The 43,538-nt window shown below is 41.9% G+C and carries 42 protein-coding genes, 2 pseudogenes and 1 riboswitch; of the genes and pseudogenes, 23 read left to right on the top strand and 21 right to left on the bottom strand.

The window, feature by feature from the left end:
• Nucleotides 1-182 precede the first annotated feature (182 nt).
• From AC1DVK_RS19860 to AC1DVK_RS19850, 3 genes are all read right to left on the bottom strand, one after another.
• Nucleotides 183-2,174 carry a methyl-accepting chemotaxis protein gene (locus AC1DVK_RS19860; protein ID WP_477627211.1) on the bottom strand — a complete coding sequence of 664 codons (1,992 nt, stop codon included), beginning with the start codon at nt 2,172-2,174 and terminating at the stop codon, nt 183-185.
• Nucleotides 2,175-2,386: 212 nt separating this feature from the next.
• Nucleotides 2,387-3,853: a PH domain-containing protein gene (locus AC1DVK_RS19855; RefSeq protein WP_477627210.1), complete on the bottom strand. Its 1,467-nt coding sequence runs from the start codon at nt 3,851-3,853 to the stop codon at nt 2,387-2,389.
• A gap of 2 nt (nt 3,854-3,855) precedes the next feature.
• Nucleotides 3,856-4,350 carry a PH domain-containing protein gene (locus AC1DVK_RS19850; protein ID WP_477627209.1) on the bottom strand — a complete coding sequence of 165 codons (495 nt, stop codon included), beginning with the start codon at nt 4,348-4,350 and terminating at the stop codon, nt 3,856-3,858.
• 316 nt (nt 4,351-4,666) lie between these two features.
• On the opposite strand from AC1DVK_RS19850, the gene dacB reads away from it, so the two are divergent.
• Complete coding sequence (gene dacB, locus AC1DVK_RS19845; protein WP_477627208.1) at nt 4,667-6,088, top strand: D-alanyl-D-alanine carboxypeptidase/D-alanyl-D-alanine endopeptidase; 1,422 nt, start codon at nt 4,667-4,669, stop codon at nt 6,086-6,088.
• On the opposite strand, the gene AC1DVK_RS19840 is transcribed toward dacB, so the two are convergent.
• Nucleotides 6,068-6,751, bottom strand: a complete 684-nt coding sequence (locus tag AC1DVK_RS19840; RefSeq protein ID WP_375166261.1) for an HAD hydrolase-like protein — start codon at nt 6,749-6,751, stop codon at nt 6,068-6,070. The two genes, dacB and AC1DVK_RS19840, sit on opposite strands and share 21 nt — an antisense overlap.
• A gap of 96 nt (nt 6,752-6,847) precedes the next feature.
• Between AC1DVK_RS19840 and AC1DVK_RS19835 the strand changes: the two genes are divergently transcribed.
• The 3 genes from AC1DVK_RS19835 (at nt 6,848) to AC1DVK_RS19825 (ending at nt 8,479) form a co-directional block, all read left to right on the top strand.
• Complete coding sequence (locus AC1DVK_RS19835; protein WP_284471895.1) at nt 6,848-7,453, top strand: uridine kinase family protein; 606 nt, start codon at nt 6,848-6,850, stop codon at nt 7,451-7,453.
• Between the two features lie 107 nt (nt 7,454-7,560).
• The gene (bluB, locus tag AC1DVK_RS19830) at nt 7,561-8,202 is read left to right on the top strand and encodes a 5,6-dimethylbenzimidazole synthase (RefSeq protein WP_089362595.1); all 642 of its coding nucleotides are present in this window, start codon (nt 7,561-7,563) and stop codon (nt 8,200-8,202) included.
• Between the two features lie 139 nt (nt 8,203-8,341).
• Nucleotides 8,342-8,479: a hypothetical protein gene (locus AC1DVK_RS19825; RefSeq protein WP_410861484.1), complete on the top strand. Its 138-nt coding sequence runs from the start codon at nt 8,342-8,344 to the stop codon at nt 8,477-8,479.
• 283 nt (nt 8,480-8,762) lie between these two features.
• Here AC1DVK_RS19825 and AC1DVK_RS19820 read toward each other — a convergent pair whose 3' ends face one another.
• Nucleotides 8,763-8,876, bottom strand: a complete 114-nt coding sequence (locus tag AC1DVK_RS19820; protein WP_477627207.1) for an RNA polymerase factor sigma-54 — start codon at nt 8,874-8,876, stop codon at nt 8,763-8,765.
• Between the two features lie 443 nt (nt 8,877-9,319).
• Between AC1DVK_RS19820 and AC1DVK_RS19815 the strand changes: the two genes are divergently transcribed.
• The 3 genes from AC1DVK_RS19815 to AC1DVK_RS19805 all read left to right on the top strand — a co-directional run bounded on the left by AC1DVK_RS19815 (nt 9,320) and on the right by AC1DVK_RS19805 (nt 13,869).
• Nucleotides 9,320-10,645 (top strand): aminotransferase family protein, encoded by a 1,326-nt coding sequence (locus tag AC1DVK_RS19815; RefSeq protein WP_477627206.1) that lies wholly within the window; start codon nt 9,320-9,322, stop codon nt 10,643-10,645.
• Nucleotides 10,646-10,663: 18 nt separating this feature from the next.
• Nucleotides 10,664-12,097 (top strand): aldehyde dehydrogenase family protein, encoded by a 1,434-nt coding sequence (locus AC1DVK_RS19810; RefSeq protein ID WP_410861492.1) that lies wholly within the window; start codon nt 10,664-10,666, stop codon nt 12,095-12,097.
• A 251-nt stretch (nt 12,098-12,348) separates the two neighbouring features.
• Entirely contained in the window at nt 12,349-13,869 is a 1,521-nt protein-coding gene (locus tag AC1DVK_RS19805; protein WP_089362598.1) for an aldehyde dehydrogenase family protein, read from the top strand.
• Between the two features lie 345 nt (nt 13,870-14,214).
• Here the strand turns inward: AC1DVK_RS19805 and AC1DVK_RS19800 are convergent, their stop codons facing one another.
• Entirely contained in the window at nt 14,215-16,263 is a 2,049-nt protein-coding gene (locus AC1DVK_RS19800; RefSeq protein WP_089362599.1) for a molybdopterin oxidoreductase family protein, read from the bottom strand.
• Nucleotides 16,264-16,454: 191 nt separating this feature from the next.
• Here AC1DVK_RS19800 and putP point away from each other — a divergent pair, with 191 nt between their 5' ends.
• From putP to AC1DVK_RS19785, 3 genes are all read left to right on the top strand, one after another.
• Complete coding sequence (putP, locus tag AC1DVK_RS19795; protein WP_089362600.1) at nt 16,455-17,924, top strand: sodium/proline symporter PutP; 1,470 nt, start codon at nt 16,455-16,457, stop codon at nt 17,922-17,924.
• Nucleotides 17,925-18,180: 256 nt separating this feature from the next.
• A complete protein-coding gene (locus AC1DVK_RS19790) occupies nt 18,181-19,368 on the top strand; it encodes an ATP-binding protein (protein WP_477627205.1) in 1,188 nt (395 codons plus the stop codon).
• Nucleotides 19,369-19,415: 47 nt separating this feature from the next.
• Nucleotides 19,416-20,552 carry a DEAD/DEAH box helicase gene (locus AC1DVK_RS19785; protein WP_089362602.1) on the top strand — a complete coding sequence of 379 codons (1,137 nt, stop codon included), beginning with the start codon at nt 19,416-19,418 and terminating at the stop codon, nt 20,550-20,552.
• A gap of 109 nt (nt 20,553-20,661) precedes the next feature.
• On the opposite strand, the gene AC1DVK_RS19780 is transcribed toward AC1DVK_RS19785, so the two are convergent.
• Nucleotides 20,662-21,555: a DMT family transporter gene (locus AC1DVK_RS19780; protein ID WP_477627204.1), complete on the bottom strand. Its 894-nt coding sequence runs from the start codon at nt 21,553-21,555 to the stop codon at nt 20,662-20,664.
• Between the two features lie 165 nt (nt 21,556-21,720).
• Here AC1DVK_RS19780 and megL point away from each other — a divergent pair, with 165 nt between their 5' ends.
• On the top strand, nt 21,721-22,896 hold the full coding sequence (gene megL, locus AC1DVK_RS19775) for a methionine gamma-lyase (protein WP_477627203.1): 1,176 nt from the start codon (nt 21,721-21,723) through the stop codon (nt 22,894-22,896).
• A gap of 4 nt (nt 22,897-22,900) precedes the next feature.
• Here the strand turns inward: megL and AC1DVK_RS19770 are convergent, their stop codons facing one another.
• Nucleotides 22,901-23,593: a tryptophan-rich sensory protein gene (locus AC1DVK_RS19770; protein WP_477627202.1), complete on the bottom strand. Its 693-nt coding sequence runs from the start codon at nt 23,591-23,593 to the stop codon at nt 22,901-22,903.
• A 255-nt stretch (nt 23,594-23,848) separates the two neighbouring features.
• Nucleotides 23,849-23,979: riboswitch (FMN riboswitch) on the top strand.
• A gap of 146 nt (nt 23,980-24,125) precedes the next feature.
• On the opposite strand from AC1DVK_RS19770, the gene ribE reads away from it, so the two are divergent.
• The 4 genes and pseudogenes from ribE to AC1DVK_RS19750 all read left to right on the top strand — a co-directional run bounded on the left by ribE (nt 24,126) and on the right by AC1DVK_RS19750 (nt 27,611).
• A complete protein-coding gene (gene ribE, locus AC1DVK_RS19765) occupies nt 24,126-24,764 on the top strand; it encodes a riboflavin synthase (RefSeq protein WP_061461474.1) in 639 nt (212 codons plus the stop codon).
• Between the two features lie 18 nt (nt 24,765-24,782).
• Nucleotides 24,783-25,421: pseudogene (gene ribB / locus AC1DVK_RS19760) on the top strand (3,4-dihydroxy-2-butanone-4-phosphate synthase); the annotation flags it as partial.
• Between the two features lie 77 nt (nt 25,422-25,498).
• On the top strand, nt 25,499-25,969 hold the full coding sequence (gene ribH / locus AC1DVK_RS19755; protein WP_061461475.1) for a 6,7-dimethyl-8-ribityllumazine synthase: 471 nt from the start codon (nt 25,499-25,501) through the stop codon (nt 25,967-25,969).
• A 475-nt stretch (nt 25,970-26,444) separates the two neighbouring features.
• Nucleotides 26,445-27,611, top strand: coding sequence for a DHH family phosphoesterase (locus AC1DVK_RS19750; RefSeq protein ID WP_477627201.1), 1,167 nt, complete (start codon nt 26,445-26,447; stop codon nt 27,609-27,611).
• A 51-nt stretch (nt 27,612-27,662) separates the two neighbouring features.
• On the opposite strand, the gene AC1DVK_RS19745 is transcribed toward AC1DVK_RS19750, so the two are convergent.
• The 7 genes from AC1DVK_RS19745 to AC1DVK_RS19715 all read right to left on the bottom strand — a co-directional run bounded on the left by AC1DVK_RS19745 (nt 27,663) and on the right by AC1DVK_RS19715 (nt 33,238).
• Nucleotides 27,663-28,529, bottom strand: a complete 867-nt coding sequence (locus AC1DVK_RS19745; protein ID WP_061461479.1) for a YihY/virulence factor BrkB family protein — start codon at nt 28,527-28,529, stop codon at nt 27,663-27,665.
• A 119-nt stretch (nt 28,530-28,648) separates the two neighbouring features.
• Nucleotides 28,649-29,092, bottom strand: coding sequence for a hypothetical protein (locus tag AC1DVK_RS19740; RefSeq protein WP_477627200.1), 444 nt, complete (start codon nt 29,090-29,092; stop codon nt 28,649-28,651).
• A 117-nt stretch (nt 29,093-29,209) separates the two neighbouring features.
• Nucleotides 29,210-30,436 (bottom strand): cation:proton antiporter, encoded by a 1,227-nt coding sequence (locus AC1DVK_RS19735; RefSeq protein WP_125162353.1) that lies wholly within the window; start codon nt 30,434-30,436, stop codon nt 29,210-29,212.
• A 6-nt stretch (nt 30,437-30,442) separates the two neighbouring features.
• Nucleotides 30,443-30,940: a cation:proton antiporter regulatory subunit gene (locus AC1DVK_RS19730; protein ID WP_061461485.1), complete on the bottom strand. Its 498-nt coding sequence runs from the start codon at nt 30,938-30,940 to the stop codon at nt 30,443-30,445.
• Nucleotides 30,941-30,994: 54 nt separating this feature from the next.
• A complete protein-coding gene (locus tag AC1DVK_RS19725) occupies nt 30,995-31,558 on the bottom strand; it encodes a tyrosine-type recombinase/integrase (RefSeq protein ID WP_477627199.1) in 564 nt (187 codons plus the stop codon).
• Between the two features lie 270 nt (nt 31,559-31,828).
• Entirely contained in the window at nt 31,829-32,836 is a 1,008-nt protein-coding gene (gene mreBH / locus AC1DVK_RS19720) for a rod-share determining protein MreBH (RefSeq protein WP_089362609.1), read from the bottom strand.
• 177 nt (nt 32,837-33,013) lie between these two features.
• Nucleotides 33,014-33,238 (bottom strand): hypothetical protein, encoded by a 225-nt coding sequence (locus AC1DVK_RS19715; protein ID WP_477627198.1) that lies wholly within the window; start codon nt 33,236-33,238, stop codon nt 33,014-33,016.
• A 101-nt stretch (nt 33,239-33,339) separates the two neighbouring features.
• On the opposite strand from AC1DVK_RS19715, the gene AC1DVK_RS19710 reads away from it, so the two are divergent.
• Nucleotides 33,340-34,470: an AbrB family transcriptional regulator gene (locus AC1DVK_RS19710; protein ID WP_477627197.1), complete on the top strand. Its 1,131-nt coding sequence runs from the start codon at nt 33,340-33,342 to the stop codon at nt 34,468-34,470.
• On the opposite strand, the gene AC1DVK_RS19705 is transcribed toward AC1DVK_RS19710, so the two are convergent.
• A complete protein-coding gene (locus AC1DVK_RS19705) occupies nt 34,418-34,945 on the bottom strand; it encodes a hypothetical protein (RefSeq protein ID WP_477627196.1) in 528 nt (175 codons plus the stop codon). The genes AC1DVK_RS19710 and AC1DVK_RS19705 overlap by 53 nt on opposite strands.
• 61 nt (nt 34,946-35,006) lie before the next feature.
• On the opposite strand from AC1DVK_RS19705, the gene motA reads away from it, so the two are divergent.
• The 5 genes from motA to map all read left to right on the top strand — a co-directional run bounded on the left by motA (nt 35,007) and on the right by map (nt 38,478).
• Nucleotides 35,007-35,798 carry a flagellar motor stator protein MotA gene (gene motA, locus AC1DVK_RS19700; RefSeq protein ID WP_477627195.1) on the top strand — a complete coding sequence of 264 codons (792 nt, stop codon included), beginning with the start codon at nt 35,007-35,009 and terminating at the stop codon, nt 35,796-35,798.
• The gene (gene motB, locus AC1DVK_RS19695) at nt 35,791-36,546 is read left to right on the top strand and encodes a flagellar motor protein MotB (RefSeq protein ID WP_477627194.1); all 756 of its coding nucleotides are present in this window, start codon (nt 35,791-35,793) and stop codon (nt 36,544-36,546) included. The genes motA and motB overlap by 8 nt, the downstream gene beginning before the upstream one ends.
• A 45-nt stretch (nt 36,547-36,591) precedes the next feature.
• Nucleotides 36,592-36,867, top strand: coding sequence for a late competence development ComFB family protein (locus AC1DVK_RS19690; RefSeq protein WP_477627193.1), 276 nt, complete (start codon nt 36,592-36,594; stop codon nt 36,865-36,867).
• 233 nt (nt 36,868-37,100) lie between these two features.
• The gene (locus AC1DVK_RS19685; protein ID WP_061461498.1) at nt 37,101-37,616 is read left to right on the top strand and encodes a type 1 glutamine amidotransferase domain-containing protein; all 516 of its coding nucleotides are present in this window, start codon (nt 37,101-37,103) and stop codon (nt 37,614-37,616) included.
• 115 nt (nt 37,617-37,731) lie between these two features.
• On the top strand, nt 37,732-38,478 hold the full coding sequence (gene map / locus AC1DVK_RS19680; RefSeq protein WP_061461499.1) for a type I methionyl aminopeptidase: 747 nt from the start codon (nt 37,732-37,734) through the stop codon (nt 38,476-38,478).
• Between the two features lie 41 nt (nt 38,479-38,519).
• On the opposite strand, the gene AC1DVK_RS19675 is transcribed toward map, so the two are convergent.
• The 4 genes from AC1DVK_RS19675 to AC1DVK_RS19660 all read right to left on the bottom strand — a co-directional run bounded on the left by AC1DVK_RS19675 (nt 38,520) and on the right by AC1DVK_RS19660 (nt 40,869).
• The gene (locus AC1DVK_RS19675) at nt 38,520-38,762 is read right to left on the bottom strand and encodes a DUF2164 domain-containing protein (RefSeq protein WP_061461502.1); all 243 of its coding nucleotides are present in this window, start codon (nt 38,760-38,762) and stop codon (nt 38,520-38,522) included.
• Nucleotides 38,763-38,773: 11 nt separating this feature from the next.
• Nucleotides 38,774-39,289, bottom strand: coding sequence for a molybdopterin-guanine dinucleotide biosynthesis protein B (gene mobB, locus AC1DVK_RS19670; RefSeq protein WP_061461503.1), 516 nt, complete (start codon nt 39,287-39,289; stop codon nt 38,774-38,776).
• A complete protein-coding gene (locus AC1DVK_RS19665; protein WP_061461505.1) occupies nt 39,277-40,542 on the bottom strand; it encodes a molybdopterin molybdotransferase MoeA in 1,266 nt (421 codons plus the stop codon). The genes mobB and AC1DVK_RS19665 overlap by 13 nt, the downstream gene beginning before the upstream one ends.
• A 102-nt stretch (nt 40,543-40,644) precedes the next feature.
• Complete coding sequence (locus AC1DVK_RS19660) at nt 40,645-40,869, bottom strand: DUF1128 domain-containing protein (protein WP_061461507.1); 225 nt, start codon at nt 40,867-40,869, stop codon at nt 40,645-40,647.
• 230 nt (nt 40,870-41,099) lie between these two features.
• Here AC1DVK_RS19660 and AC1DVK_RS19655 point away from each other — a divergent pair, with 230 nt between their 5' ends.
• Complete coding sequence (locus AC1DVK_RS19655) at nt 41,100-41,498, top strand: YtxH domain-containing protein (RefSeq protein WP_061461509.1); 399 nt, start codon at nt 41,100-41,102, stop codon at nt 41,496-41,498.
• 16 nt (nt 41,499-41,514) lie between these two features.
• On the top strand, nt 41,515-42,354 hold the full coding sequence (locus AC1DVK_RS19650) for a YihY/virulence factor BrkB family protein (RefSeq protein ID WP_061461511.1): 840 nt from the start codon (nt 41,515-41,517) through the stop codon (nt 42,352-42,354).
• Between the two features lie 334 nt (nt 42,355-42,688).
• On the opposite strand, the pseudogene AC1DVK_RS19645 reads toward AC1DVK_RS19650, so the two are convergent.
• Nucleotides 42,689-43,538, bottom strand: a pseudogene (locus AC1DVK_RS19645) (transposase); the annotation flags it as partial.

The raw sequence follows: 43,538 nt of genomic DNA, 5'->3' as shown, positions 1-43,538 counted from the left end.
GTCTAGGGGAGACCCCGCAGGCGAAAGCCGAGGAGGCTCCCCGACCGCCCGCGGAAAGCGAGTGCCTGGAGTGGAAAATCAACGGCCAAATTGTACAACTCATAAAAAATAGACAAACTCGATTTTCATCGAGTTTGTCTACAGTCTGGGACGGACCCCGTTAGGGCCCGTCCTTTTTTTGATTAGAATGTAAATTTCCGTATTTCCTTGTGCATATCCTGGGATAGGGCATCCAATTCACTAGCCAGGGCATTTAATTGTTCCATGGAAGCATTCGTTTGTTCTACGGAAGCAGATACTTCTTCAGTTCCTGCCGCAGTTTCCTGGCTGATCGAGTTTAATTGTTCTGCATTACTCGCCATCCGTGTGACCTCGGATACCATTTCGTTCATCATCTTTTTTATTTCGTCAAAATTGCTGAATGTATTCGCGATAATGGATGCAATGTGACTGAAGGCATTTTCCGTATCCGTTACAGAAGTATCCTGAAGATGGATTTTTTGATTGACTTGGTCAATCAAATCAACGGTATTGGTTGTATCGGTTTGCATGGCTTGAATGATTTCCGAGATTTCCTTTAGTGAGTTTTTCGTCTGTTCGGCCAGTTTTTTCACTTCATCGGCAACAACTGCAAACCCTTTTCCATGTTCACCTGCCCTGGCTGCTTCGATGGCAGCATTCAGAGCGAGTAAATTAGTTTGTCCGGCAATTCCGCTTATGGTCTTTACAATCGCATTGATATCATTTGACCGTGCATCCAAAGATTTGACTGCCGTACTCATCTTGTTGGATATCATGGAAGTTTCATTGAATTGCCGTTTTAGGCCTTGCACTTGAGTGATTCCGTTTTCGGAAGCCTTGAACATATTTTCGGATTCCGTGGCCATATTGCTCGCTTGCGCTTCAAGATCATTGATTTTGTCAGCCAAAAGCTTTACAGCCCTTTCGTTATTCTGCCCTACTTCAATTTGGTCGATGGCACCGGCCGCTATTTGTTCCATAGTCAGGGCCACCTCGTTAGCTGCCGCTGAATTCTCATCTGCACTAGCCACCAGTGTCATGGATGAATCGGATACTTTATCGGAAAGGTTGTTGACAACCCCTAACATATGGCTCATATTCCTGGTCATTATGTTGGTGTCTTCTGAAAGTTGCCCAATCTCATCCTTTCTGGGAATGGAAGTCCTGGGTGTGAAATCGCCGTCAGCCATTTTCCGAATGGATTCTTGCAGCTTTTTAATGGGAGTTGTTAAAGAACGGGTTATAAAGATGGCAGTTAGTGCAGTGACAGTAAAGACGATCAACATTGTGATGATATTACCGATTATCATCGGGCTTGCATGGGCTATCACTTCATTTTCTTCCATTACTCCAGCAATTCGCCATCCAGTGGTTGGATTGGTGGCGTATCCGATGATCCGGCTTTGCCCTTCATATTCCTCTATCATTGAACCGGATTCACTTTTCATTTTTCTGAAGATATTTTCCTTTGATATATCCTGTTGAATTTTTTTCTTGTCAGGATGTGTAACGAATATCCCTTTCTTATCAAGCAAAACGGTATAGCCAGTTTTTCCGAATTTCGTTTGATTAACCATCGTGATCAATGTATCGATCGAAATGTCGACGCCGATCACGCCTATTAATTCATCACCATCATATATGGCCTTTGCTGCCGTGATGACAAGTGTATTGGTCGCCCGATCTGTATAAGGTTCCGTCCAAATGGTCTTGTTTTTTTGTTTCAATGCGGATTGATACCAATCCCTTTGTCTTGGGTCGAAGTCAGCCGGCAATTCAGCTTTTGGGAATATTAATGTTTTTCCATCTTTCTCAGTGCCGAGGTATAAACCATTTATTTCAGAGTTGCTGGACTGTGTGTTGGAAAACTCATCCATTATGGATTCTGGGTACTTATCAGAATTACTCATGATAGGATACTTACCGATCCTATCCAATTGATTCTCCGTTTTTTGAAAGAAGATTTCGAAAGAATCGTTCATTGACTTTACTTGCTCTTCCGTCGTTACGGTAAGTACCTGGGTCGTCATATCGATACTATTTTTATAGCTCATGTAGGAGATGGCCATTCCGCTTATCATGATCAAAGCTAAAAAGGGAATCAATATTTGTTTTTTTAGCGAATTAAAATACCAGTCCTTCAGTCTTTTCATATGGACAATCCTCCTTATATACCTCTAATTAATTTTGGCTTCTATAGATATTTCGGTCTGTTTGCCCTTTTTTGAAGATTGAAGTTGGAAAATTGCCAATATTAATTTTGTCGGAATCTCCAACATAAATATAAGGTATTCTGCGGTTGGCATGGAGTGGAATATAGATGAAAAAAAAGACCGCTATAGTCAACTCTTCCAATCATTGAATCTTATTCGACTTGGATATTTTTTGTCCTGCCCGTATACCATGTGTAAAACTCGTCAGCATATTCAACGGATACATCTTGGAGCTTTGTATGGTGCACAGGCTTGGAGCGGTTGATCGTTTCGATTGAGGCAAGCCCGAAAAGCTTTTGCAACTTCGTACGTTCCACCTCAATTTGAATGACCTTGCTTCTTTTGGTAATGAATAGTGATGTTTCCAAACTTCCGGACTTAAACTGAATAAACTCATCATTTAATAAATAACGGCTATTTTTGTAATCTAGAATTCTCAATGTATAAATGATGGCGAGTAAAATCAGCGATATATACCATAGGGAGGGTTTGAAATAATAGATTGCCACTGTTGTGAGAATCCAGAAAAAGCTGGGCCGCAGCATTCGGATTTTGAAGGCCTGCTTTGATAGCGACTCCATTGACCGTTCCACTTTGTAAGCGGGTAAAACCTCTTCTACCATTCCATATGCCATTTCAATCGATAAAAAAGGATAGAGAGTATTTGTTTCTAGCTCTTCATCACCCGTACTTCCTGCGCTGATCAGTTTCACTTCTGCCAAGCCTAGCACCCTTTTAATGATTGATTGGGAGATTTCGACAGCTTGTACTTTTTCTTTCTGAATGGAAAAAGCAGATTCATCCAGTAGACCCTTCTTGATATATATACGATCGTGATCGGATGAAATTTCATATTTTCCATATTTAACGAATGTAGAAATGATTCCGAAGGCAACGGCTATACATATGAGGCCGACAAGAACGATGGTTATGATCCACCACGTATCCAATAACTTGGCAAAGAACCCTTCGGCATTCTCCAAATTGATAAAATCATCGAGTGTATTATATAACGTAGCCACAATTGGGATAAGAGCCAAAAAGCTGAGTGATGTAAAGGAAGCTTTCAGCACATCCTGTTTAGTTGGCGTAAAATGGATCGTTTTTTCAATTGGTTCCATATCCTTCGTTTTTCGTTCTTCGGGGCTATCCAATTCGATAACCTGAAGTTCCTGTTTTGAGGAATATTCCCCCTCAAGCCGTTCGGCCTCTTTTCGGGAAATAACCTCAAAAGGCAAGGTACCCTGATCACCAGTCATCCCTGTTTCGAATGTTAAGGAGGTTAAGCGGAAAATCTTATGGAATACCGTCGTACGTTGTTGAACATTCTGTACCTTATGAAGCGGGACCGTTCGATAAGATTTCGAAATGATCCCTGAGGTAATATAAATGGTTCCTTCTTTGATTTGATATTTATACGTATACCATTTAAGGATGATAGAAAGGACATTCCAAATCAGATAAACTAAAAAAACGATTTGGAGTACCTTCATATACATCTTTTCAGAACCGAAGTTCAGGACATAAAGCATGATTATGAAAAACACATTCCCTTTCAGCAATTTCCATAATTCGAAGGGGATTTTGAAAGGGTGTAATCGTTTTACATGTTCTTCCATCGTTAATCCACTTCCTTAATTTTAGCGAAATGGGCAATTTTATCTCGTAATTCATACGCCTCTTTCTCGGGGATGGCAGGTATGGCATGTGAGTCCCCCATTGTTCCGATACTTAGTGAATAAAGGTTATATTTTCGCAAAAACGGGCCTTGGTTCAATTTGACGGACTGAACCTTCGTCATCGGAATGAGTTCATGCGTTTCACTCCAAGCTCCGCGTTTTGTTTGAATGAATTCTTCGTTCACGTCGTAACGCCAATACTTTTGCAACAAGATTGGTTCAATGAAGATGGACCAGATTGCATGGAAAAAAGATAATGTGATAAGTCCGTATAAAATCCATCCAATCCATTCTTTCCAAGCGAAATAATCATCAACATATAATAGGATGCAAAAGACGGCGAGGGTAATGAAATTGGTAATGGCTTCGGTCATCCGCCATACCTTCACGGATTCTTTGGAAATTTTCTTCGTTGGTGGCGATATCTTTGAATACATATATTCACTCCTTACTATGTCTTTATACTTATACGGATTATCATTCAAAAAAGTTCCCTGTAATCGTACATGTAAATGAATCATGAAGTAAGGATCGCCAATTGGATTCCATTGGATGGCGGTCGAATAATCCTGCCTTTCTTGAGTATGTATAAATAGAGACCATCATGTGGAATTTTTTCTTTTTTAAATGACTTTAAAATGGACAAGATAGAGGTGGTGAGTTTTTAGAGTGGGAGTGATAGGTTTGACATATAAAAGGAAGTTGAGTTTTATATTCTTCCTGTTTTTGATTTGTTTTTTTAATGGAGAATCGATGCAGGCTGCGAATGATGATGGAAACCTAGGACAGGAAATTCAACAAATTTTGGATGATTCACCAGGGTTGGCAGGGGCGTTAACGGGAATTTCCATCCGATCAGCGGAATCGGGGGAACTGATTTATGAACGAGGGTCGCAAACGAGATTGCGGCCTGCTTCGAACCTTAAGCTTTTGACTGCAGCAGCTGCGCTGGAAACATTAGGGGAAGATCACGTTTTTCAAACGGAACTATACATAAAAGGGGTGCAGGTTGGCCATGTTCTGCAGGGGAATGTTTATCTGAAGGGAAAAGGAGATCCAACATTATTGGAAAAGGATTTTGATGAGCTGGCATCGTCACTGAAGCACAAGCAAGTTAAGCTCGTTCATGGAGATCTTATAGGGGATGATTCTTGGTATGATGATATCCGTTATTCCCGAGACTTGGTCTGGAGCGATGAACAGGAATATTACGGAGCAGCTGTTTCAGCGTTAACCGCTTCCCCGAATGATGACTACGATACCGGTACCATCATCGTGGAGATAACCCCCGGGGAAAAGGCTGGCAAAATGGCAAAGGTGATGCTGAAGCCTGAAACGGATTACGTGAAGATCATCAACAAAACGAAAACAGTAGCGGCAGACGGCAAACAGGAAATTGAAGTCGAACGGTCTCATGGCACAGATGTCATTACAATCACCGGGACCATTCCGGAGCATGCCGGGGTGACCGAAGAATGGATCTCAGTGAAAGATCCCACAGAATATGCCCTGAGCCTATTTGAAAAGTCAATGAAGAAACATGGAATTAAAGTGTTGGGAAAAAGGAAAAAAGGAAAAGCCCCTGTAGGAGCGGACTTGATCGCCACTCATCAGTCCATGCCACTTTCACAACTGCTTATTCCTTTCATGAAATTGAGCAATAACGGCCATGCTGAGGTTTTGGTGAAAGAAATGGGCAAAGAAGCAGCAGGGAAGGGAAGCTGGAAAGATGGTTTGAAGGTCGCTCGAAATCAAATGAAGGGTTTGGGTCTCAATATGCAAACAATCAAGATGCGTGATGGATCTGGCATATCCCAAGTCAATATGATTCCAGCGAATGAAATAACGAAACTGCTATATGCCGTACAGGAGAAAACGTGGTTTCCTGCTTACTTGAACGCTTTGCCGATTGCAGGAAATGAAAAGCGGATGGTAGGCGGTACGCTTAGAAAGAGAATGAAAGGGACAAATGCAGCTGGGAACGTTCGTGCGAAAACAGGGACCATTTCAGGAACGAGCTCTCTATCAGGTTATGTGACGACCAAAAGAGGGGAAAGAGTCATATTTTCGATCATCGTGAATAATTTCATGGAAGAAAAGGGCATTACGGCAATCCAGGATAAGATAGCCGTGATGCTTGCAGAACAGGAAAAGCTATTGGTGAGCGGACTTTAGTATCCATTTTGAAAGGTAAGCTTGAAGTTCAGAAAAATCTGCGATGAACAGATCAGCATCAGCCAATTCATTTTCTTCGGCAAATCCAAATTGGCAGCCTACAGCCGATAAGCCATTTTTCTTTGCTGCCTCGATGTCGGATTTTCGATCCCCAATCACAATGGCGCTATCAATTCGATAGTCTTTCAACAACATTTGCACTAATTCGGTCTTCGAGCCTTTCGAGGACCTTTCCACGCTATATATGTCCGTAACGAATTCATGCAGCCCAAAATAAGAACAGATTTCTTCCAGGTACTTTACTAGACCGTTGCTAGCAATGAAAATGGAAATTCCAAGCTGTTTGATCGTTGACAAGGTCTCCATGACGAGGGGGAAAAGCTGACCATTCCCTTGTTTGATTTCTTGAATCAAGCAATCTAAAAAAAGTTGGTCAGCCTGTCGGCGAATATGATCGGGATGCTTAGGTAATAGAGTTTCCCATACGACTGTCAGCGGGACGCCCATAATCTCTTGATACTTGGCAAGCGGGGTATTCCCTGTCCAGCTCCCTTCTGATCGAAGTATCTCAAATGTTCTTTCAAGTGAAGAACCTAATATCTTGTTTGTTTGAAACAAGGTGCCGTCCATATCGAAAATGGCGGCAAATTGGATTCTGTTCATTACTAGCACCTTCTTCTTAGTTTTTTTCATTTTATCCCCACAAGGAAGGAATATAAGGGAGGACGAATAGAAATAAGTAGTATAGGAGGAATGCTTATGAACTTTCCAACACTTAATGGACAGTATACGATTAAAAATCTTATTGCTGAAATTCACGAAATTTCCCAAAAAAGATCTCCATATATTATGGCCATCGATGGTCGGGGCGGGTCTGGAAAAAGTACACTCGCTTCCCTTATCCATGCAAAGTGTCCAGGTAGCGCAGTCGTTCATATGGACGATTTTTATTTGCCATCATCGAAAAGGATCCAGTTGCCCCCAGCCCAAAAACAGATTGGAGCGGATTGTGATTGGGAACGGGTTTTTAACCAAATCCTAAAACCGCTTACTGTAGGGAATGATGCAAGGTATCAAAGGTATGATTGGGAAACGGACACTATGGCCGAATGGCATATCGTTCCTGCTGGAGGCCTTGTCATTATTGAAGGGACGTATTCTATCCGTAAAGAATTGGCAGGGTCCCATGATTTCACGATATGGGTGGAATGTCCCCGCGATCAGCGCTTGAAACGTGGCCTCGAGCGGGATGGTGAAGATGCGCGTCAAATGTGGGAGGATAATTGGATGGTTCATGAAGATCTATATGTTGACGCGCAAAGGCCGCAAGAAAGAGCGAATCTTGTTGTGGACGGAACGAGCTGAATCCTGGGATATCTGGAAAGTCACTTTTAATTGTAAGGGTTTACCTGTAAAATTCATATTGAATTTTTAGATAAATTTCTGGGGAGCCAGAAGCATGGGGGGAAATTATGTTTAATAATGAAGAACAAGCAGCCGTATATAAAGCCATTTATAACCGAAGGGATATCAGGAGTTTTTTGCCCAAGCCCATTTCAAAGGATATACTCCGCAGAATCTTGGAGGCTGCACATCATGCGCCGTCTGTAGGATTCATGCAGCCTTGGAGTTTCATTGTAATTTCATCTCAGGAAACCAAGAACAGTTTGGCATGGGCAGCGGATAAAGAAAGAAGGGCACTAGCTATTCATTATGAAGGGGGTAAAGAAAATAAGTTTCTTAGTTTGAAAGTGGAAGGGTTAAAAGAAGCACCTTACACCATTTGTGTAACATGTGACCCGACACGTGGCGGCTCCCATGTTTTGGGGAGGAACTCTATTCCGGAAACGGATATCCTATCAACGGCCTGTGCAATTCAAAATATGTGGCTGGCTGCCTGTGCGGAAGGATTGGCAATGGGATGGGTAAGTTTTTATAAGAAGAATGATATTCGTGACATTTTGGAGATTCCGCCGCATGTAGAACCCATTGCACTCATGTCAATTGGCTATACGGATCAATATCCGGATAAACCCATTCTTGAACTTGCCAATTGGGAAAAAAGAAGGCCGATGGATGAACTTATTTTCGAGGATAAATGGGGTAAAAGATGAAACTTTTATAATAAATGAAGGACATGGATTTTGAACCCTCTTCGAGTGAACTGGGGAGGGTTTGGGAAAATCAGTTACACAGGTATTGGAAAGTTAATCTTTACAAAGTTATGAAGCCCCTGGTTTAGGGGTTTTTGTTGTGAGGAAATGGTTTTCTGAGAAAAAACCAGAAGGCACTCATTCAGTATGGGCGATTAAAAAGATTAATCCTGTTTACACATTTACGTTGGAGGGGAAGGCAACGGACCTGCAGCCATCACGAAGTGGTTGTAAATGAAAGAAGCAGTGAAAATATAGAAGGCTCTTTCGGAAGATACATATTCTGGAAGAGTCCTATTGAATGTACGTATTCAATAATTTCCGTGGATCCTGGTAAGTGCCTTTGTGAACACCGAAAAACTAAAAATAAAAACTGGCTGCACTTTTAACGTTGTCAGTTTTTTGATTTTAAAGGCTGCGCCTTTTAGAGGATTCAGGTATACCGAGGTCTTCATGGTTTTCCTGTAGGTTTTTCTGCTGAATCCGGTTAGTGCTTTTTATCGATCGTATATGCCAATTCATTAATCCTCAAGCTCCCACAGCTGAATGAGTAAACAATCAGTCAGATCTTTAGCCCCAACTCCAATGGGGTCAAGGGATTGCAATACTTGAATCATATCTTCTATTTCTACCACGGACACGGAAAATGCGAGGCAGCCCAATTTGCATCCAATTCAAGAAGTCCATATTCATTTAAGCCCCCCATTGGGGAATCTCCCTTTCGATAGCTTTCAAGGATCTTAGCATGCTCGTTTCTTCTAGTTTTTCCAGTGTTTCTGCTTTGCTGGAATAATTATCGTTCGGGTTGTAAACATCGTCGCCGTTGAAACTCGACAATATGCCTGTCATTTAGCACTTAATGTAATGGATGGGGTGATTAATGATTTGAATACGAATCGAATGATTTATATATGAATCAATACATGCTCGTGATGATTTGATTATGAATCGTTGTTCCTTGAATACCTTTAATATAAGACTCATATAATTTGGCATGCATCTTGCTATATCTATATATATAAATATAAAAATAAATTAGCTTGAAAAAAATCCATAACATGAGAAGGGTGTTTTTTACATGATTAAAGAGAAGACGGGTATTCAGGAATTAATCGATTTGGATAAAAAGCATTTTATTCATCCGACTACGGCAATCGAGCAACAGCAGGCAGATGGTCCAAGTTTCATCTTTAAGGAAGGGAAGGGAATATATCTTACGGATGTCACGGGCAGGACAGTCATTGATGGCATGGCTTCACTTTGGAATGTGAATATTGGACATGGACAAGAAGAGATGGCTGAAGTCGCGAAGGAACAAATGGCGAAGCTAGCTTTCACCTCAAGTTTCGCCACTTTCAGCAACGAGCCGGCAATCCGGTTGGCGTCCAAAATCGCTTCCATCGCTCCTGGGGATTTGAATGCAGTTTTCTTCACTTCAGGTGGATCAGAGTCGAATGATACGGCCATCAAACTTGCTCGTCATTACTGGCTTTTGAAAGGGCAGCCTAATCGTCAAAAAATCATTTCCCGCTCGAAATCCTATCATGGAGTGGCAATGGGAGCTACAAGTGCGACTGGCCTGAAGCCGTTCCGGGACTTCACGAATTCAATCGCACCGGATTTTTACCATGTGGACGGTTCTTCCATTGAAGAGTTGCGTAAGGTCATAGAACAGGAAGGACCAGAAACGATTGCGGCATTTATCGCTGAACCGATTCAAGGGGCCGGTGGCGTGAACCTTCCTCCTGAAGGCTATTTTAAGGAAGTGAGGGAGATTTGTAATGAATACGGCATTTTAATGGTGACGGATGAAGTCATTACAGGTTTCGGAAGAACAGGGACTTATTTTGGGATTGAACATTTTGGTGTTGTACCTGATATGATGTGCTTCGCAAAAGGTGTGACGAGCGGATATGCACAGTTAGGCGGTGTCGTCCTGAATGATAAGATGCATCAGGATTTCATTGCCCTTTCAAAAGGTACGCTTTTACACGGCTACACATACAGCGGCCATCCTATGGCTTGTGCGGTTGCATTGAAAAATATTGAAATAATTGAACGTGAAAACCTGATAGAAAACTCGAAACAGCGTGGTGAAGAGTTGCTTGCAGGCTTCAAGAAGCTTCAAAGCAAACACCCGATTGTTGGTGATGTCAGGGCACTTGGATTAATTGGCGGCATCTCCATCGTAAAGGACAAACAAACAGGTGAAGGCTTTGAGACACAGCTTGCTCCAAGACTGGTTGCTGAAGCGGCGAAGAATGGTTTGATTTGCCGGTCTGTTACGTTTGATCAAGATACACTCGTATTCGCCCCACCTTTAATTATTACTAAATCGGAAGTCGAAAGAATAATTGAAATCCTTGATGAGACATTTACTGCTGTCGAAAAAGAAATTTTATAAGAGGTGAAAGTGATGGTAATGACGGAAACGCTGAAAAAGAAATTATTCATTAATGGTAAATGGCAAGAAGCTGAAAAGTTCACGACACTAAAGTCTCCCTATAGCGGGGAAGTTCTGGCGGAGATTCCTTCTGCAAGCCTTGAGGATGTCGAGTTGGCAATAGAATCAGCCTATCAAGCTAGAAAAACAATGGCAGCTTTGCCTAGTCATAAACGCGCTGCCATACTTGAAAAGCTCGCGAGTCTTTTGGAAAGCCGCAAAGATGAGGCAGCTGAAATTATTGCTAAAGAGGCAGCGAAACCGATTAAAACGGCAATGGTTGAAGTATCCCGGACAATTGCCACATATAAATTTGCAGCAGAGGAAGCCAAAAGGATTCATGGAGAAACATTGACGATGGATGCTACAGCTGACGGAGAGGGAAGAATAGGATACACCGTCCGTGAGCCTCTTGGCGTTGTGGGTGCGATTACTCCATTTAATTTTCCGATGAACCTTGTAGCCCATAAAGTAGGCCCAGCCATTGCTGCCGGAAATACACTTGTCCTGAAACCTGCGAGCCAAACACCGCTATCTTCGCTATTTCTTGCTGAACTATTAGCCGAAACTGATTTGCCGGCAGGTGCGTTTAATTTAGTTACCGGAAGCGGTTCGGTTATTGGTGATAAATTAGTCACCGATTCACGGGTGAAGAGCATTTCATTTACTGGAAGTCCGGCTGTCGGAATCGGGATTCGTAATAAGGCAGGAATAAAGAAAGTGAGCCTTGAACTAGGTTCGAATGCGGCTGTCATCGTTGATAAAGGGATCAATATCGACAAAATCATCCAACGCTGTGTATCGGCAGCATTCGCTTTTCAAGGGCAGGTCTGTATTTCCTTACAGCGTGCATATGTTCATGAAGAGGTATATGATGAGTTCGTCAAAAAATTCATAGAAGCAACAAATGGCTTGAAACTTGGAGATTCTTTGGACCCGTCGGTGGATATTTCGGCATTGATCAGCGCTGGTGATGTACAGCGAAGCCTGGATTGGATCGGTGAGGCTAGACAACACGGTGCGATTGTTGCAGCAGGAGGCAAATCTGAAGGGAATATCCTGCATCCGACTGTGTTGCTGGAAGTGGATGCAGTGCTTAAGGTATCATGTCAGGAAGTCTTCGCTCCCATTGTTTTGATCAATAAGGTTTCGTCCGTTGAGGAAGCGATTGATTTGGTCAATGATTCCGAATTTGGATTGCAGGCCGGGATTTACACAGAAAATATCAATCTGGCTCTTTCTGCCGCAGAAAAATTGGAAGTCGGCGGTGTTATCATTAATGATATCCCAACTTACCGTGTCGACAACATGCCATATGGCGGAGTCAAAAAAAGCGGAACGGGCCGCGAAGGGCTGAAATATGCCATTGAAGAGATGACGGAAATGAAACTGGTCATTATTAACCGAAATTAATCAAAAAAAGAGATGAGCAGCTGCTCATCTCTTTTTTTGAGCTGCGGGTTTCATTTTTCTAGGAATATTGAAAAAGTCTGAGATGAAGGATTGCCCATATGTTATGCGAAAATGAATAGGTAATTCACGGTTGAATTTAAATGGTTGACGGGAAAGGGGAAGAAAACGTGATTTCCCTATTATTTCAAACTGGCATGAATCTTGCTCATATTATATATAGGTAGAAAACTTAAAACCGAGGAGGAATTTAGATGCAGGAAACTTTACAAAATAACACGAAAAAGGAAGGAACGGGAGCACTGGACTTAAAGATGTTCATCAATGGAAAATGGGTGAATTCGACTTCAGGTGAAAAGAGGGATGTATTGAATCCGGCCACGGGAGAAGTCATTGCTACAGCTGCGGAAGGCACACAGGAAGATGTGGATGCAGCGGTCGAAGCAGCGAAATATGCATTCTATGAAGGTGGATGGTGGGGTACTCCGGCAGTGGAGCGAGCTCGCATTTTATTCAAAATTGCCGATAAAATAGAAGAAAAGGCTGAAGAACTTGCTGCGTTGGAAACATTGGATAATGGGAAACCGTTGCGTGAGGCTCGTTATGACATAGATGATTCAGCAGCCTGTTTTAGATATTATGCAGGGTTGGCTACAAAACCGACTGGTCAGACTTACGAAGTTCCTGATGGTCAGCAAGCGATGGTCGTAAGGGAACCGATCGGTGTATGCGGGCAGATCGTTCCTTGGAATTTCCCTCTAATGATGTCAGCCTGGAAACTGGCCCCGGCACTTGCTGCAGGAAATTCAGTTGTGTTCAAACCATCGGAGGTTACACCAGTGACAGCGGTCAAACTATTTGAAATCATGGATGAGGTCGGATTGCCAAAAGGTGTCGCAAACCTTGTGTTAGGAGCGGGACCAGTTGTCGGACAGGCCATTGCCGAACATGAGGAAATCGATAAAGTAGCCTTTACGGGTGGAACGGAAACAGGACGTAAGATCATGGAGGCTTCACTGGGTAACCTGAAGAAGGTGACATTGGAGCTCGGCGGGAAATCACCTAATATCGTATTTGCGGACTCTGACTTTGAGACTGCAGTGGATTACGCTCTATACGGGATTTTCTGTAATCAAGGGCAAGTGTGTTCAGCAGGATCCCGTTTATTGTTGGAAGAGTCCATTTACGATCAGTTCATTGCAAGTCTTACTGCGAAGGCAAAAAAGATCAAAGTAGGTTCAGGTTCTGATGAAAAGAGCCAGATGGGACCTATCGTTTCAGAGGCACATATGAACAAAATATTATCGTACATCCAAATCGGAAAGGAAGAAGGAGCCAAGTTAATCGTCGGTGGAAATAGAATTAAAGGAAACGGTTTGGAAAAGGGATATTTTGTCGAACCTACCATTTTTGTTGATACGACACCGGATATGCGTATTGTACAGGAAGAAATTTTTGGCCCAGTGCTTGTCGTTCAAAAGTTCAAGGATGAAGCTGAAGCTCTTCGACTTGCCAATGATACGAAATATGGTTTAGCGGGAGCGGTGTTCACGAATGATATCGCAAAAGCATACCGTGTCATAAAAAAAGTGCGTGCCGGCATCACGTGGATAAACTCATATCATCCGACCTATAATGAAGCTCCTTGGGGAGGATTCAAGCAAAGTGGAAATGGACGTGAACTCGGCACTTTTGGTTACGAGGCTTATACGGAAGTGAAGCAAATCAATAACAACTTGGATATTCAACCAACAGGTTGGTTTGATGAAGAGTAAATAGCTTGACGAAAAGGCTGTTCCTTGGGGAACAGCCTTTTTTGTGGAATCGCAGTTATAATGCCAGAATCATGAATATATTTCTAGAATCGCAGATAAAATCCCGGAAATAGCAGATATATTTCTAGAATCGCAGATATAATCCGGAAATCGTAGATATATTTCTGGAATCGCAGATAAAATCCGGAAATCGTAGATATATTTCTAGAATCGCAGATAAAATCCCGGAAATAGCAGATATATTTCTGGAACCGCAGATAAAATCCGGAAATCGTAGATATATTTCTAGAACCGCAGATAAAATCCGAAAATCGGAGATATATTCAAAGGTTGCTGGACATTGATTTACTTTTGTTGGACTTTTTCAAGATCCACCCGTCCTGAAAAGAAAACGGCGCCATTACCCATATCTGAAAGGCGATCTGGGGTTAGGGAATTGATGTGTTGTTTGGTCTCAGGTGTATTCTGCCATAAGCCTTGGCTGACTAGTACGCCGGGTAACACATTTTCACCGGGAGCAGCGGTGAGCAAACATTCACCGCGTCCGTTCCAGATTTTAACCATATCTCCGGAAGCTATTCCTAATGTTTTGGCATCAGCGGCATTCATGTGCAGCTTCGGTTCCTTTTCCAAGGAGATATGTTTGGCATTATTTGAAAAGGTTGAATTCAAGAAGTTGTGATTAGGTGCCGGTATGAATAAAAATGGCAGGTCACTGTCTTTTATGATTGGTGTATATGTTGGCAGAGGCTGGTATCCATCCAGTTTCATCCGATCTGAGTAAAGTTCGATTTTTCCGCTTGGTGTCGGTAGTTTACCTGGGAATATCCGGCGCATCTTTGCTTTGACAAATTGATTCCTTGATAGGGAGTCATAGGTGATGCCATCTAAGTGCGGGTTATCGGGAAAATCCAGCGCCTGCCGTATCATTTCTTCCTCTGAATCTCTAAAAGCTTGTTCCTCAAAGCCCATTCCAATAGCCAAAAGTTTGAACAATTCAACATTCGATTTCGACTCGCCATATTTATTGACTACAGGTTTTTGTATTTGGACGTAATTATGCCAGTATGAATTATAAAAATCCTCCGTTTCATAAGATGATGTGGCAGGGAGGACAAGGTCAGCATACATGGCCGTTTCGGTTAAGAATAGGTCATGTACCACTGTGAATAGATTTTCCCGCATTAAACCTTGCTTCACTTTATTTGCATTCGGAGCGACAAGTGCTGGGTTGGAGCCGTATACAAACATGGATCTAATCGGGTTATCCTTTTCCAAAAGAGCTTGACCGATTTGGTTCATATTAATGGTCCGGGTAGCTTTATTATTCAATAAATCAGGACGTCTTAAGGCATTTGTATTAAAAGCAAGATAGCCTGAATTCCCTTTGATGGCTCCGCCGCCTTCCACCATCCATTGTCCGGTAAGTGCAGGCAGGCAGGCAATGGTACGTACTGCCATGCCGCCATTGTCATGGTGCTGCAGGCCATTGCCTATGCGAACGAATGATGGAGTGGTGGTGCCATACATCCTGGCTAATTCATATAAGTCATCAATTGGAACGCCAGTGATCGCGGAGACGGTCGCAGGCTCATATTGGCGGACGTGTTCGCGCAATTCAGCAGCACCCACTGTGTATTCATCGAGAAAAGGCTGATCGACTAGATTCTCGTCAAATAGTATATGCATTAAACCGAGGGCGAGGGCAGTGTCTGTACCAGGAAGAATCGGTATGAACCAATCTGCCCACTTACCGGTTTGGTTTTTATGTACGTCAATGACAACTACTTTGGCCCCATTTTTTCGGGCTTGCTGGGCAAGCGTAACTTGGTGCATATTTGTGCTTACGGCGTTGATGCCCCACAGGATGAAAAGCTTTGTATGAATCGTTTCTTCAGGGTCGATGCCGAATGAACCACCCATTGTATAGCTGTATCCGACTGAGCCGGCCGCATTACAGATGGAGCGCTCAAGCATGCTTGCACCGAGTTTGTGAAAAAAACGCCGATCCATCCCCTCTGCGCTGAGGTTGCCCATGTTTCCATAAAAGCTGTAGGGAAGTATGCTTTCAGGACCATGCATTTCGATCAGTTCTTTCCACTTTGAAGTGATTGTGTCAATGGCCTCTTCCCAGCTGATTGGAGTGAAATTCCCTTCTCCTTTCGGGCCGATGCGCTTTAATGGCTGCTTTAAGCGATTGGGGTCATATAGGCGGGCAGTCATGTTTCGGACTTTGTTGCAAATATTCCCTTTGGTGACTGGGTGATCAGGGTCCCCCAGGACTTTAATGATTTTCCCGTCTTTTTTGTGCAGCAGTAAACCGCATTGATCAGGACAGTCAAGCGAGCAAACAGAGGGAAAGACTCCATCTGGCTGATCGATATAGGATTGCATGGGCGTATTCCTCCTAATAATCTAATCTCATAAATGAATCCAAAATTCATTTATATCTTAATTATATTGAAAGTGAAATCATTGAAAGGTGCAAGAACTTCTTAACATATGTTTTTTTTTCTGATAAGCTTACAAGATGAAAATTAACCTATATTTATCACAAAACCAATAAGTAATAGGAGGATTCATTTTTGGATTATGGAATTATAATATCAATTGGGATATACATGGCAGGTATGCTGTTAATTGGTTATTTCGCCTATCGGAAAACGGCCAACTTAACAGATTATATGCTTGGCGGACGGAACCTGGGCCCAGCTGTAACTGCACTGAGTGCAGGCGCATCCGACATGAGCGGCTGGCTATTGATGGGTCTGCCGGGTGCAATGTACATAAGCGGTTTAAGTGCTGGCTGGATTGTCGTCGGCCTGTGTGCAGGATCTTATTTAAACTGGTTATTCGTGGCGCCTCGACTTCGGACATATACGGAAGTAGCGGACAATTCGATTACGATTCCCGACTTTCTGGGAAATCGCTTTAAAGATGAATCCCGGATTTTAAAAGTGGTATCAGCATCGGTCATTTTAATTTTCTTCACCTTTTACACATCTTCAGGTATGGTAGCAGGCGGTGAGCTTTTCCGCTCCACTTTCAATTTGGATTACCGGTGGGGCATCTGGCTGACGGCGAGCGTCGTTATTCTTTATACATTATTTGGCGGATTTCTGGCTGTTAGCTGGACGGACTTCGTACAAGGTACGATTATGTTCATTGCCTTAATTCTAGTACCAGTTGTCACGATTGTAAATATTGGTGGCTGGGATCCTACCTTCAATGAAATAAAATCGATTAACCCGAATTTATTACATGCTTTTGAAGGAACATCAACCATAGGCATCATATCACTTCTGGCTTGGGGACTTGGTTATTTCGGCCAGCCTCATATAATCGTTCGATTCATGGCGATTTCATCTGTTAAAGATTTGAAAAGTGCACGAAGAATCGGTATGGGCTGGATGATTTTTGCTATCGTAGGAGCCATGTTCACCGGATTGGTAGGGATTGCTTATTTTAACCTGACAGGCAGTCCTTTAGGGGAAAGAAATGCAGAGTCTGTCTTCATCCTTTTAGCTAAAGAACTGTTTCCTTCTTTAATTACAGGTTTCTTGTTGGCGGCAATTTTAGCAGCGGTCATGAGTACGATTGCGTCTCAGCTGTTAGTTTCGGCAAGTGCTCTGACGGATGATTTCTATAAGCAGTTCATTCGGCCAAATGCATCGGATAAGGAATTGGTGCTGGTGGGACGGTTCGGCGTTTTGGCAATTGCTGCCATAGCCCTCGTTTTAGCTTTTAATCCCAGTGGTACGATTCTTAAATTGGTGGGTTACGCATGGGCTGGTTTTGGAGCGGCTTTCGGTCCGGTCATTTTGTTAAGCCTGTACTGGAAGCGAATGACGAAATGGGGAGCACTGGCGGGAATGATTGTCGGTACCGCAACCGTGATCATCTGGGAAATGATCGATAAGTTCTCTGAAGTATACGAAATCATTCCCGGTTTCATTGCTGGTACAATAGCGGTGGTTGTCTTCAGCTTATTATCGGCCAAGCCTTCAAAAGATATAGAAGAGGAATTCAATCAGGCCATCAAAAACCTCTCTTGATCCTTTGAAACAGTCCAGTTAAATGGTGCTGGATTTTTTAGAGATATGAAACAATGAATGCAATATATATGATACAATATCCAAAGAGTCCTTATGTTGAAAACATGAGGGCTTTTTTTGAGTGATTTGGGAATAATAAACCAAAAAACAATACAAAGGATAAAACATGAACCAATCTCATAAAATTGCATGTAAAGTGGCTATTATATATATAATCATTGGGGTCTTATGGATTATCGTTACGGATTATATCTCTATGACACAGGCAAAGGAAGATGTTCAGATATATGCAATGTTTCAACATTCCAAAGGGTGGATTTTCATTTTCATAACCGGGCTTTTCTTATACTTCATAATTAGGTATTGGACAGGGAAAATGTTGAGGTCCCAACAGGAATTTAATCTGAAGGATGAACAGTATCAGTCGCTGTTCAACCATAACCCGGATTGTGTCCTTGAACTGAATCTTGAAGGTAATGTCGTTTCGATTAACCCGGAAGCTGAAAAGCTGTTAGGTAATAACAGTGACAATTTGAAAGGCAAGAATGCGAAGCATCTCATCAACTGGAATGAAAGGGAAAAGGTATCTGTTTTCTTTATACAGTCCCTTAAAGGCGAGGCGGTAAAATTCGAAACGACCATTCAGAATAAGAGTGGTGAAGAGCGGATAATCCGTGTAACCTTTTTACCGATCATCGTACAAGCGGAGTTGCTTGGAGTATATGCAATCGTTAGGGATATTACTGAATCACGGCGCGAAGAGGAATTGATGATCATGTCTGAAAAGCTATCCGTAATCGGGCATCTGGCCGCGGCCGTGGCACATGAGATAAGGAATCCGCTGACATCGTTAAAAGGATTCGTACAGTTAATGGATATGACGAAGGAAGTCAATCCGCTGCATTCTGATATCATGTTAAAGGAAATTGATCGAATTAATATAATCTCGAGTGAACTGTTGGTTCTCGGAAAAAAACAGGATGTCGCTTTCCAAAGGATTGATCTTGCCGACAGTTTACAACAGGTATTCACGTTAATGAAAGCAGAGACGAATTTGAATAATATCGAGATGGGGTTCAGGGTTAAAACCGCCGAACCGATTTATATTATGGCTGATACAATCGAACTTAAACAGTTGATAATCAATATTGTCAAGAACAGCATTGAAGCGATTGACGATAATGGGAAAATTGATCTGTCGCTGCAAATCATCGATGATCAAGCTGTAGTCAGCGTGAGTGATAATGGTATAGGAATGGTACCCGAGCGCCTTGAACGGATTGGTGAACCTTTCTATTCGACAAAGGAAAAGGGCACAGGGATCGGGCTTGCGATTTGCCGGAAGATCGTTCATCGCCTTGATGGGGAAATGCATTTTGAAAGTGAGATAAACAAAGGAACGACGGTTACAATTCGTATTCCGTTGGCTACTGGACAAGAATAAATGGTACTATGAAAGATAGGAAAAGTTTTATATTAAAGGAGAACGATATGAGCGAATTACCTGCATTAGTGAACGATAGAAAACCATATATACAAGAGGTCTGGAAAAAATCCGGGTTCGGACAACTTACCCCGATTCAAACGAAAGCGATTCCCGTGATTGTTGAGGGAAAAGACATCTTGGCTGAATCACCGACTGGAACCGGAAAAACTTTAGCTTATTTATTGCCATTGCTAGAAAAGATAGATCCTGAAAAAAAATCGCCCCAAGCTTTGATTTTAGCATCATCCCGTGAACTGGTCATGCAAATCAATGAAGAAATTCGTATTTGGTCAGAGGGAAGCGGTATAACTGGTGCAGCATTCATCGGCGGTGCTAATGTAAAAAGGCAGTTGGACAAACTGAAGAAGCATCCACAGGTCATTGCTGGAACACCAGGACGGATTTACGAATTGATTGCCCAAAAAAAATTGAAGATGCATGAAGTTAAGACGATTGTACTTGATGAAGGTGACCAATTGATCACTCCAGAACATATGGGAACGATCAATAATATTATCAAAACAACGCTAAAAGACCGGCAAATCATGGTATTTTCGGCAACCCTGCCAGAGGAAACGGAAAAAGCGGCCAGAGGATTCATGAATGAACCCGAAATGATCAAGGTCGATAAGCATGAAAAAATGGAATCGAAAGTGGACCATCTTTACTTTGTTGTAGAGAGACGGGAAAAATCCAAGATTCTTGAGAAAATCACAAGACTTAAAGATGTGAAGGCCCTTGCCTTCCTTAACGATATAGCAGAGTTGAGCGTCCTACATGAAAAGCTGAGTTATAAAGGTGTTGAAATGGGTGTGCTTCACGGGGAATCCAATAAAGTCGACCGGGAGAAGGCGCTGCGCAAGCTTCGTTCCGGAAAATCCCCGATGTTGATCGCAACGGATGTAGCGGCAAGAGGGCTAGATATAAAAGGCCTCACAGCAGTCGTTCATATTGATATGGCTGACAACATCGATCAATATATCCATAGATCAGGGAGAACAGGGCGTGCAGGTGCAGATGGCACTGTTATTTCAATCGTAACGGAAAGAGAAGAGCGAGAGTTGAAAAAAATGGCTCGTGAACTGGAGATTCCATTAACGAGAGTAACTTTCTATGGTGGAAACATCGTAGTCGATGAATGAGTTGGGGAAAAGGGATGGCCGTTGCGGCTGTCTCTTTTTTTTTGTAGGAGTCAGATACAATCCGCAAACATGCCTGAACTCCTTCTCGTCTTGAAATTAAAGTGGAGATTCATTTTGCAGAATCCACTCTACATGCCTTTTCCACTGTATGGTGGGATTCCCAGTTAACCAAAAATATGCCGATGAAAATGAGTGAACCTCCAACCGCAACGTACCAGTGAACAGGCTCATCCAGCAAGAGGTAGCCAGATAGGACACCAAAAAAGGGAGCTAGAAATAGGAAGGCGCTCGTTTTGGCTGAATCCCCCTTTTGTAATAGGAAAAACCAAACAGAAAATTGAACGATGGATGCCATGATGGCCAGCCATAACAAAATAAGGATGGATGCCTGGGAAATCTTGAAAAAGGGCTGTTCAAAAAGAAATGATCCAATGAGCAGGAGAAAACCTCCGCACAGCATTTGATAGGCTGACATGACCCAAGTGTCGAAGGTATGTCCCCAAACTCTCATCAATAGGGTCGCAATGGACCACGAAATGGCTGACATCAATCCAAGAAGAGTACCGGTCTTCAAATCAAGATGTGCCCCCATTGTGATAAAAACGCCAATAAAACCGAGCAAAACTCCCGACCATTGTTGCAAGGTGTAAATCGTTCTAAGAAATAGCGTTCCAAAAATGACCACTAGTAATGGGTTCATGAATGTCAAGATCGAAAGTTCCCCGGCTGAAATGGTCCTTAAACCTACAAAGATGCATCCCATTACACCAGCCGTCTGGAAAAAACCGATGATACTCAACTTTGACCAATCCTTGATCTTTTTTGGATGCGGCCGTTTGATGAGCTTGATGACAATGGCCATGATGAAACCTGCTAGGATGAACCGAATCGCTGCAAGTAACATTGGGGAAGTATACGCTAAGCCAATTTTTCCTATAGCGAATGAAGAACCCATTAACGCAGTCGTTAAAATGACCAGAAAACCAAAAATGAATTTGTTCATCTTGTGCCCTCCCGAAGTCTTCAACTATAAATACCAGATTGTGAAAGTATATCACACATACTAAATTATGGGTTTTTACAACGGGGATATCTATGTATGAAAACGCTTCCTTTATGTGGATTTTTGACATATGATATCAATAGACATAGGTTAGGAGGAGATGTTATGACAGGAAAGTATAAACAGTTTGAAACGGCAGTCATACATGAAGGATATGACTCGAAGAAGCATTTAGGAAGCTTGGCAACACCATTATTCCAAACCTCAACATTCACTTTTGAAACGGCCGAGCAAGGGGAACGGCGTTTTGCCGGTATAGAAGATGGATATATTTATTCACGCCTTGGAAATCCGACGGTACAAGTGCTGGAAGAAAAGATTGCAGCTTTGGAAGGCGGGGAAGCTGGCCTTGCTTTCGGATCAGGTATGGCTGCAGTTTCTGCGGTGCTTTTTGCCTTAACTAAAACGGATGACCACATCCTGTGTTCACAGGGTTTATATGGTTGTACTTTTGGCCTTCTGCAGTTAATGAAAAATAAATACCGCATCACTCATGATTTTTGTGAAATGGATACAGAAGAAAAGGTAAGGAAAATGATTCGGCCGGAAACGACCTGCATTTATGTAGAAACCCCGATCAATCCGACGATGAAAATGATTGACTTACAGATGGTAGTGAGAGTAGCGAAGGAATATAATGTGACGATTGTAGTCGATAATACGTTTTCGACACCCTACTTACAAAGACCCCTTGAATATGGGTGTGATATCGTCCTTCATAGTGCTACGAAATATCTTTGCGGACATGGGGATGTCGTTGYGGGCCTTGTCGTTGGTAAGAAGGACTTTATTAATCAGGTAGCTGGGACTACACAGAAGGATATCGGTGGAATCATTTCACCATTCGATGCCTGGTTATTATTGCGGGGGTTAAAGACCTTGCCTGTCAGGATGGACCGTCACTCAGCCAATGCAATGAACATCTTTCATGAACTTGAGAAACATCCAAAGGTGAAAAAGGTATATTATCCAGGTGATGAAGCTTCACCGGATCATTATATAATGCAAAAACAGATGAAACACGGAGGCGGCCTTATCTCTTTCGAATTGCATGGTACAAAACAGGAAGCACAGGAATTCCTCAATAAATTGAAACTTATCAAAATTGCCGTCAGTCTAGGGGATGCCGAGACATTGATCCAGCATCCCGCTACCATGACGCATTCTGCCGTTCCTGAAGAATCGCGGGAACAAATGGGCATCAGTGACCAACTGGTCCGTCTCTCAGTTGGCCTTGAAGCTTGGCAGGACATCTGGCACGATCTTCAGCAAGCCTTTTAGACCACTAGATTTCCCTATCAGTTCTTCCGATTTTTAATGAAGGTCGTGGCGACACGATAAAAATGAGAGCAGCCAGAATATAAGAAATGTCTGTGATTACCTGGTAGGGCGCACCATTTCGGATCCCGATGCTAATGAACGTCCAAACGAATACGAGAGGATAGCACCAATCCCGGTTTTTACCAGCAAAGACAAAGGCCAGGATTGTTGCTGCAATCAGCAAAACGATCGTCCAAGCTACACTGGAAATCCCAAAACCGTCCCATTCGATATAGGTAAGGTAATAAGAAATGTCGGCGATGGCTGCAACACTCACCCAGCCGGTATAAACGGAAAACGGAAATAGGTCGAAAGGATTATGCTCCACTTTTTTAATGCTTGTTGAACTGACCAATAATATAGCCAAAAGAGCAATGATAATGAATACGGATAACAAAAATCGTTCGTAATGCCAAGCCAAAAGCCAAGCGCCATTTAGGACACAGCTTAAAGCGAACCAAGGGAAGAATGCCTTATTGGCAGGGCTGTTTTGATGTTTACTTAAAAACTGCCTGAATACCCAGATGGCGAGCAGAAAATAGATTAAACCCCATATGGAAAATACATAACTGGCAGGAGTGAAGAGGACATCCAGTTTATCGGAAATCTCTCCAGATGTTCGGCCGTTCAAAGGCAGGAAATTGGCTAAAAAATTCATCGTGACGACGAATAGAAAGAAAAGCAAATTGTTGATGGCGATAATCTTGGGCTTCCTCCTTGTTTGAATTGTAATCCCTATAACCTATTCCACCAATTAGGCCCGGTTAACCTTTTGGAGCACATCGAAGTTACTTGGAGCGGAATTTCATTTTTCCATAAAGTGAGGGAGTTCCTGTAACAAATGAACCATTTAAGTTTAGAAATTTTACATCCTCACTTTAAGGTGATAAAATATTCAAAGATTCATATTATTTTAGTCCTTCGGGGTCGGGTGAAAATCCCAACCGGCGGTGATGAAGAAATTCTAAGCCCGCGAGCCTGATAAAGGCAGGATTTGGTGAGATTCCAAAGCCGACAGTAAAGTCTGGATGGGAGAAGGACGTGTGGAACCCAAGTGTATACGTACGCCTAATTTTTCAAAAAAGAAAATATTGGGCTTTTTAGGTATACAGTTTTTTTCACTCATTTCTCCTGTTAACTCCTTAGGTCATCCTAAGGGGTTTTTTATATTTTATAAAAGGGGGAAAAACATGTTTACGGGAATCATCGAGGATATCGGTACCGTCCATTCCTTGAAAAAAGGGAAAAGCAGTATGGAGTTGTCGATCCGTTCTGAAAAAATCCTTGAAGATGTTCATCTGGGGGATAGTATTTCAGTCAACGGGGTCTGCTTAACGGTAACGTCCTTCACGAAAAGTTTGTTTACGGTCGACGTAATGCCGGAAACGGTCAAAGCTTCCTCGATCCGGACGTTAAAATTGGGATCACCTGTGAATCTCGAACGAGCCATGAGTGCACAGGGTAGGTTTGGCGGTCATTTTGTTTCAGGTCATATCGACGGGACCGGAACAATCATAAAAAAAGAACGAAAAGAAAATGCCGTATATTATGTAATCCAATTGGAAGAAGGGCTCAGTGCCTTTTGCATTCCAAAAGGCTCTGTAGCCATTGATGGAACGAGCCTGACGATATTTGGAATTGAACGAAACCTTTTGACTGTATCTCTGATTCCATTGACTCATCAGGACACCGTATTGGGACAAAAAGCGGCTGGCGATATCGTTAACATTGAAAACGACATGATAGGGAAATATATTATACATCAAATGAAAAATGGCGATTCAAAACCAGGACTGAATTTAGAGTTTTTGGCAGAGCACGGATTCTAATAAAAGGGCGGTGTAATGATGTTCCATACAATTGAAGAAGCGATCGAGGATTTGAAAGCTGGCAAGGTAGTAATCGTATCCGATGATGAAGACCGTGAAAACGAAGGGGATTTCGTCTTGTTGGCCGAAAAGGCTACGCCGGAAGCGATCAATTTCATGGCGACTCATGGACGAGGTTTGATATGTACAACCATTACAGAAGAACTGGCAGGGAAATTGAACCTGCATCCTATGGTAGGAGAAAATACCGATCATCATGGTACTGCCTTTACGGTTAGTGTCGATCATAAAAGCACTTCCACAGGAATAAGTGCTTTTGAACGGTCCTTGACCATTCTTGAGCTTCTTAAAGAAGATTCGGTTGCTGAAGATTTTCAAAGGCCTGGTCACACTTTTCCGATAGTCGCTAAAGAAGGCGGCGTATTAAGGAGGGCAGGACATACGGAGGCTTCGGTGGATTTGGCAAAATTATGCGGTGCCGCTCCAGCTGGTGTCATATGTGAAATCATGAATGATGATGGATCGATGGCACGCGTATCCGATTTAGAAGTCATCGCTGGGAAATTCAACCTGAAGTTCATTACGATAGCCGATTTGATTCGGTATCTTGAACAAAGTGATACAATCGGGAAACAGGCACTTGAACTGAACATCCCGAATGCTTAAAGATTTTTAGCTAAATTAATCTTTAAATGAAAAAAATGATATTTTTTTAAAATTAGGAGGAATTGGACATGGGGAAAGTTATTGAAGCACAATTAATAGGATCAGGATTGAAAGTCGGAATCGTGGTAGGAAGATTTAATGAGTTTATCACAAGCAAGCTTTTAGGAGGGGCATTGGATGGCCTTAAGCGTCATGGCGTTGATGAAAATGATGTTGACATCGCGTGGGTGCCGGGTGCTTTCGAACTTCCGTTAATTGCGAAGAAACTTGTGAATACGGGTAAATATGATGCGGTTATCGGACTTGGAACGGTAATCAGGGGTGCCACTTCACATTATGATTATGTCTGCAATGAAGCAGCTAAAGGTATGGCTTCCGTTTCCTTGGACACAGGTGTACCGGTTATCTTCGGTTTGTTGACAACTGAGAACATTGAACAAGCCATTGAACGTGCCGGAACAAAGTCAGGTAACAAAGGCTATGAAGCTGCCGTTAGTGCCATTGAAATGGCCAACCTTGGAAAATTGATAGAACAGTGATTTCACATCAGGAAAGCCGCAGGGAATAACATTCCCTGCGGCTTTTTGATGTGCCGGATTTTAAGGTCAATGAAGCATTTGTGACTTCCTATTTTTCCCCTGTTGTATGGACAATCTTGAAAATGGATAAGGCCACTTATTGGGAGGGACCTAGAAAGATGGATAGGGTAAGACTTTAAGTAGTCACTAACGGGGAGATGCCAGAATCATTAAAGGTTAACTGTGCTGCCCTGTCAGTTTTAAAGGAATACATGGAAATACAATTTCAAAGTAATGTGTTTTCATTATATTTGGGTATAATTTCTGTGAAATAATGAATCATTAGTGGTTTTTCGAAAAAAAAACGAACAAAAGCATCGCGTAATGAAAGCATGATAAAATATGCGGATATGATTATGCTACAATTGTAAAGATTGCAATTGAAATTCCTGTCTTTAGGGAAAAGTAAAATTATTAGTTATTAGGAGGGGTTTGTGTGTACCATCTCTTTACACATAATGATTTAGATGGAGTCGGCTGCGGCATTGTCGCTAAGCTGGCATTCGGAGAAGAAGTAGTGGTTAGTTATAATTCAATCGGTCGCCTTAATCAAAATGTAGGAGCATTTCTTGAGCAGGCAAAGATTGAGGATACATTGATTGTTACTGATCTATCGGTTGATGAAGATAACGAAAAAATGATTACGCAGTTTGTGGAAGACGGAGGCAAAGCGCTTCTGATCGATCATCATAAGTCAGCACTGCATTTGAACGAGCATGATTGGGCATCTGTAACTGTCGAACAGGAAGACGGTAAACAGACGGCAGCAACTTCATTATTCTATCAGTATGCAGTTGAAAATAAATTGCTGGAACCTTCAAATATTGTCGCTGAATTCGTTGAATTGGTCCGTCAATACGATACTTGGGAATGGGAAGTAAATAAAAATTCAACGGCAAAACGGTTGAATGACCTGTTTTTCATGATTCCGATAGAGGAATTCGAAATGAAAATCGCAAATAAGCTTTCTACTGCTGAAAGTTTCACTTTTGACGAAGTGGAGCAAACGCTTCTAAATGTAGAAGAAAGTCGAGTAGATCGGTACATAAACAGGAAAAAAAGAGAAGTTTATCAAGCTACGGTCGGTCCACATACAGCTGGTGTGGTCCACGCAGAGTCATATCACTCAGAACTTGGAAACGAACTGTCGAAAGAATTCTCACATTTGGATTATATCGCAATCCTGATGGTCGGAAGTAAAAGAATCAGCTTCCGGACAATCCACGATGACATAGATGTTTCTGAAGTTGCTGGCAAGTACGATGGGGGTGGCCATCAAAAAGCCGCAGGTTGTACCATGTCCGAAAAGGCATATAGTCAATATGTCGAAAAGACCTTCTATGCCGAGCCCCTTAAACGAGATGCACATAAGAATCAATTGAATGTAAAAGGATCCCCAGAGGGTTGCCTATATTCAACAAGAGACAAACAGGATATATTCATCTATGAAGATGAAGAAGAGGAATGGATTGTTGAAATCAACGGAAAACAACAGAAAAAAACATTCGATACATTTACGGAAGCGGAAAAATACATGAAGCGGAAATACGCTGCATGGCTGGCCCATGATGAAAGATATGAAGAGTTTGTCAATAAGGGGTAATTAGAAAGGCGGCTGTCCTCCGAATGGGACAGCCGCTTTTCAATCTTGATTTTATCTTTTAAGCGGGACAGGATGTACGATCGTACGTGACTGTTTTTTTGGAATGGAATTTTGGCGATGAAGGATTGCATTTATTTCTCCGCCAATCACAAAGATCAGACCACTTAAATACAGCCATAGCATCAAGATGATGACGCCTCCTAAACTGCCGTATGTGGAAGAATAGTTGGCAAAGTTACTGACATAGAATGAAAATCCAAGTGATATTCCCAGCCAAAGTACAGTTGCGGTCACTGCCCCGGGGATGACATGTTTAATGGGAAAACTTTTATTAGGTGCAAAGCGATATAGAAAAGTCAGGACGAGTGAGATGACTGCAACCGCGATAATCCACCGTAATAAGCTGAATAAAATTTGCATTTCTTCAGGAATCGGAATGACTTGCTGTAATATATCGATGATGACTTTTCCGAAGACTGGGAGACCCAACATGACGATGAATGCTACGACCAAGCCTAATGTCAACATAATGGAGATGAAGCGGGCTTTAAGGAAATTCCTTGTTTCTTCAACATCATAAGCGATATTCATGGAATGGATGAATGCATTCATTCCGTTGGAAGCAGACCATATGGTGCCAAGGAAACCAAAAGTCAGTAAGCCGCCGTTCCGTTCAGATAATATGTTGATGATATTTTTCTCGATGACTTCCATCGTTTCCGTAGGCATGAAGGTTTTTATCGTGTCCAGGGCTGTCTGAATATCAATATTCAGATAAGGTAATATGGACAGCAGTAAAATGAGTAAAGGGAATAGTGCGAGTAAATAGTAATAAGCTTGTTCAGCGGCCAGCCCCGTTACACGATCTTCCTTTATTTCTTTAATCAGTTCCTTTGAAAATTTAATCGACTTATTCATTCGCATCACTCCTGAATAGTTACTTAGGTTATCTGCTTCTTTTCCCTCTGTTCATGTAAGTTAATCCTCAAAAATTAAAAGGAATTGAAATGGGCCCAAAGAAGAAGTCCCTTTCATGTTTAATCCGCCCGCTTGTAGAAGCTTGTAACAATGATATAACCTGCAATTACCCCAGTGATCGTATTTAATGTGGTGGATCCATTTACGCCGAAATAACCAAAAACCAGCTTTGAGAGGGGCCAATCAATTTTAACTGCTTCAGAGAAATACAAAATCGGAATGATGGCGAAGTAAAGGAATGGCAAGCCAAGGATGACTATTCTTAGCCAATTCACTTTCAAATGCCCTTTTTTTGAAAAAATTTGCAGAATTCGGGGAATGGCGAGTACCATGCCCAGGAAAATCGGGAATGAAGATTCGAACAACAAGTACCCCTTAATCTCATATGTTTCGCGGCTAAGCTTAAATAGGTGCTGTTGGTACTTTAATCCTATGAATAATACGCCCGATAATACTACTAGGAATATTAAATATCTAATGGCTCTTTTCAAAGAAAGATTCATGATTTTTGCCCCCTTTATAACAAGTATAATAACAACTAGGAAATTATGGAAGATTTTTCAGGTGTGTTATTATAGGTAAACAGAAAAAAAGCCAGACAGCTTGACTGGCTTTTTTATCTATTGCACTTCTTTTCCCTGTTCCTTTGGAACCTTAGGAGGGGTCCATTTGAAGACTTTATTTAGGATATTATAGATGTGTTTGGATTCTTTTGTAAGGATCGGCCCAAGAATCGCTAAGGTCAAAACATAAAGTGCCGCGAACGGGGTTAGTATAGGCATTAAACCGCCGGCAATGCCTAGGTTTGCCAAAATTATGGAGAATTCACCACGTGAAACGATCGTTAAACCGATGTTTGCGGAAGCTCTGTGAGATAAACCGGATTTGCGTCCGGCAATCATACCAGCAACAAAGTTACCGATTATAGTGATGATGACAGCTCCAAGAACCATCCAGACAGCTCCACCAAGCGTCGTCGGATCGATACTCAATCCAAAGCTAAAGAAGAATATGGCCCCGAAGAAGTCTCTAAAGGGAATGACAAGTTTCTCAATCCTGTCGCTGTGTTCCGTCTCAGAAAAGACTAGGCCGAGCAGTAATGCACCAATGGCTTCCGCAACATGAATCGTTTCCGAGAAACCTGCAATGAAGAATAGTAAAGCGAACACGACGATGATAAAAATCTCATCAGAGGTTATATTGAATAATTTGTTAAGGATCCCAGATGCTTTCCGGGCGATAACAAAAAATACAAGCATATACCCAATCGCGATAAAAGTAGAAAGTAACGTTCCCCAAATGGAACCAGAGGAGCTTAATACCAATCCGGATACGACTGATAAATAAACAGCGAGGAAGATATCTTCAAACATGATGATGCCAAGGATAAGCTCCGTTTCATTGTTCCCGGTCCTTTTAAGGTCCACAAGCACCTTTGCCACAATGGCGCTGGATGAAAAGCTGATTATCCCCGTTAATATTAGTACTTCTTTTAAAGGAAGACCGAGAAGGAAACCATATACAAAGGCTAATCCGGCGTTGATTACAATGTAATACGTTCCGCCTGTCACGATATTTTTCCCGGACTTCATAAGCTTTTTAACGGAAAATTCCAGACCTAAGTAAAAAAGAAGGAATAAGATACCGACACGTCCGAGGAACGCTATGATTTCATCACTTTCAATGAAACGTAGGTCAATTAATCCGAATTGTGGGGCATGAGGGCCAACGAGCATCCCGATGATAATTAATAGTGGAACATTTGAGATTTTAAATTTACCTGCAACGAGAGCAGCCAATGCTACTAGAAGTAGGGCAGTTCCCACTTCAAAGACTAAATGGTCCATATGAGCTTAGTCACTCCTTTCGTCGGTCAATAATTCTCTTGTCAGGTTACGGATATCTTTTCTTTCCCCGGATATCACAAGGGTATCGCCTGTTTCGATGATAGAGTCGGGACCAGGATTATTCAGTTGTTTTTTTCCTTTTTTCGAATGGGCAATGACGGTTACGTTATAATTGCTCCTGATATCTATCGAACCGATCGTTTGATTGATGGCCTTGGAACCAGGTTCCACTTTGAACCATTCAATCACTAAGTCTCCCAATGACATTTCAATCGTTTCAAGTGCTTGTGGTTTATAAACCATTCCGCCTATGATGGAAGCCATTTGCCGTGATTCTTGATCGTTAAGGGTGATGCTCGATATGACGTCTTCATGTTCACTATCAAAATGGTACAATTCCCTACGGCCGTCATCGTGAATAACGATTACTAACTTTTCATCATTCCTTGTTATGATTTCAAATTTTTGACCAATACCAGGAAGTTCACTTTCTCTAATTCTCACTGGAATTCCTCCTTAAAATGTTGGTTAGAGTTTACAGAAGATAGCAGAATGTTGTTATAAGTTAACGTCAATATTCGTCTTGAATTTCTTCTCCTTGGATATGCCGATGTATTTTAATGTCTCCGATGGACTTGAATGATGGTAATGCTTTTGTATCAAGGCTAGTGAAACTCCTTGTTTATAGGCATGGTAGCCAAAAGTTTTACGCATCGAACTTGCTCCGAATTTACCCGTCAGACCTGCACCTTCCACAGCATCATGGATAATCCGGTGCGCCTGTTGACGTGTAATCGGCTTTTTCGTCTTAGGGGAAAGAAATAAAAACTGACCTTCGATAACCTTCGAACCTTTAAGGTATTCTTGTAAGGCAGTTCGGACTTTCAGGTTCAAATAAATTTGGTTGACCTCGTCATTTTCCATCCGTTGCTCATAGAGCTCCTTGATTTTTCCAGTTTCATCAAGAACGTTGGCGGCGGTGATTTCGAGCATTTCATTTATCTTCATACCAGTATTGATGCCAAGTACGAACAATAAATAATCCCGACTGGAATGAGCTCGTAAGTATGTTTTAATTTTGCTGATCTGATTGATATCCTTAAAGGCTTCTACATATTCCATAAGATCTTCTCCTCTTACCAATGTAACATAATTATATTGTATCACAACTTATGTTACATTGCATGAGTTTAGTCCTGGAGAAATAATCTTTCCCAAAAGCAACGCATACTGTCGAACTAAAAACCATTTTCCTTATTCTCTACCCAAATGAGGTAAAATATATCAGGGAAGTTATTTAACTTTAAATGTGGAGATTATTTTTAGCATCATGGGAACATCAGGCTTTGTAGATAAAAAAAAGAAACCCCAAGTTGGGATTCCTTCATCATTTTAATATACGGCTTTTTGTAATTTGTGAATGACCTCAAGTGAAAGCCCTGTTCCGATGGCAACTGATTCAAGCGGATTATCTGCAAGTTGGACTGGGACGACAATTTCTTTCGTCAGCCATTCTTGTATCCCGTTGAGAAGTGCACCCCCGCCGGATAAAATGACACCTTGATCGACGATATCCCCGCTTAATTCAGGAGGACAGTCTTCCAAAGTGGCCCTGATTGCTTCCAATATATGAAGAAGCGATTCTTGGATGGCTTCCTGGACGTCAGTGGATGATATTGTAATCGGCTTTGGAAGACCCGTTACAAGATCGCGGCCCCTAACTTCCATGGTGATCACAGGATGTTCAACGAGTGCGTAGCCAATTTCTTTTTTTATTTCCTCGGCTGTTCTTTCCCCAATCAGCACATTATGTTTTTTTCTAACATATTGGCTGATATCTTCATCCAATTGATCTCCACCAATTCTAATTGAATTACAAGAAACGACGCCGCCGTAAGATATGATTGCGACCTCAGTCGTGCCGCCGCCGATATCAACGATGACATTGGCAATGGGCTCTTCGACAGGCAGGCCTGCGCCGATTGCTGCCGCTACTGGTTCCTCAATAAGGTGGACCTGTTTGGCTCCGCAGCTTTTGACAGCATCCTGAATGGCCCTTCTCTCAACTGATGTGGAACCTGATGGTGTACAGACCACTACACTAGGCTTTCGAATCGATAAGCCTAATGCCTTACTTGCTTTTTTCATGATTTCCCGAAGCATTTGCGCGGTTACATTAAAATCCGCAATAACACCGTCCTTAAGTGGACGGATCGCAACGATATTTCCAGGTGTTTTCCCGATCATGTTTTTAGCATCCACACCGACTGCCAATACTTTATTAGTCTCTATATCTATGGCCACCACCGATGGCTCATTAAATACGATTCCTTTATTTTTACTGTAAACTAGCGTATTTGCAGTTCCTAAGTCAATGCCTATTTCTGTATTTGATAACATCTAGTCACCCCTCCATAAGAGTTTGACCCCTATATATTCATTCTACCTTTTATAGCGAGTTTGTGGGGGTGGGAAATCTAGTAAATGGTGGAAATGCCGAACTGTTCCTTTCATAGAGTGAAAACATGATGAAATATAAAAATGCGCTGGCGATGGAGAGCGGGGCCAACATTCTGCCTATTGCAGCTGCTGCAAAATATTTCCCCTCATATGTGTAAGGGCAAGCTTGGATACAAATGCTTGCCGTTGACTACCAAATCGATCTGCACAATAGCCGCCAAATAAATTGGCCACGACGGCAAAAAAATGTGAAAGGATCAGCGATGATCCAAGAAAAGGAAAATGAAACCCAGGATGACCGGCAAGGTAGATTTTCAAATTATTTCCAATCTCGTAAGTCAAAAGTAATTCTCGCTTCCTCGTATTTTCCCCATCATACCCCTCGCTTCAGTTGAAAGGGTGCAAGACAGCTTTGGACCAGCTTATTTTATGTTAAGATATAGATGAAAATCCGCTTAGATAAAGAAGGTAATTTTGTGAGTGCAAATTTAATCGAGAGTAAGAGTTTTAGAGTCATCTTTACATCTTTTCTAGCTTTCCTGGGTGGATATGCGTTTGATTGCCTTGGGATATACTTACCATGGATGCTAGGACCATTATTCGTGGTGATGATTGCGAAAGTGAAGTTAGGGAAGTACATGTTTTGGTCTAAAACCTTTAGAAGCACAGGATTGGTCATTCTTGGTTTGCAACTGGGCAGTTCATTCACGAAACAATCGTTAAATGAGATGCTTGAATATTTGCCGGTTATGCTTTTTACGACAATCGCAATCATTTTGTTTACAGTTTTGACTGGCTGGTTTATAGGGAAGCGAATGGACTTATCATTGAGCACTTCCATGCTTGGCAGTTTTCCGGGAGGTCTATCCCAGATGGTGGTCTTAAGTGAGGAAATGAAGGATAGTGATGAAACGGTTGTAGGTTTCATGCAAACACTAAGGGTCATCCTTGTGATATCCATTGTTCCTTGGCTTGTGACCCATGTAATGTCAGCTGAACCAGGTGCGGTATTGGCCAAATCGGAGCGGCCGTTTTTCTTATTTGAATATGATGGAAAGTTAGCAATCATGATGTTGGCAACCTTGCTATTATTCATCTACATCACAAAGAAGGTGAATTTCCCGCTGCCTTTTTTACTAGGACCTCTCATGGCCGCAGCCTTATTTAATTTAGTAGGTCCAGGTGCCCCGCAAATTCCTGACTTTTGGTTGAACTTTTCACAATTGTTGATTGGCGCACATTTAGGCTACACACTGAAGGTTGATAATCCCCGACTTTTCAGAAAGATGTTCGGGGCCGTATTCCTCAGTAATGTCCTGTTAATTGGATTTTGCTATTATCTATCCATTCAATTTGCTCCGATGCTATCCTTGCAGGCGAACGAATTATTTTTGAGCATGGCGCCAGGCGGCGTGGCCGAAATGGCAGTCACAGCCATGTCTGTACATGTGGATTTATCCGTTGTCACAAGCTTTCATTTATTCAGGATCTTATTCATTTTATTTTTTCTATCACCCATCATTAAATGGTTGGATGGAAGAATCCATGGGAAGCAGAAACAGGGACAAAGCTGACAGGCTTTGTCCCTGTTTTCAATATGGAAATACTATGTCGGAAAACTTTTAGCATGTTGCCCATAAAAGGATAGCACTCACGAGTAAAGCGGCGAAATTCACGAGTAAAAGCATGAAACTCACGAGTAAAGCGGCGAAACTCACGAGTAAAGCGGCGAAACTCACGAGTAAAGCGGCGAAATTCACGAGTAAAGCGGCGAAACTCACGAGTAAAGCGGCGAAATTCACGAGTAAAAGCATGAAACTCACGAGTAAAGCGGCGAAACTCACGAGTAAAGCACCGAAACTTAAGAGTAAATGAACAATTTTCAGGCGCAAAGCGAAACTCACGAACGAAACGCCCTGAAATTCCATTTTCGACGGAATTTTTACCTGGGCTATTGAAATATGCTGTTGAATTTGACCTTACAAGTAGTGGAAAAGGTGGGATTTGTGGTGATTTAATTAAATTTAAAATTAGTAAAATAATCCTCACTTTTTTTTAACTTCATCCGATATAAGGAGGAGACGAGACTTTAAATGAATGGGTGAGTAATATGGATATAACATCAGTTTTGGGCGTAGTTCTGGGTATTGTGGCCATCTTAGTCGGAATGGTGTTGAAAGGCGTTAGTGTTACGGCGTTGATTAACCCTGCAGCTATTATGATCATTATTGTAGGGACGATAGCTGCTGTCGTAACGGCTTTCCCTTTGTCAGAATTAAAAAGACTACCAAAAATATTCAAGATTTTATTCTTTGAACAAAAATTGACAAAGCCTGAAGAATTAATAAAAACTTTTTCGGAATGGGCGGTCATTGCCAGGAAAGAAGGCTTATTGGCATTGGAAAGCATTTCGGATCAAGTGGATAATACTTTTTTGAAAAATGGCTTGAATCTTGCAGTAGAAGGTCAGAGTGCCGATTATATTCGTGATATTTTAGCAGAGGAAATAGACGCGATGGAAGAACGTCATCTGAGTGCGGCAGCGATTTTCAGTCAAGCCGGAACATACGCACCGACACTTGGTGTATTGGGTGCAGTAATCGGGCTGATTGCTGCATTGGGGAATATGGCTGACTCGGAGGCATTGGGACATGCGATATCTGCCGCTTTCGTTGCAACCTTGATGGGGATTTACACGGGGTATGTGTTATGGCATCCTTTTGCCAATAAGCTCAAACGGAAATCGCAGCAGGAAGTCAGAATCAAAGAAATGATGATTGAAGGGATTTTGTCGATCATCGAAGGGGAAGCGCCAAGGACGATTGAACAGAAATTAACATCATATTTGCCTGCTGGAGATCGTAAAAAGTGGTTAGAAGGCGATGTGAGAGAAGATGGCTAGGCGAAAAAAGAAACAAAGGCATGAAGAGCATATCGATGAATCATGGTTGGTTCCTTATGCCGATATCTTAACATTGCTTCTTGCGCTTTTTATCGTCTTATTCGCTTCAAGTTCGGTTGATGCAGTAAGGTTCCAGCAGTTGTCCAATGTATTTAACCAGGTCTTTACGAGCGGGACGGGTTTTATGGAATTTCCTAGTGATTCCCCCAGCAATGAGCCGACGTCGCCCGAACAAAAAACAGGTGCAGAAGATCTTGAGAAGCTAGGGAAAAACGAGCAGGAAGAACTTACGGAAGTTCAGGAGCGCGTAAATGCCTATATCGAAAAAAATGATTTAACGGATAAATTGGGAACGAACCTTACGGATGAAGGTATGTTGATTTCAATTAGGGAAAACGTGCTGTTCGAATCGGGTGTGGCCGAGGTGAGGAGTGAAAACCGTAAAATGGCTAAAGAAATCTCGGGGTTACTGGTCATGGACTTACCCAGAAACATCATCGTAAGCGGACATACCGATAATATTCCTATCAAAAATTCCAAGTATGAATCCAACTGGGACCTGAGTGTGATGCGATCTGTGAATTTTATGAAACTTCTCCTCGAAAATAAGGATTTGGATCCCGAAATGTTCAGTGCTAAAGGACATGGGGAATTCAAGCCGGTTGCTTCCAATGAAACGAAAAAAGGAAGGGCGAAAAACCGGAGAGTTGAAATCCTAATTGTTCCACGGACAGCGATAAATGAGTGAAAACCTGTCAGGAATGGATGGGTTTTTCTTTTTGAAGGAGAATATATGGAAAGAGAATACACAAATGTGATGGAAGAAATCGTTGTGACATGGGTGCAGGTTTTAATGTCAGGTATAGAATACCAAACATTTTGTTCGTGCAGCAAATGTAAAAATGACATCATCACATTATCATTGAATAACCTGCCTAATTACTATGTAACCACGGAAGAACGGCGGAAAAGGATATTTGAAAATTTGAATACAGAAGAGAACAGGAAGTGGATCAACAATAGAATCATCAATGCCATACACGTTGTTGGCCAGTATCCCAAACATTGATCAGGTTTGGGAAAAGAAAAGAGGTCAGGGACCCCTTATTTTTCAGATTTTAAAGCCGAGGTGTAGCAACCTCCGAAAGAATGTCGGAAATTTTAGCGGGATCTCACTCAAATGAACGGAAATGATTTTTGGTAGTGACAACTTTAAATTGTGTTTTATTCATGCTGCAAGAGGGAACATAATTAAAGTACAAAGTAAGTTCATTCGATCAAAAATTGAGGAGATGAATTTTCATGGGTAAAAATATCGCATGTTTAGTAACGAATATGTTTGAGGACTCGGAGTACAGTGAACCCGCAAATGCATTTGAAGCAGCCGGCCATACCGTTACGACGATTGAAATGGAAAAAGGGAAAATTGTTAAAGGGAAACAAGGGGAAGTAGAAGTAGAGATTGATGAAAGCATCGATTCGGTGAAACCAGAGAACTTCGATGCATTGTTCATCCCCGGAGGGTTCTCGCCTGATCAACTGCGTGCTGATGAACGCTTCGCATCATTCGCCAAATCGTTTATGGATGATAAAAAGCCTGTATTTGCAATTTGCCATGGACCACAGTTGCTGATTACAGCGAAAACACTTGAAGGACGCCACGCAACAGGATATACATCCATTAAAGTGGATATGGAGTATGCAGGTGCCACATATTTGGACAAAGAGGTCGTTGTATGCGGCAATCAGCTTGTAACCAGCAGGACGCCAGATGATCTTCCAGCATTTAACCGGGAATCGCTTAATCTATTGAAATAATGAAAAATCCCGGCAGCTGCCGGGATTTTTTATTTAATAAGATTTAAAGGATTCATATACTTCAATCTTTGCAGTAAAATAAAAGGAGAGACGAATAAAAAAGGAAGTGTCACGATTGATTGTATTAAAATCTGCACGTGAAATTCAAGCGATGCATGAATCGGGTAAAATTTTGGCAGCTTGTCATAGGGAAATTGCAAAGTTGATTGTTCCTGGTGTGACAACATGGGAAATAGAAGAATTTGTCGAAGGATTCTTAAAAAAACATGGAGCGAAGCCGGAACAAAAGGGTTACAAGGGGTATGAGTATGCGACATGTGCCAGCATAAATGAAGAAATCTGTCATGGTTTCCCCCGTAAGACCCCTTTGAAAAATGGAGATATCGTAACGATTGATATGGTCGTCAATTATAACGGGGCCCTTTCCGACTCTGCCTGGACGTATACGGTCGGAAAGGTTTCCAAGGAAACTGAACATTTAGTGCATGTGACGAAGGAATCTTTATATAAGGCGATTGAAGTGTGTGTTGAAGGCAATCGGATTGGTGACATTGGTCATGCCATTCAAACCTATGTCGAAGCGGAAGGCTTCTCGGTCGTTCGTGATTTCATCGGACATGGGATAGGAAATGTCATTCATGAAGAGCCGCAAGTTCCGCATTATGGGCTGCCGAATAAAGGTCCGCGTCTTAAAGAAGGAATGGTATTCACTATCGAACCAATGGTAAACGTAGGTACATATAAAGCCAGCAGGGATGCGAATGGATGGACGGCTTCCACTGCAGACGGGAAATACTCGGCTCAATATGAGCATACGATTGCCATCACGAAAAACGGTCCGCTTATTCTGACAGAACAATGAACGTAAAAAAACAGCATCAATTATGATGCTGTTTTTTCATTTTAATCAATCGGTCGTTCCAATGAATACAAATCCTCTTCAATATTGCCTAATCTGTCCTCAATCACTTTTTTCGCATCATTAATGCCTTCGTTATAAATAAAGGGAGCGATGTTTTCCAAAATGAATTGCAAGTGATTTTCAGCAGCGATTTCACCGATTTCCTTATCATGTTCCTGATACACATATTCTTGGATACGTTCGATCATCTTGCGGCGTTTCTCTAAGGGAAATTGAATGAACATTGTGCCCTCCTTCATATTTGTTTTAAAAACCATGGAATGAATTGATCCGAATCCAAAGGGAAGACGGGTACTGAAGCATAATCCCTGGTTCGTTCCAGACATTCAGGCCAAGCCACCGCTGCTTTGACATTCGTAAGTCTTTCCAATAGCAGGAGGTCACTCTCTTCTTTGATTATAATGACCTTAGGAAAGTCCTCTTGCTTATAACCTTCAATTAAAATCACATCGGGGAGAAATAGACCCAATAATTGAATCAACTCAGCGATAGGGGCCTCGCCCTTGAAATTGCCGAGCAATTCTATTGTCCCGTCTCCTTCAACAAGTGAAGCGGCTGCCCCAGCCTGAAAGTGTTTATGGGAATCCTTCATACCAGTGATATCTGGTTTTCCGCCATGCCCATGGTGTTTTAAAATGGCTGTTTCTAATTTTACTGCGCGAAGCTTTTCGATTATATTCGTTATGAATGTCGTTTTTCCTCTATTTTGGTAGCCAACCACTTGAAAAATAAAGGGTTTTACCAAGGCCATTTGCTTCCTTCTTGGTCATCGAGAAGCAGAACGTCCACGATATCTCCAGTTTGAAAGCCACGGGTCCCCCCAGGTAAGACAGTCAATGAATTGGCACCAGCCAGGCTTGTTGTAATATTGGATTTATCAACACCACTAGGAATTACCTTCAACCGGCCGGATTCGTAAAATAATCGGGTTCGAAGCAGACGTGAGAATGGGTTGGGCTTTAAGAAGTCCTCTGCCAATTGAGCAGTCTCTTTTCGTAAATGCGGATGTTCCGAAAACAACATGGTGCGGATGATGGGTCTTGCAAATAGTTCAAAGCCGACATAACTGGCGGATGGGTTACCGGATAAACCGAATAAAATCTTGTTATTATATACGGCTACGGTCGTCACGCTGCCAGGGCGCATGGCCACTTTGTTGAATAGGACATCTGCTCCCACTTTTTGATAAATATCTGGGAGAAGGTCAAAATCGCCGACGGAAACGCCTCCAGTTGTAATGAGTAGATCGACTTCCTCCAAAGCTGTTGAAATGGCTTCGTAGCTTAATTCGAATTCATCTTTAAGCTTTCCATAAAAACGGACTTCTCCTCCCGCCCTCCGTATTTGAGCGGAAAGGGCATACGAATTGCTGTTGCGAATCTTCCCGGGCTGCAAAGGTTCATTAACATCAAGTAGTTCCGAACCAGTAGCGAATAATCCGACGACAGGCTTTTTGGCAACAGGGACTTCTGCATAACCGAATGTTGCCAGTAAGCCGATGATCCCTGGATTGATCGCTGTTCCTTTTTTTACAAGAAGATCCCCTTTCTTTGCGTCCTCACCTTGAAAAGAAACATTTTCCCCTTCTTTAAGTGAGCGTTTAAATGATATGTACTTCTTTCCATCCTTTTCGAATTCCTTCGTGAGCTCGAGCATAATTACGGCATCACACCCAGCTGGCATCTGAGCTCCAGTCATGATTCTTGCAACTTGGTTTTTTTGCACGGGGATAGTCGATACCATACCTGCAGCTAACTCTTCGACCACTTCGAATTCGAGTGGGTTATTTATGGAACCTTCAACGGTATCCCTGGACCTGAGGGTGAATCCATCATATGGCGAGCGATTAAAATGCGGAACATCATTTGTAGCTGTAATATCTTGAGCCAAAAAACGATCTTGACTTTCTTCCAGGGGAATCAGCTCCACTTCTCCTCCTAATTTATGCTTCATCACTTTTTCCACTGCTTCAGCGATACTGATGGGCGTTCTTCTATCTACCATGCTTACAACTCCTGTCTGTTTTCAACAATAAGTTCTATATCAAATGTAGCAGAAATCTTTAAAAATTGAAAAAATCCTCACCGGAATGGGAGGATTTGAATGTTATTTATTACGCAGTCTTCCAAGTTCTTCAGCGATAGCTTCCATTTCACGGACACTGAAATTGTTTTTTTTCATCACCATTTTATAAATATCGTGCAGTTCTTCGTACATTTCGATATCAAAATGGGTTGATTTGATTGCACCGAAGTTCATCACCTTCAATTTATCCTTAATTGCTTCAACCATAAACTCGACACTTTCGGCTGTGTTTTGTGTTAAATCCATACCCCTCATCCTTTCATACGTTCCTAAATTATTTACATCTTTGCATGATTACCCCTAGAAGTCAATGAATATTCGGGTGGAAAACGAAGCTTGAGCCTCAATTCACTTTGTCGTCTTTGCGTTTTAAAGTGAGAGAGTTTGGGAAAAGATAGGAAAAAACTTTTTTAAACATTGTATAATGGAGATAGCTACCATTATCATCAACCAATATATGACGAGGAGGAGAATATATGAGCAACATTCGAGAAGAATATAAATGTGCCAAGAAAAGTAAATTTATGCAAGCGGTCTTTATCGGGGCGTTAGTAGGGGCTGCAGTAAGCCTTTTTGATAAAAATACGCGTTATTCGGTATTGGAAAACAGCAAAAGTTGCTTGAGTAATATGAAAGAATTAGTGAAGAATCCCAATGGGGTACTTTCACAAGTACGTGAAACATCATCTAAGGTCCGTTCCACTGTAGAAAAAATTTCTGATGATGTATCATTCATTTCCCAAAAGGTGGAGGAAATGAAAGATATTCCATCGCAAGTTGCGCAAGTGGTGATAGAGACGAAGGAAGTCTTTGCTGCAGAGCCGGAAGATTCGACTTCAAGTCAGGATCCGCAAGGACGGGTTTCCTCAAATTAAAAAATGGGGTGGGGGTATGGCCAGTAAAAAAGAATGGCTGAAAGGCTCATTCTTCAAGACATTCATAAAACGGTTACAGATGGATGATGTGTCGGGACTTGCCGCACAGCTGTCTTATTTCTTTTTGCTTTCCCTGTTTCCTTTACTTATTTTTTTGTTCACTTTATTGGCCTATCTGCCATTTTCCCAAGAAGATATTTTAAATACTATAAGTACATATGCACCCGCGGGTTCGATGAAAATAATTGAGGCTAACCTCTCGGAAGTGATGGAAGCGAATAGTACTTTATTGTCGTTTGGTGTCATTGGAACCATATGGTCAGCCTCGAATGGGATGAATGCAATCATTAAAGCATTTAATCAAGCATATGGTGTAAAAGAAAGTCGAACTTTCTTTATTTCCCGGGGAATGTCGATTCTTCTCACTTTAGCGATGATTTTTGTGTTTATTGTCGTTTTATTGCTTCCGATATTCGGAAAACAGATCGGAGTATTCCTATTTGCTGAAATTGGACAATCCGATGAGTTTCTAATCATTTGGAATCAACTGCGCTGGGTGATCAGCACGCTTGTATTTTTAATAGTGTTCACGATCCTTTATTGGATTGCGCCCAACAAAAGACTGAAATGCCTAACCGTATTGCCTGGTTCTATCTTTGCAACGGCAGGATGGAGCCTCGTTTCCCTTTTGTTTTCTTTTTATGTGGAGAATTTTGCTAATTATTCGGCGACATATGGAAGTCTTGGAGGAATAATCGTATTAATGGTCTGGTTTTATTTATCTGGGCTCATCATCATACTGGGCGGGGAAATAAATGCCCTGTTAAGTGAAAAGGAAAATCCAGAATGTAAATGATCTTCCTGGAGTTCCCGTAATAGAGGACTATCCTGAAGCAGATACTATTCAAGAAATGACATAACTTTTGTAGAGGGGGAGTACTTTCATGAGTAAAAAGGATGGCAGCACAAAGCAAAAAGGAAAAAAAGGATCGAACCATAAAACATCAGGTTCAGCAAACGGTAAGAACGGGTATCATTAAATGAAACGAACATAAAAAAGGGAGCCTTTTAGGCTCCTTCAGTTTGTAGACAAAAGGGGTTCGGAATTAAAAAATTCCGAACCCCTTTTTGAGATTCCCTTTGAATTTTTGCCTGAAGTTAGGAGATTGGGGCTCTACGAGCCCACTATGTTAGGCCATTTTTGGACCTCCCCATGTCCAATTGGCCATCTTCTTTAAATTAATCGCAGCGAAAGTAAGCATCGCCTGCATCGACAATTTTTTAAGTCCCCTTAAAGTTGTCCAACGCATACCATGCTTTTCTTTTGCATCAGCGAATACACGCTCAATCGTTTCTTTACGTTTCGCATATATAGTTTTTACATCTTGATGATGACGCAGATGATCTTTCTTCTTCCACATGTGTTTGCCAAATATGCCGTGTCACCACTTTTTGATGGTCTTTGCTTTCTGTACACTGAGATAAAAATGAGCATGTCGCACAAGTGTGTTTGGGTGATTTATACTCGCGATAGCCCTCTTTATTGGTTGTTGAGTACTTTAATAGCTCTCCCGAAGGACAAAGGTAACAATCAAAATGTTCATCGTATACATAGTCCTGTTTGCGGAAAAATCCTTCTTTGGTGCGAGGAYGTGTATAAGGTAAAGCCGGTATGATTTCTTTGTTAAATAGGTAGCTTGTAATCGCTGGTGTTTTATAAGCTGCATCTGCGGCAACGGCTTCCGGTTTTCCAAYTTTCTCAATCACTTGTTCAACTAGTGGCTCTAAGATCTGACTKTCATGTATATTTCCRGGTGTTACAATTGTTCCCAATAMAAAACCGTTGCGGTCTGCGGCCGCGTGGAATGAATAGGCAAACTGTTTTGTTCGTTCATCTTTCACATAGTAGCCACTCTCAGAATCCGTTGTACTTTCTTTAATCTCTTTGGTCTCTTCTTTATCAAATTTATCTGATGGAAAAGGCTTCTTTCCATGGTTTTCACGATCTTGATTGATTTCTTCTTGAAGACGCCCTTGATA

Source organism: Peribacillus sp. P4_B1 (assembly GCF_056402395.1).
Note: the sequence above shows the minus strand (reverse complement) of the source record. Positions and strands in the feature narration are given on the sequence as shown.

What these genes read in the sequence shown, in the direction of transcription:
- AC1DVK_RS19690 (WP_477627193.1), top strand. Translation starts at nt 36,592, where the DNA reads ATGGAAAGAGAATACACAAATGTGATGGAAGAAATCGTTGTGACATGG.
- AC1DVK_RS19780 (WP_477627204.1), bottom strand. Translation starts at nt 21,555, where the DNA reads ATGAACAAATTCATTTTTGGTTTTCTGGTCATTTTAACGACTGCGTTA.
- dacB (WP_477627208.1), top strand. Translation starts at nt 4,667, where the DNA reads ATGCAGGCTGCGAATGATGATGGAAACCTAGGACAGGAAATTCAACAA.
- AC1DVK_RS19725 (WP_477627199.1), bottom strand. Translation starts at nt 31,558, where the DNA reads ATGGAATATGTAGAAGCCTTTAAGGATATCAATCAGATCAGCAAAATT.
- AC1DVK_RS19850 (WP_477627209.1), bottom strand. Translation starts at nt 4,350, where the DNA reads ATGTATTCAAAGATATCGCCACCAACGAAGAAAATTTCCAAAGAATCC.
- AC1DVK_RS19735 (WP_125162353.1), bottom strand. Translation starts at nt 30,436, where the DNA reads ATGGACCATTTAGTCTTTGAAGTGGGAACTGCCCTACTTCTAGTAGCA.
- AC1DVK_RS19655 (WP_061461509.1), top strand. Translation starts at nt 41,100, where the DNA reads ATGAGCAACATTCGAGAAGAATATAAATGTGCCAAGAAAAGTAAATTT.
- ribE (WP_061461474.1), top strand. Translation starts at nt 24,126, where the DNA reads ATGTTTACGGGAATCATCGAGGATATCGGTACCGTCCATTCCTTGAAA.
- AC1DVK_RS19785 (WP_089362602.1), top strand. Translation starts at nt 19,416, where the DNA reads ATGAGCGAATTACCTGCATTAGTGAACGATAGAAAACCATATATACAA.
- AC1DVK_RS19855 (WP_477627210.1), bottom strand. Translation starts at nt 3,853, where the DNA reads ATGGAAGAACATGTAAAACGATTACACCCTTTCAAAATCCCCTTCGAA.
- AC1DVK_RS19685 (WP_061461498.1), top strand. Translation starts at nt 37,101, where the DNA reads ATGGGTAAAAATATCGCATGTTTAGTAACGAATATGTTTGAGGACTCG.
- AC1DVK_RS19665 (WP_061461505.1), bottom strand. Translation starts at nt 40,542, where the DNA reads ATGGTAGATAGAAGAACGCCCATCAGTATCGCTGAAGCAGTGGAAAAA.
- AC1DVK_RS19745 (WP_061461479.1), bottom strand. Translation starts at nt 28,529, where the DNA reads ATGAATAAGTCGATTAAATTTTCAAAGGAACTGATTAAAGAAATAAAG.
- AC1DVK_RS19770 (WP_477627202.1), bottom strand. Translation starts at nt 23,593, where the DNA reads ATGAATTTTTTAGCCAATTTCCTGCCTTTGAACGGCCGAACATCTGGA.
- mreBH (WP_089362609.1), bottom strand. Translation starts at nt 32,836, where the DNA reads ATGTTATCAAATACAGAAATAGGCATTGACTTAGGAACTGCAAATACG.
- AC1DVK_RS19790 (WP_477627205.1), top strand. Translation starts at nt 18,181, where the DNA reads ATGACACAGGCAAAGGAAGATGTTCAGATATATGCAATGTTTCAACAT.
- ribH (WP_061461475.1), top strand. Translation starts at nt 25,499, where the DNA reads ATGGGGAAAGTTATTGAAGCACAATTAATAGGATCAGGATTGAAAGTC.
- AC1DVK_RS19810 (WP_410861492.1), top strand. Translation starts at nt 10,664, where the DNA reads ATGACGGAAACGCTGAAAAAGAAATTATTCATTAATGGTAAATGGCAA.
- AC1DVK_RS19805 (WP_089362598.1), top strand. Translation starts at nt 12,349, where the DNA reads ATGCAGGAAACTTTACAAAATAACACGAAAAAGGAAGGAACGGGAGCA.
- AC1DVK_RS19860 (WP_477627211.1), bottom strand. Translation starts at nt 2,174, where the DNA reads ATGAAAAGACTGAAGGACTGGTATTTTAATTCGCTAAAAAAACAAATA.
- AC1DVK_RS19660 (WP_061461507.1), bottom strand. Translation starts at nt 40,869, where the DNA reads ATGGATTTAACACAAAACACAGCCGAAAGTGTCGAGTTTATGGTTGAA.
- AC1DVK_RS19800 (WP_089362599.1), bottom strand. Translation starts at nt 16,263, where the DNA reads ATGCAATCCTATATCGATCAGCCAGATGGAGTCTTTCCCTCTGTTTGC.
- motA (WP_477627195.1), top strand. Translation starts at nt 35,007, where the DNA reads ATGGATATAACATCAGTTTTGGGCGTAGTTCTGGGTATTGTGGCCATC.
- AC1DVK_RS19815 (WP_477627206.1), top strand. Translation starts at nt 9,320, where the DNA reads ATGATTAAAGAGAAGACGGGTATTCAGGAATTAATCGATTTGGATAAA.
- AC1DVK_RS19650 (WP_061461511.1), top strand. Translation starts at nt 41,515, where the DNA reads ATGGCCAGTAAAAAAGAATGGCTGAAAGGCTCATTCTTCAAGACATTC.
- AC1DVK_RS19835 (WP_284471895.1), top strand. Translation starts at nt 6,848, where the DNA reads ATGAACTTTCCAACACTTAATGGACAGTATACGATTAAAAATCTTATT.
- AC1DVK_RS19840 (WP_375166261.1), bottom strand. Translation starts at nt 6,751, where the DNA reads ATGAACAGAATCCAATTTGCCGCCATTTTCGATATGGACGGCACCTTG.
- AC1DVK_RS19740 (WP_477627200.1), bottom strand. Translation starts at nt 29,092, where the DNA reads ATGAATCTTTCTTTGAAAAGAGCCATTAGATATTTAATATTCCTAGTA.
- bluB (WP_089362595.1), top strand. Translation starts at nt 7,561, where the DNA reads ATGTTTAATAATGAAGAACAAGCAGCCGTATATAAAGCCATTTATAAC.
- motB (WP_477627194.1), top strand. Translation starts at nt 35,791, where the DNA reads ATGGCTAGGCGAAAAAAGAAACAAAGGCATGAAGAGCATATCGATGAA.
- mobB (WP_061461503.1), bottom strand. Translation starts at nt 39,289, where the DNA reads ATGGCCTTGGTAAAACCCTTTATTTTTCAAGTGGTTGGCTACCAAAAT.
- AC1DVK_RS19710 (WP_477627197.1), top strand. Translation starts at nt 33,340, where the DNA reads ATGAAAATCCGCTTAGATAAAGAAGGTAATTTTGTGAGTGCAAATTTA.
- AC1DVK_RS19675 (WP_061461502.1), bottom strand. Translation starts at nt 38,762, where the DNA reads ATGTTCATTCAATTTCCCTTAGAGAAACGCCGCAAGATGATCGAACGT.